The following is a 53,792-nucleotide window of genomic DNA, read 5'->3' as shown; positions in this document are numbered from 1 at the left end:
CGAACGGGCCCGCGCAAGCTGAACCGGATGGCCGCCCGCAAGACCCGTCCGCCCAAGCAGAAGACCCGGCCGCTCGCACAACTGCGCGCGTGGTGGCAGGCGAGCGCGATCCTCACCTCCGGGGTGGCCGTCGACGTCATCACCTCCCTCCTCGAGTACGCCCGCGCCGCGGCCGCGACGATCAGGGCCCGGGTCGCCGCCGTGGTCGACATAGCGGTGGCGGCCGTCGACGTCGCTGCGACGGTGTTCGTGATGAACGACGGCGGCCGGTTCCATCGCCGGCACTTGCTCGCCGAAGCCCGCCGCCGTCTCGCCCTGGTCCTGCGCGGCCGCCGCCGCGACCCGGGCCTGGACGACCGGATCGTCGCTGCCGCCATTTCCATCCTCTGCCTGGACGTCAGCGAGCCGACGAGCGTGCGTGGCCTGGAGGCCGGCTATCGCCTCTACACCGCACGGTGGGACCTGTCCGACATCCCCGCCCGGCCCCGCCCACCCACCTCCGCGCCCGGCCCGAACTCGGCAACCCCCGGCCGATCCCGGCGAGCCGGCTGTGCCCCGGCCCCCTGGCCAGGACGCGGGGGAGTGGGAGATACCCCGTATCCCGCTGCAGTACGAGCGGGCCGTCCTCGCCGGTGCGGTGGTGCGGGAGAAGCTGCGCACCACCACCGCGCGGGGCCGGGCGTACGACGTGGTTGCCCACCAGCAGGCGGCGATGTCGAGCAACTGCTCGCGCCCCCGGCCGCCGACCCCGAGCACGATCCTGGGACCGGCTTCACCCCCGGCTCACCCGCCGGGCCGCTTGGAGCGACCACTAGGGACCATCGCCCATCATCGAGGGCACCGTGATCAGGTTGACGGTCGAGAAGCTGCCCTGCGGAGGGGTGAACAGGCCCGTCTGGCTGTGGTGGTCGGGCAATGACGAACAAGCCCCGCCCCCATGCAGCGAGCCTGAGGGATGGCGGTCATGATGTCCCAATGACACTGGGACCATCGAGTGATGACGCTGTCGAAGCAGGCTGGCACAAGGTCCGCGCTGACGGACGCGTGCGCCCGGAACTGCTGGAAGCCGCCTACGCCGAACCGCGCCTGCGGCAGCTGTTCCCCTGGACCGGCATGGGCGAGTTGCACTTCAGCCGCTGCACCGAACAACGGTGGACGTGGGACATCCCCTACATCCAGCCTGCGGCTGGGGGCAGTTACTGGGTGTCAGGTCCTCTCCGTTCGCAGACCGTGGGGCCTGCGGAGACGGTTTCGCACGCCATCGCCATGGTCTTGGAGCGCCTTCCGGCCGGCTGCGGGCCGGCCTTCCTCGGCACTCCAGAGGAACTCGCCATCCACGAGACGATGCAAGAGCAGCTCGGCGGTTAAAGGCAAGGTGAGTGCCTGCTTCTGATCCCCAGCCCGATGCCTCTCGCTGCTCCGGCAACAGGGGCCCTCTGGGCCGAGTACGCGGCCGTCTATGCCGCACTGCGGTCAGGTCACCGGGGTGAACCTGACACCACGAGGCACCCAGGGGTTCCGTTCACGGAAGCGTCACCGTGACCGTTCCGCGAACGGGTGGGTCCTGCCTGTACTTCCACTTTTGCCCGCAGACCTGCCCGGCACGAGATCAGAAAACAGACACCTCACGTTGCTATGCCGTCAAGTTCAGGGGATGAGTCCTCCGTCCACGGCGCGGTCGTAGAGGCGCTGGTGCCACTCGTTGGTGTCCGGTCCGGGGGCAGCCGCCAGAACAGGGTTTGGACCTGTCTCGATGAGGTGCAGGAGGGTCCAGGCGACGCCGTAGCAGTCGTCCGGGCCGAAGCAGGAGACGAGCGCCTTGGCTTCCTCTCCCGTGACCGGCTGGCGACGGCACGCCGGCGAATGAGGCGCCGAACTTCGCCGCGGACCCGGCAGGCAAGTTGACCCCGCTGGACTCCCATGTCCGTCTGGCCGCCCCAGATCGACGTAACCCTCCGCCGATCGTGCGCAGGAGCTACAGCTACAACCACGGCAACGGCAACAGCGGACTCGTCTTCTCCTGCTTCCAACGCGACCTGGCAGCTGGATTCGAAGCGTTACAGAAGCGCCTTGAAGGAGAAGCCATGACCAAGTATCTCCTCACCGCCGGCGGCGGCTACTTCTTTGTTCCTCCACCCGGCGACGGATGGACTGAAGTGATCGCTTGACAGGTCCAACAGACCGACGACCCAGGCGATGGCAGCAAGATCGTAAGGCAGGCAGGGCATCCCTATCGTTCGGCCACCGGGCGGCGCTCGGCGTCCTCGATGATGACGTCCGCGAGGGCGCGTGCGGCGTGGTCGGGGAGGCAATTGGTCGGGGGCGCGGCGGACGTCGCTGGCGAAGGCGCGAGCGGCGCCGGTCAGCTGCAGGGCGATCTGCTGGAGGTCCGCGGGTGCCAGGCCGGCGGCGCTGGTCCACCCGAGGACGGCCTTGACCAGATACTCGTGGGGCACTCGGTCGAGGGGGTTTGCCTTCGAGGAGTACCAAGCCGCTGACCTGCCTCATTCGAGGGCCCGAATCTGAAACGGCCTCTGATCCGCTCCGGTCACAGCCTGGTCCTGCGTTTGCGCCACCAGGCGCATGTCCGGCGCTCTCGCAGCCGATGAGTTTTTCGAGGGGGAGTTCGGGGGCGCATGGTGAGGGGCTTCTTGAACGTGCGAAGGTGGGGTGCCCCGGGGTGTCTGGCTGGCCGTATGGCTGGTGACGGAACGGATCGCCCCGGGGCATTGCCGTGCTGTCAGGCGTGGTAGCGGCGCGCGTAGCGAGCGCCTGCGGGCCCTTGCTGTGTGCTGCTTGTCGATGTGCATCTCTCCTCCGAGGACATGGCCCGGCGCACGGGTTCGCCGGCAGCCGCGCGGCCGCCCGGACGGGTGACTGCGGTAGGCGTGCTGCTCCTCCCCGGTCGCGTGGGTGCGGCCGGGCCCGTACACAGGGACCAGGCGCAGTCCTGGTTTGGCGGCAGGACGGGATCAGGGCTGCTGCCCCTTATCGCCGGGGCCCGCGCTACCCCCGAGGGTGCGGGCCCCGGTGGAGCCCGGCGGAAGGAGACGAACGGCGGCCTCAGGCCTGATGCACGCGATCGTCCCCCCGACCGGCTGACAGCTGCCAGGTGCTGCGTCCTCCGGTGGAGCCGATGCTCGCCCAGGCCCGTGAGACGGTGGCCGCAGCGGGGGTGCTGCCCGGCGGCCATGCCTTCGAGGCGAAGTTCGACGGCTATCGATGCTTGTTGTTCACTCCGGCCCGGTCGGGCGGCCCGGTGCTGTTGCAGTCCGCGGACTCGGTGCACCTGGACGAGGAGGTAGAACGACACGTTTTATGAGAGGCGGCACTGCCCGTTGCGTTCCTGTCCCGGCCGCACGCCCAGAGGGACCCGTACTCCAGCAGTGCGTTCAGTCCATGGAGGCGCCGAGGGTGGTCAGGATGTCGTTGACGGTGTGCTCGAAGAGCGGTTCCGGGTCGGTGAGGGCGAAGTCGAGGTGGCCGAAGGCCTCGACGGCGACGGTTCCGTAGAGCCGGGTCCAGCAGGCGACGAAGACGTAGATCACCTCCAGAGGGACTGGCTCGCCGGCCAGGTGCTCCCGTACTTCTTCGAGCTGCGTGAGCCAGGTGGTGTCGAGTGTGGTGGGGGGCTGGATGCCGCCGCGGTGCCATAGCTGGACCATCAGGCCCAGGATGATGCCACCGAAACGCCAGCTGGGGTCGTGGGCGGCGGTTCCGGGGGCGGTGTCGGCGTCCGTGAGCGGCTTGGTGAACAGCAGGCCGAACTCGCGGGGATGGCTCAGCGCCCAGCGGCGGAGTTCCCGGCTCACCGCCCGCAGCCTCATCCCTGGCTCGGAGGCAGGTTCCTGGTCCCGTGCGGTGGCCAGGGCAGTGGCGAGCTCGTCGTACAGGTGGGACGTCAAGGCCTGGATCAGGTCGCGGTGGCTGGGGTGGTAGCGGTACAGGCCGGGAGCACTCATGCCCATCTCGCGGGCGATGGCCCGCAGGGTGACGGCAGCCGGGCCCTGTTCGACGAGCAGGCGGCGGGCGGTGCGCAGGATCTCCTCCAGCGCGTCCTCGCGGACCCGGTGCCGACGGCTCGGAGAGGGATTGCCTGTGCTGGTCACGGCGGCCTTTCGGTGTGTGCCTTCTCGGGGTCCAGGGCGTGGACCCGCTTGACAAAGTAAACACCTGTAACTTTAGCTGACCCCTCGAAAGTTAACACCGTTAGCATTGGCTCGCAGCTGTGATCCGGGGGGACCCATGAAGTACGGCATCGTCTTGACCTACACGTTCGCCCCGCGCTGGCTGGCGCTGTCGCGCCCGGAGCGCAACGCGATGCGCGCCGAGCACATCGAGCCGGTGTTCGCCGCGTACGCGGACCGGGTCTCGGCCCGCTTCTTCGACAGCGAGGCGTTCCACGGCCGGTTCTCCGACTTCGCCGTGCTGGAGACCGAGGACCTCGGCGCCTACTACTTCCTCGTCGAGGCGCTGCGCGACACCCCGCTCATCGCCGAGGGTTACCTGTCCTTCGGTGAGATCTTCCTGGGCGTCGCCGACGGCTTCGCGGAGTACGAGCGCACGCACGCCGCCGGACTCCGATAGCGCGCCGCTGAGCGGTCCCAGAGACGACCAGGCCAGGAATACAGGGAGTTCAGTCATGCCCCATACCGTCCCCGAGTTCATACCCGCCCCCACCGCCGCCTTTGCCCCGACCGCTCCGCCCGATCCCCTGCCCCGGCGGCGTTGGCCGCTGCGCCTGCTTCGGGCCAGCGCGGTGCTGGTGCTGCTGGACACCCTCGTACAGGCGGCCCTCGCGGGCCTGTTCGTGACCGGCGACCTCGATCTGCTGGCCTGGCACGCGGCGAACGCCGCTGTGCTGGGCGCACTGACCGTCGTGCAGACGGCGGCGGCCCTGCTGGTGTGGCGGCTGCAGCGCGGGCCGGGCTGGCCGGCCGTGGCAAGCGCCCTGCTCATCGCGCTCGTCTCCGTGCAGCAGGGGCTGGGCGAGGCGCGCGTACTGGCCGGGCACATGCCGCTCGGCATGGCCGTCTTCGGCTGCGCGACGGCCCTGACGTGCTGGGCCTTCACCCTCCGCCCGACTGCTCACGTCGCGGGCGGCGCGCGATGAGCCCGCGGCGTACGAGCAGGCTGAGCCGCCGGGGGTTTCTCGGACTGACCGCCGGTGCGGGTGCCGCCATCACCCTGGGCTCGGTCGGCTACTCCCGTCTCGCGCAGCCCTCCACCGGACGGATCCTGCGCACGGTGGGCCCTGTGCCCGAACCGTTCCGGGTGCCGCTGCCGGTGCCGCCGGCGGCGCGCCCGGCCCGCACGGAGGCGGGCGCGGACTTCTACGAACTCGACCAGAGGGAGGGCCGGGTCGAGATCCTGCCGGGCCGCACGACCACGGTCTGGGGTTACGACGGGATCTTCCCCGGCCCGACCTTCACCGCCCGCTCCGGAAGGCGCACGGTGGTACGCGTACGGAACATGCTCACCGTACCGACCGCGATGCACCTGCACGGAGGCGTCACCCCGCCGGAATCCGACGGCTACCCCACCGACCTCGTGCTGCCCACACGCTGCGCCCCCGGCCAGAACCGCCGCGACGCGACCGCCATCCCACCGGGGGCCCACTCGACGCACGCTGACCCGATGCCGGGAGACACCACCACGGCGGTGCGCACCTACGACTACCCGCTGCCGCAGCGGGCCGCGACGCTCTGGTACCACGACCACCGGATGGACTTCTCCGCCCCGCAGGTCTGGCGCGGTCTGGCCGGCATGTTCATCGTCCGCGACGAGGAGGAGGACCGGCTCCCCCTGCCCGGCGGCGACCGCGACATCCCGCTGATGCTCGCCGACCGGTCCTTCGAAGCGGACGGCTCCTTCCGCTACCCCGCCCTCGACCCCACCTGCACCGGGCAGCCCGGCGTCGAGGACGCCTACATGGACGGGGTGCTCGGCGACGTCCAGCTCGTCAACGGCGCACCCTGGCCCGAACTGGAAGTCTCCACGACCCGCTACCGGCTCCGGTTGCTCAACGCCTCCAACGCCCGCCGCTATGAACTGCGTCTGGACACCGAGGACGGCGCCCACCTGCCCTTCGTCCAGATCGGCAGCGACGGCGGCCTGCTGGCCGCGCCCCAGCGCCTCGACACCCTCGCGATGGCGCCCGCCGAACGCTTCGACGTCGTCGTCGACTTCTCCGAGCATCCGGTCGGCACCCGCATCACCTTGGTCAACACGGCGGCCGACGGCAGGATGCGGCAGGTGATGCGCTTCCACATCGTGCGCGCCGAGAAGGACGACAGCCGGATACCCGCCCGCCTGTCCGCCTTCGACAAGCTCATCGCGACCCGTGCGATGCCGGTGCGCTCCTTCGATTTCCGGCGTACGGGCGACGGTGAGGAGCGGCAGATGTGGACCATCAACCGGCAGCCGTTCAGCACCTCGAAGGTGTGGGCCGCCCCGCGGCTGGGCAGCGTGGAACGCTGGCGGTTCAGCAGCGATTTTCATCACCCCGTCCACTTGCACCTGGCCCAGTTCCAGGTCATCGCCCGCGGGAACAGGGCGCCGGATCCCTGTGACGCCGGTTGGAAGGACACCGTTGACGTGCGCCCGTACGAGGTCGTGGAAGTCCTCGCCCGGTTCGCCGGATACCGGGGCCGCTACATGGTGCACTGCCACAACCTCGAACACGAGGACATGGCCATGATGGCCAACTTCGAAGTGGTTTGAGGCAGCTCAGGGGCGGTGGTGGCGGCGGGTCCACAGGCCGTGGCCGAGGTCGGCGTGATGAGGATGAGGGCCGCAGCGGCGCCGAGGCGAAGCCGGCGCTGACGACGGTGGCCCAGTGGACGCCCGGCTGGACGCGACGAGGCCGGACAGGGCGAGCGCGCCCGTCCACCAGGCGATGGCGAGGGCGCGGGAGTGGGTACGGCGGGCCAGGAGGTAGGCCATCGCAAGGAGGAGTGCGGTGACGACGGTGGTGTGGCGGCAGGGGAAGGAGAACCCGGTCTCCGCCACGATGGCAGTGGCCAGCGGCGGGCGGGTGCCCGCCAGTCCGAGAACGACGACGGCCACCACGGAGGCCGCCCCGGTCACCGCGGTGGCCACCGCCGGCCAGCGGGACGGGCGGGGAGTACCACGGCAGGGCCCCCAGTACGGGCGTCGACGCTCTGGAGGTCCGGTACGGCAAGGCGTCCAGACTCCCGGCCACCTGCGTGCCGCCAGGCCGCTGGGGTGCCCCGGTGCCGCCTGTACCGTCCGCCGCAGGCCAGTTGTCAGCCCCCGAGAGTCGTTTTCTTGCGGATCAGGCCGGGTTCTCCGCTGCTTCGTGGAGCCGGGTCAGCAGGGTCATCAACTGCTTCCGCTCATCTGCGGCGAGCGGTGCCAGTAGCTGGGCGTTGGCGGCTTCGGCCAGAGCTGCGCAGCGGGTGAGGGTGGCCCTGCCCTCCGGGGTGACGGTGACGGCGTTCTTGCGGCGGTCGGAGGGATCGGGAGCACGCAGGACGAGGCCCTGCTTCTGCAGGTGGTTGAGGACGCCGACCATGTCCTTGGGGTCGACAGCCAATCGACGGCCCAGATCGGCCTGGGCGATAGGCCCGTACTCGGCGGTCGCGGCCAGCACGGCATGGTGCGTCAGCTTCAGTCCTTCCGCGGCGATCGCGTCGGCGACCATGCCCCGGCCGCGCGCCGCGACACGGCCTATGAGCCAGCTCGGCAGGGACTGGATGTGCTGGAGGTCCGGGGTCATGCGCTCAGCCTATCCGAAAATCATTGGACTTCCCAATGATTGTTTGTTTATCGTTGGGGCAGCCAATGAAACCGGATCGGGGAGGTTCTGTGCTGCGCATTCGCCATGAGGTCAACGGAGGACCCGAGGTGCTGTTCACCGAGGAGGTCGACCTGCCGCAGGCGGCAGCCGGGGAGGTGTTGATCCGGGTCGAGGCGGTCGGGGTGACCCTGCCTACCGTGCGCAAGGTGCGAGAGGGCTGCGAGCCGATCTCGTTCGGCGGTGAAGTCGCCGGGGAGATCGTCGCCGCAGGCACAGGAGTTACCGCCTTCGGTGTCGGAGACCGCGTCACCGGGCTGTGCTTCGCCGACGCCTACGCGGAGTTCGCGGTCCTGAACACCACCATGGTTTCCCGGATCCCGGACGGCGCGACCGCCGTGGAGGCGGTGGCGCTGGTCCGCAGCGGGCTGGTGGCCCGCGGGGCCTGGGAAGCCGCGCCTGTGGAACCCGGTGAGTCGGTCCTGGTCACGGCGGCGGCGAGCGCAGTGGGCACGCTCGCCCTCCAGTACGCCAAGGCCGGCGGGGCAGCACGCGTCGTCGCCGCCGTCAGCAGCGCCGACAAGGCCGACTTCGTCCGCGGGCTGGGCGCGGACGAAGTCGTCCTGTACGAGAATGCCGACTGGGGCCGACCGTACGACGTGATTCTCGACGGCGTCGGCGGTGACCTTCTCCTCCCCGCCGTACGGGCTCTGGCCACCGGCGGCCGACTGGTCGCCTTCAGCTCCGGCGGTGGCACGGTGGAGGCGTACGAACTCCTGGTCCGCGGCGCCTCGATGATCGGTTTCCAGATGCGGGCCATCGCCGTTGGCAAGCCCAAACTCTACGACCGCTGGCTGCGCGAGCTCTGGCAGATGCGCGACGCCGGCACCCTGCGCGCCGCCGTACATGAGGAAATCCCTCTCCGCGAAGCCGCCCGAGCCCACACTCTCATCGAGCAGCGCCGCAACCACGGCAAGGTCGTCCTCGTTCCCTAAACGGTCTCCTTCGAATCATCGAGCGGACCAGAGGAAGGCTCGGTGGCGCAGTGGGGACGCTGGCGCATCCGGCCATGATGCGTTTCTGGAGCGATCACAGCCCAGCGCCGCCTCCGACCTGGGAATGCTTCACTTCGGTGGGCGGGGGCACGACGCCGGAACAGCAGCCACAACTCATCCGGCGCCAGCAGCCCAACCGAGCATGCCATGGACCATTCAACAACCGAGCGCCGCCATAGAAGCGGCGCCCAAGCTCGCTATCCAGTCGACTGGGAAGCCGAACCGGACCGCACTCTCGAGGTGCCTCCGGTGGCCGACCAAGTCAACGTCCTAGCTCAGATGGAAAGACCAGGCCTGAGAATCTCCCACTACCGGCGCCGCGGGGCAGGTGGGGACTGGCACATGCAGGCTCTGCGGCACCTGCTCAACCGGATGCTCGGCCAGCTCCACTACGGCCTGGCCCGCATCCCATTCGACGAAGCGATCGCCTTCCCCCCAAAGCCCCGGCCAGCAGGAACAGCCACCGCATGAACAGAACGGGGCTATTTATCAGGGGCGGCAGGGGAGACGATCATTCGGTCATGAGACCCGAAGTGCAGACGTTCGTCGCTGACGGACCGCTTCCCGACTGGGACGCGACCGAGGAAGAGATCGACCGGCGTGACCGTCAGTTGACGGCGATCTCGCGCCCTGTCACGTCCGAAGAGGCCGCTGCCCTGGCCGCCTGCTTCGGACCCGACGACTGCTACGGCGTCGCCTGGACGCTCGTGCACCCGGCTGCCTCGGTCCGCAGCCGCGCCGCCCGCATCACCGCCGACCTGCCCGAGCGCCGCGAGAGCGAAGCCGCGCAGCGCGAGGCTGAAGAGAAGGTCGCCAAGGCCAAGGCCGAACTGGAGAAGGCGCAGGAGGAACTGCCCGCCGTGAAGGCCGGCACCCGCACCACCACTGCGGCCGCCACCGCGCCCACCCCGATCCGCACGGGCCTGGGCAGCGGCCGCACCCGGGAGGAGCTCGCCGCCATCAGGACGTGGGCGCGCGCCAACGGCCACCAGGTCACCGACGCGGGGATGGTGCCCAAGCCGATCGTGGAGGCGTACGACGCCGCCCACGAGGCGCGGGTCCGGAAGGCCGGCTGAACCCATGGCCGCCGACGCGATAGCCCTGGACGGCTTCCCGGACGAAGAGACCGTGCCAGGCGATCTGCACGGCAGCACGGCGCGGTTCCGGCTCACCGTCTCCCCGACGGACGAGCGCACGGACGAGATGATCCTGCCGTGCAGCGTCGCCGACTCGGAGCTGGCGCACGCGGTGATTCACACGACCTGGTGCCCGGCGACAAGCTCCGCGTCACCGGCTACCTCCGGCTGCCCCGCACGCCGGATGAGCCGATGTGGCTGGTCGTCACCGCGCTGTCCGTGCTGGAGTCCGCGCCGCTGATGTCCGACCCGGTCGCCGTCGCCACGGCCGTCCTCGAGCGGTACGGGCCGTACATCTGCTGGTTCGACGCCGACACCACCGACGTGGAGGTGTTCACCGAGACCGGCCACTGGGTCGGCACCGCACCGAGCCGAACGACCTGGACGAGCTGCTCGAAGCCTTCGAGCACCGCCAGGCCGCCGGCGGCGAATAGCGGAGCCGCCGTGCCCATCCGTCCCGAGAACCTGCACCGCTACCCGCGCGACCGGCCCCAGATCAGCGCGCGGATCCGGTTCGAGCGAGCAGGCGGCCGCTGCGAGTGCACGGGCCACTGCGGCCTGACGCACCCCGGCGGCCGCTGCCCGGCCCTCCACGAACAGATCCACCCCGACGCCGGCTCCGTGGTCGGCCTCACCACCGCCACCTCAACCACACCCCGGAAGACGTGCGAGATGCTGGTACGTCGTGCTATCGGAAGTTGCGGAATGGCCACGCGGTGAGGGCTTGTTCGGGGTGGTCACCGGTCCCGGTAGAGGTCCTCATCCGGCTCCCACTACTGAAGGAGCGCGGTCAAGAAGCTGGCTGACCTGCATGCCTTCTTCGCGTGAGATCAGCCTCGGCAGCGGGGCGAAGTTGTTCGGAGGCACGTCCAGCAGACTCCTCACGCGGACGTAAGAGCGGTACCAACAACCACCCAGTCCTCCAAGGGAGTTCCCGCGACCGCCGCCGCTTCGCCGCCCCCGCCCCGGGCCCCGAGGCCCCGCCCGCTCCTCACCGCGCACGCTGCCATCGTCCTCCTGATGGCAGCCCTCGTGGGGGCGATTGCCGGAGTCCTCACCGGCTACAGCACCGGCAACGTCCCCGGCGCTCTGCTCGCTGGCCTGGGCGCGGCCGGACTCAGCGTGCCGGTGCTGCACAACCTGATTGGACTCGGAGCCGCAGACCGGCGCGGAAGCCACACGGCGAGGGCGAGCCCCGGGCACCCAAAGTCCCGGTGCCTCTCTGTATCGCCAGCCCGCCGGACAGCGGCCTTCTCGCAACGCGTGCGCGCCTCAGCTCTCCAGCCCTTGGGCGATCTCGTGCGCTCCGCGGAGACGCAGTTCTGTGATTACGAACTTCCGCGAGGCAGGTTCGAGATGCCACTTGTCGAGCCGGAGTCCGTACGGGTGCAGCGCCTCTGCCAAGTCCGCGTACTCCTCGATGCTCGGGCCCCGGTCACCCACGGTCGCGATGGTCCGCGCTGCTCGCACGCTCGCCTCCAGCTCGGCCATCAGGTCCACCGCCGGCACCGCCTCCACCGGCGGCTCGGTCAGCTCGCTGCCGCTGGCCTTCGCCGATGCTCGCCCTCCTGATCCAGTTGGAGGCCGCCTGCACCGCCGCCGACGGCCTCGCCGAGGCATTGGAAGAAGCTTTCCCTCAGCACCCGGACGCTGAAGTGATCTTGAGCTTTCCGGGACTCGGCATCCAGCTCGGCGCCCGGGTGCTGGCCGAGATCGGAGACGACAAGGCTCGCTTCACCGATGCCCGCGGCCTGAAGGCGTACGCCGGAGCCTCGCCCATCACCCGGGCCTCTGGCAAGAAGTCGAGCATCACCCGCCGACGGGTCAAGAATGACCGCCTCAACAATGCTCGCTACCTATGGGTCTTCTCCTCGATCACCGCCTCGCCCGGCGCCAAAGCTCACTACCGGCACCGTCGCGACGCCGGAGACTGGCACGCCGCTGCCCAGCGCAACCTCATTAATCGCATGCTCGGCCAGCTCTACCACTGCATGCACCACGGCTGCCGATTCGACGAGACCGTTGCCCTCCCGACGGCAGCCCCCGCCGTCGCCCAGGTGGCCTGAACACGGAAACCTCACAGGAGCCCTGCGGCCTGCCGAAGAATCGCCTGCTGATCAGGGCTAGCCAGTTCCTCCGCCAGCATCGCCACGACACTCGCGTGGTCCGTGAACACCGCCCGGCACTGCTCACGCTCGGGATGTTCGCTGTCACTGCCGAACCAGAGCACCGACACCTCGTCGCCAGCATCGATCGACTCGGAGAACCCTGCAATCGTGACCAGAAGGTCCAGCAGACCCTACCGCGCAGGAAACTGAGGGTCACTGGCCAAGCGCAACAGGAACGGCAGTGCCGTCGGCATGGCTACGTTCATCGCCGTGATGCTATTGAGAATGGAGTTGGTGAGCACCCGTTCGGCTTCGGATGCTGCTTCCCAGTCGAGGAGGGCGCGCAGCAGCACCGGAATCCTGGCGGGGCACTCTGGGAACTCGGACCAGCGGACATCCTCACACCCCTGGAGGGCAGGATGGCCACGGCCGGCATCAACCGCCTGCGGGTACTCAGTGAGGAACCGATCGATCGCCGCCTCCTTGGCAGCCACATTCGCCTTGCACACCTGGCTGTCCCCGTCCTGCCGGCAAAAGGCCCAAGTTCCGCGTCAATCGCACTTTTGCGCGACCGGAGATGCATACGCAAGTCAAGACAGCGAGCCGACGTGTTCGAGTCCCCAGGCGTCCATAGCCACTCAGCTTCACGAGTTAGGCGCCTGAGGTGTCTGCACCGCACGGTGGGCCTTATCCGACCTCGCCACCCGCCGCCGCCCACCCCCGCGCCCGACCCGGACCAGCAAACCCCGGCCGGCCGCGCCCCGGCCCCCGGACCAGGACGCGGGGGAGTGGGAGTACCCGGCATCCCGCTGCAGTACGAGCGAGCTGTCCTCGCCGGTGCGGTGGTGCGGGAGAAGCTGCGCACCACCACCGCGACCGCCGTGCGGGGCCGGGCCGTACGACAGCGCCGCGCACCAACAGGCGGCGATGCCCGAGCAGCTGCTCGCGCCCCCGGCCGCCGACCCCGAGCACGACGACCAGGCGCCGAAGCCGGGCCGCAGTCGGGGATCGACCTCGCGGCACTGCGGGCCTTGAGGGCATCGCGTACGGACGTGGAAGCCCTGGACTTCACCGTCGAGCAGCTGCGCCGCGTGACGGACGCCTGCACGAAGGCTGGCGACGGGGCCCGCGCGAGGAGGAGGAAGTACGCCGCCCCAGAGGACGCCACCGCACCGCACCTGTCGCGCGAGGACGATCAGCGGGCCCACCGCCCCCAGCAGCCGGACCCGCACCGTAGGCCAGAACCCGGCCGCTGAACCCACCCGGTGCAGTGCACCCGATGCTGCCGATCCCCACCGACGATGCCGTGCATCCACCCCAATGCACTCCGCCGCGTTTCCCCTTGACACAAGCCCGTGACTCTGTTGGCCAATTCCGCTGAGTGGCTGTTACGAGGGCTGTTGGCACCGGTCGAAGTGCTCGAAGCCTGGAAAGAGCTCGTCGCGCGAAGCTGATGCGGATCTCGAATTTTCCCCAGGGCTGCTGTTCGTTCCCCAGCCGGGTGCTTCGGCAACTGGGGTCTGGGGAGTGTGGGGCCGTGCCGAGTTGCGCAGGGCGCTTGTGGCGGTGTTTCGCTCATCCTGGGCTGCTCGGCCCTCCCTTGGTGTCACTGGCCTGTTGAAATTCTCCGTGGCCAGTCAGCGGTATCTGACTGGCTGCGGATGGTCACTCTTGTGATGACAGTCATCTGGCAAGCGGGCCGCGTCTGAAGCCAGTACGAGCGGGCCGCGATGATCAGGGCGATACCGTAGACGGCGAAGGCGGCCATCCCGATCCAGCCGACCAGCAGTGCGTCGCCCGGGGAGTGGAAGTCGCCACGTCGCATCGTCACTACGCCGGCCGTGGCCAGGGCCAAGTATCCGACGCCCACAACGCCGTACGGGGCGAGCGTGGCAGCACCGAGCAGAGCCGGGGCGAGCGGGAGCCAGCGCGGCACCCGTCGGCCGCGAAGGCACAGCGTCCAGCGCGGGAAGACCTGCCCCCACGGGCGGACCAGGCCCCAGAGCAGGAAAACGCCGAGCACGGCCAGGAGCGCGGTCGGGTCCAGCCCCCAGGACTCCAGGGTGAGGAAGATCTCCGAGGCGCCGTTGCGTTCCGAGACCGCGAGCATCTCCTCACCGGTGATTTCAGCGAACGTTCCGCCGAACGCCCAGACCAGCTTCATCGCCGCGTACGGGACGAAGGCCAGCGTCCCCGCCCACGTAGCGAGCCGGACACGCCGCGGTGCGGCGGACGGCGTTCTTACGGAGGTGCCGACGGTCGGCCGGTCGGACCGGGCCGTGGCAGCCAGCAGGACCGCCCCGACCGCCGCGAGGGCCTTGTTCGTGGCGGAAGCCCCGTTGTCCACGCCCTGACCGAGCATCAGCGTGATCACATCCATCAGGAGGCTGAACGCGGTGATCCCGGCCAGGGCGCAGACCGCCCAGAGCAGCACCCGCAGCGCCGGCCGCAGCCCGTACAGCACCGCCGAAGAACGGACGGCGGGCACCACACGGTCATGGGCGCACGGTCAGTTCCAGTCGATGACGATCCGGTTCAGGGGCGTGTCGACGGTGAACCGGCCGGGACGTTCCTCGGGGGCCGGGGCCTGCAGGGACTGGAGCTCGAAGTCGGGCTTCCGGCTGCGGTAGTTGTGGTCCCAGGTGCGGATCGCGTCGGCGACCTTGGCGGCGAGCTCGTCGCTGCCGGGACCGTGGCCGATGACGCCGAACTCCCACAGCTTGCCGCCCTCGGGGGTGGTCTGGTCCGAGAGGCGCCGGGCGAGGTAGGTCAGAGCCCCCTTGTCGATGACCGCGGTGGAGGAGGGGTAGGGGTCCTCGGTAAGGGTGGTGCCCTTGGCGGATGCCGGGAACAGCATCCGGATCAGGCCGGAGTCGAAGGAGCAGCTGACGAAGAGCTCCATCAACTCGGGCGATTCCATGGCGCGGACCGTCATCCCGGTCCATTCCTCGACCCGCGGTTCTTCGAGTACGCGGGCCAGCGCCTCGGCGTCGATGGGCGTTCCGGCCGGCGCCTGCAGGCGTACGGTCCCGTCCGCGGTGAGGGGGATGATTCGCCGGTCGTCGTCGGCGATGCCGCGGCGCAGCGGCATGAAGGTGTTCATCTCGCTGCTGAGGGAGACCCATCGGCCGTCTCGACGCTCGTAGACGATGGAGCGGGAGACGCTGCCCTTGATCCGCTGGGGAACTACGAGCCGTCCGCCCGGCGCGAGTTGGTCGAGCCAGGCGTTCGGGATGCCGTGGGCGCCGACGGTGGCGATGATCCTATCGTACGGCGCTCCGTCGGCGTGGCCGACGGCTCCGTCGCGGGTCAGGGCTTCGACGTTCGTGTACCCGGCGGCGGCCAGGTGTTTACGGGCGCCGTCGACCAGGTCGTCGTCGACGTCGATGGTGGTGACCTGACCGGTGTCGCCGACGAGGTGGGCGATGAGGGCAGCGTTGTAGCCGGTGCCTGCGCCGAGTTCGAGGATGCGTTCGCCGGGCTGGGCGTCGAGCTGGTCGAGCATGAGGGCGACGACGGCGGGCTGGGAGGCGCAGGAGATGGACGTGCCGTCGGTGTCGTACTTCACGTGGACCGGCTGGTTGGCATAGGCCTCCTCGAGCGAGGCGTCGGGCACGAAAAGGTGCCGGGGCACGGTGCGCAGCGCGGCCTCGGCGGCCGGGTTGGTGGCGCGGCCCTCCTTGCGGATCTGGTCGACGAGGGCGTTGCGGAGCTGTTCCGCGGTGGCGTCGGGGGTGGTGAGCGTGTCGGTGTTCACCGATCCGACGCTATCGGCGGCCGGGTTGCTGGCGGGGGTGGTTGCGGGGGTGTCACTCATTCCCATGATGGCCTTTCGGGCGAGGTTGGACAGGGCGCTTTGGTCCTCCAGGGGGAGACCGGCCCGGTTGAAGTGGAAGATCACGTGGTGGGCGAGGACAGCTCTCAGGCCTCGGCGCAGCCGGCCTTCGTGGTTGAGGACGGCGAGTGCGGTCCCGGCCCGTGCGAAGGCGCGAACCCAGTCGGCGTGTCCGTGGAGCGGGCCGTCCTCCCGGCAAAGGCTGCGGGCGTCGACGGTCAGCAGGGAGTACATTGCCGCGTCCAGCCCGGAGGCGAGGATCGGCGGGGCGGGACGTTCGGCGGCGACCTTGTCCCAGACGTCGCCCTGCTCGTACCAGTCGAGGCCGGCGGCGCGCATCATCGCACCTGAGTGCAGACCGCGGGCTTGAGGTGCTTCTTGGACACCCAGCCGGTCTGGCTGGCGCGGATGCCGTGGGGGGGAGTCGTCATCCAGCTTCACCCGGTACCAGCCGCCGCGCGCTTCGTACGCCCGGACCGGGTCGTCGGGGCTCAGCAGCCCCTGGGAGATGTGCCGGCCCCGGGCCCGTTGCCGGAGGTGGACGGTCGTTGTCGGGTAGTAGCCGCAGCTGTTGAAGCCTGAGTCGGCGCTGCGGTGGCGGGCAGCCCTGGGAAGCTGGCTGCCGGCAGCACGGCGCTCGTGATCAGCTGTTCTCGCATGCCCTACCAGCCGAGTCTGCGGCGCGGCGTAACGGCAACCGGCAGCCGTTCGCCGCATCGAGCGTCCAGGCTCACTCGCAGGAGCCGGCGGCGCCAGTACGCAAAGCTCCCGGGTGAGTGACCGTTCGACCGGCTGTGCGCCTACGGCACGTCAGAGTAGGCGAGGCGGACTGCGCAGGACCGGCACCGGAAGAGATACGCCGTCGGCTGGTCGTCCTTGTCCAGCGAGCCGAGATAGCGCTCGACCTGGTCCGGAGGCCAGCCCCAACCGGTCGTCTCCTCTCGCAGCATCTCCAGTGCGTCGGGATGAGCGGTAAGTTCGGCGGCCCCGGCCAGGCCCAGGAACGCGGCACCGTCCCCGCAGTGGAAGAACCACCGCGGTTCCTGCCACGCGGCGAACCCCGGGGTGTGCTTGTCGACGGTCGCGAAGACCTCAAGAGGCACGTCGTCGCCCAGGCACGTTCCCCCTGTGAAGTGGGCGTCGAACCGTTCTGCGGCGCTGCCGTCCGCAATGCACCACGGGCACAGCCGACCGTCGAGCTCCTCGGCCGCGTATACGGGGCCCCTGTAGATGTACCCGCGTTCCCGCCCACAGCAGATGCACGTCGCACCAGACGTAACCACCACGCCCGTAGCAACAGGGTCAGGGTGGTACGGGAACTCAGGAAGCAGCTCAGTCACAACCCGCAACCGTAACAGCCGTCTCGAACGAACGGTCAGTCACGCGGGCAATAAGGCACAGCTCAGCACGCGATACGCAGGTACTCGCGCCGGACAATGACCAGCCTCCGCCATCGGCTGCGGGTGGGCGGCTCGCCGTCCAGACCGCGCCGCGGAGTCACCGCTGAGAGAGCGGTCGGCCATGAAGTGGGCGATGTCGTAAACCAGAGCCTCGCCAACGACCGGGCACGCGCCGCGGCCCTGCGGGCTGCCAGCAGCCGCGACAGCACCAGGGGCGAGGCGCTCAACGCCAGTGCAGGAGAGGAGAGCTGACGATGAGCCGCAGCCGGGTGCGTCGGGCAGTAGAGCGTCCATGAGGGCCTGAAAGCGGTGCGGGTCGGCGGCCCACCGCGGGGGCGACCAGGTACATCCCGATGCTGATGGCGACCGGCCTCACCGGCTGGCGCGATGCCGCCGACACGGATCAGCACGCGTGGGACGCGGCCGTACGGCCGCGTCCCGCTCGACGGCGGTGCCCGGCTGGCATCGTGGACGCCGGAGCCCGTCCGGACGCCCTTCGCACGTCGTACCGGGCGGGCCGCTCTGTTGTTGGGATATGCCGGTGCATCGCCGCCTGAACGCGTGTTCTAGTGTCCTCCTGATCTAGGAGGGACACGTGTTGGTGGGACGTAGATGGCGGCTGACTGCGGCGGTCATAGCGGCTGGGGTGGGGCTGTCGGTGACCGGGTGCGGTGCGAGAGCGGAAGCACCGGCAAAGCCCGCGTACGCGGTCACGGAAGAGCTGCCCGAGAAACTGGGTGCGGACGGCACCACCATCACGGTGGGCGACCCGGAGGCTCCGATGACCGTGCGCCTCCATGAAGACCCGCGCTGCCCCTACTGCGAGGAGTTCGAACTCACCGGGGCGGGACCGGTTCTGCGTACGCTGACCGAGCTCCACCAGGTGAAGACCGAATACGTTCTCGCCTCATTCCTGGACGACAGGCTCGGAGGCAGCGGCTCGAAGAAAGTCGTCAACGCGCTGCGCGCGGCCCTGGACGCGCACAAGTTCGCCGAGTATCACGACGTTCTCTACAAGAACCAGCCGGAAGAATCCGTCGACGGCTACACCGACATGCGCCTCCTCGAACTCGCCTCCGAGGTCAAGGGACTGAGAAGCCCCACGTTCGACTCCGCGGTGAAAACGATGAAGTACCGCGCCTTCGTGACCGCATCGGAGAAGGCCTACGAAGCGGCCGGCGGGGACGACCCTCGCGGACCCGGCACCCCAAGCGCCGTGATCAACGAGGTTCCCGTTCCGCAGGAGTACTCCGGCGTGCTGTACGACGAGAAGGCATTCCTCGCGGTCATCAGGGACATCAAGCGACGACCCTGGGCACGCTGGGACACAGAGTCCTGAGCCACGGGGTATGGGGCAGTGGGCCCTTCAGGGCCCCGCAGGCGTGGAAGAGGTGCCCCTCAGTGTCCCGGGTGATGGGAGCACGATCGCCCGGCGCCGGAGGCGCCTTCCTCTCCGGCGACCGCTTCTACGCTTGCCCACGTTGCCGGCAGCTCGTGGACGCGGGTGACTGGAAGGGCATGCGGGAGTGGATCGGCCCCAAGCAGTTCGGTATGGGGCACCGCATGCTTCTGGTCGGTTTCAAGCAGCACCGTAAGGGCGAGGCAGTGGCGTTCGAGCCGGGAACCAACCCCGAGCTGAACCGCTGAGCTGCGCACGACGCCGGCCAGCGTCCTTGTCAGTGCCGCGTGCAACTCTGTACGAGCCCGGCGGCGCTTTCACCTCGAAGCCGATGCCGCCGCCGGGCACACCCCAGGAAGAGTCACCACCGTGCTGGCCCCAGACGGGGACCGCATCACCACCACCCTCCTGTACCGCGGCCACCCACCTCAGGTCGACGAGCCCGGTCGCGTCGAGATCATCTACATCATGTCTGGGCCCTGAGGCCCGTTTCCTTAGGGTCTCTTCCGGCTGCCCCCGGCTTGGTGGTCGTGCGCCATCGTGCGGGGTTGCGGTGCGTGGTGCGGGAGCAGGCCCCGGCTGCCGTTCTGGGTGACCGGTGGCGACCGAGTTTGAGGCCGGTGGGGGCGGGCCGCGCCGTTGTGGCTGGGCTCGGTCAAAGCCGCTGACCTGATGCCCAAGGGCGCCACGAACCTGTGAGGGGCGCAAGGTCGTTCGTCCAGTAGGGCGCTCCACCTTGCGCCCCAGGTCAGCGGCCCGGACCGAGGAGAACCCCATGGACAAGCTCGTGATGACCTGCCGCGTACCTGACTGCGGCTCCGGCTGCTGGGCCTGCCGCGGGCGCGGCTCCGTCACCTTCACTGGCGCGGCCGCTGATCGGGCCGCCAGCATACTGGCCCGCATCGACCGGTGGGCCGAGCGCCGCGCCCAGGACGAGGAGTAAGGGTGCCGGGCCCGGCCACCGGCCGGGCCCTCCGCTCACCCGCCGCGTCCCCGGCGATGCTCAGGCCGCGACTTGCGAGGCCGGCAGGCCTCCCGAGTATTCGAACAGGCGTATCATTCGGGACGTGGCCGAAACCTTCCCCGCAGATCGGATCGACGCCCAGCACCGCCTCCACCAGGCATGGGCCCAGTACCGGGCCCTGGGCGCAACCCTTCCGTGGTCCGCAGAGCCGGCCAAGGGCTGGCCCGGCGAGGCCCACCCCCACACCGGCGTCGTGACCGGCGGCCGCGACGACAGCCCCGGCTACACCCCCGAGCAGCAGGCCGAGGTGACCCGGCTGCGCACCCTGGTGCTGGACCTGTCGATCCAGGTGTCGACGCATCCGCACTGGTCCACCCTCGACCGGTCGGACGTGGTGGGCGCCCGCATGGCGCTCAAAATCCACCCCTCCGTCACTGCCGACGCCGCGTAGCGAGCGCCGCCATGCCCGACCTCTCGATATCCCAGCGTCTGGAGAAGCAGCGGACGCTGCGGGACTGGCTCTCCTACCAGCTGCAGATCGCCGACCGCACGATCCGGGAGCTGGAGCAGCAAGAGCGTGAGGACCGCCGGCGCCGCGAGGTGGCCAGGCGTGAGCTCTCCTGGAAACTCCAGCCCGCCCGAGCCGTGGAAGGCCACCCCGTGCTGCACCGGGGAAACTGCCCGCTCTTCAAGGGAGAGGTCGGGCTGCTCCGGATGGAAGAGGTCAAGATCGCGTTCGAGGAGTTTCCCGAGCTGGAGCTCTGCGACATCTGCGCCCCGTGGGGCAGCCTCGGTCTCGACAAGCCGCCGCCACGGCGCCCTGGCCAGTAGTGATCGCACGCCAGGGCCGGCCGCGTGAAGTCTCACTCGTGCGGGCCGATCCGGCGCGACATGTGTTCAGTCGGCCGGACAGGGTGGACTTCCGTCTGCGGGACGGGCGTGGATACGCCGTCCCGCCTCACCGAGAGGAGCATCCATGCGCGGTCAACTCGCGCGCGCCGCCACGAAGGTCTGCCTCGTCCTGACCATGCTGGGCCTGGCCCTGCCTGTGGCCACCGCCCCCGCCGCGGCGCAGCCCGCCCAGGCCATTCACCGGCGGACCGTTGTGCTGCCCCTCAGCGGCACCTTCCGAACGTTCGGCTCGGAGCCGATCGACGTCACCGGCAGCATCCGCGTCCGGGTCGTCACCGAGACCGAGCCGGGAGGCGGCGGTATTGCCCGCGTGACGAGCACGTTGCTTCGCACCACCGGCATCGGCCAGGTCAGCGGCGATCTCTACCGCTTCGTCGGCAGCGACACCAACATCGTCGCCTACCCGCCGGACCCGGTCACCCCGCTGACCTTCCACCCCACCTTCTACAACATCTTCCCGCCGGACCCGATCATCCCGATCGCCCCGCCGCACCGGATCCAGCCCGTCATCGTCAACGTGACGCTCGCACCGGATGGTGCCATCACCAACATCGGCGCACTGATCGACCCGGGCACGGTCGACAGCCCCCCTGAGACCAGGACGTAACGCACAGGCCGACGGCCCGGCATCCCCGTGCGCAACGGCAGCCGGGCCGTCGTACCGCAGGGCCCCCATTGGGCTTGGCCAGTAGCCGCTATGCGGACCGCTTCCGGGCCGTCTTCTTTCTGCTGTCTTCTTGGCGGCCTGCTTCTTCGCCGGCGTCTTCTTGGCCGCCGCCTTCTTCTTCGGCTGTGGAGGTCTTGACGCTCTGCGCGTCGATCACGCAGGCAGAAGGTTCGGCGTCCCGCCCTTGCCTCTGCCGCAAGAGCTGCCTGAGTAGGCTGGGCGGTCGCCTTGTTAGGCGATCACGGCCGTGTTTGTCGTTACCAGCCCGCTGTCCGACCCCTCGGGTCCGTTGCTATCAAGGTTCCCGGATGAGCGCAGCCAAATTTGCGCATAGACTTCGAATTCCCCCACGGGCTCTATGGCGCTGATGATCGTGTCCAGGACGCCGATTCCGTCCCACCGGTCCACCACGGTCATTCCCTGGTGGCCGGGTCTGGTGTCGGGCCGAAGGTCGGGTTGATCGTTAGGTATGAATATGGTTCCTAGATCTTCCGGATAAATCGGTTCCATAATCCAGTCATCTTCGCCGATGGCGTCTTGCTCGCGAAATGACACGTATTGATGGAATGTGTCGCCCATCTCCGGCGGATCGAACGACGCCTTGAAAGTGACCTTAAACTCATACATGGTCTTGTATCGCCAGGCTTCTGTTCGCGCGTCAAATATCTCCACCATGCCGACCATCTTCCCTTCCTCACATTTACAGCAGACCTCCGGCGAACGTTCGGCGCAAACGGAGCCGATGTGCGTAAAGGCGAGCTCACGGCCTCCACCGGAGCAAGAACTGATCACCGGCTACCGGACCGAGGCCATCGACCATGGTGCTCATGCACCACCGCCGCCTCGCCCGCGACTACGAGACCTCCCACCGCTCCGAAGCCATGATCAAGGTCGATGGTCGACCTCCCGTAGCGGTCGGGTGGTTGGTGCGTTGGCGGGGCATGGGTGGTGGTGGTCCGGGAGCGGGGTGGGAACGGGCCTGGTGGTGGTCGTCCGTGGTGCCTTCCGCTGGCTGACCGGGTGCTGCTGATCGCCGTGTACTACCGGACTGCGGCTGGGTCCTGCCCTACCTGCGTGAACGCGGCCGCCCCGTCGCCGACAGCATCCACACCGGGGACTGCACCCTGGCCAGCCGCCACACCAAGCACCTCAGCCGCGACGAAGCCCGCCACGCTCTCACCAGCGTCCAGATCCGGCGTGCGAAGTCTGCCGTCCCGACTCCGACCTCGGCATCCTCGACTGATCAGGCCGCTGTACGGCGCGGGCCTGCTACTGGGAGGGGATGCGTCGGGCTAGATCAGCGGCGAGCTGCCCTGCCGCCGCGCCGCGGGGTGTGAGGTCGAGGGTTTCCAGCAGGCTCATGTATCCGACGGCTTCCCGGGCTTCCGCCGCGGTCAGCAGCGGCAGCCGGGGTTCGGTCGGGTAGTCGCCAGTCACCGGGGCAGCAGTCTCCACGCGGGTCAACGGGGGACCGGCCGCCCATGACACGCCATGAGTCAGGCGGACTTCCGGCGCCGGGCTGGCGCCTTCTTCTCCGTCTTCTTGGCGTCTTGCTTCTTCGTCGGCGTCTTCTTGGCCGCCGTCTTCTTCTTCGGCGCCGGCATCTCGTGCACGGTCGCCGGCGCGCCCTCGCCGCGGCGTTCCTTAGCCTTCTCCACGGACTGCGTGAGAGCGGCCATCAGGTCGACGACCGTCCCGGCCGTCTCCGGTTCCTCGGCCACCGGCCGCGGTTGCCGGTGCTCTGCCTTGGCGTGGATGACCTCGGCCACCGCCTCCGTGTACTGGTCGGTGAGGTCCAGGTCGTCGAGGCGCTCGGCGCCCATGGTCTCCAGCAGCGCGATCGCTCCCTCGATCTCCTCCTCGGTCAGGGCCGTCTCCTTCGGGGCGAGCTCGGCAGGGGAGCGGATTTCGTCTCCCCAGTGGAGGGAGTGGAGGAGTCGGGCGTCATCTTTCACCCGCAGCAGGCCAAGCCGCTCGCGGCCGCGCAGGGCGAACTTGGCCACCGCGACCTTCGCGTTCCGTTCCAGCGCTTTCCTGAGCAGGGTGTAGGGCTTGGCGGACACGGCGCCGTCGGCCACCAGGTAGTTTCTCTGCACTGAGTCAAGCAGGGCGTCGTGTGGGGGCTCGGGGTCAGTCGTGGCGGGCAAGTTTGACTGCGGAGACGAGCAGGATGACGGCCAGGGCGGGGATGAGGATGCCATCAGGGAAGACGCCGAGGAGTTGTCCGCCGAGGATCGCGCCGACGACGGAGCCTGCGGCCATGACTGCGGTGAAGCGGAGGTTCGCGCCGAGGACGGCGAAGCTTCTGTCCCGGCTGTAGCGGGCGAAGGCGACGAGCATGGTGGGCAGGGAGACGAGCAGGGAGAGGCTGCCGGCGGTCTTGATGTCCTCGCCGAAGAGCAACACGATCGTGGGGATCAGCAGTTCGCCGCCCGCGACGCCCATGATCGCGGCGACGACGCCGATGCCGAACCCGGCCGCGACGCCTGCGGGTATCTGGGCCCATAGCGGCAGCGCGAGGTTGTCCAGGGTGGTGGTGTGGCTGAGGACGAGAGCGGCGGCCATGAGGACCATCAGCCCGGCGAGGACCTTGTAGAGGGTCGCGGAGCGCATGCGGACCGCCCAGGACGCTCCGGCCCAGGCGCCGAGCAGGCTGCCGGCCAGCAGGTTGATGGCGAGGGGCCAGCGGGCGGCGACCTCGGCGGCCGGGACCGCAGCGAGGCGGGCAGGCAGCGCGACCAGGACCACGACCAGGCTCATCGCCTTGTTCAGAATGACCCCCGCCAGGGCGGCGAACCCGAATAGGCCGATCAGCAGAGGCAGGCGGAACTCTGCGCCCCCCAGCCCGATCATCCCGCCGAGCAGGCCGATGGCCGCGCCGGCTCTCAGCGAGCCTGGGCAGCATCTTGGGGTTGACCTGAAGCACCGGGCATCTGATGCAGGCATGCTCGTGCTGGCAGGGTGATCCGTAAGGTCGGGCGCAGTTCCCGAGCTCGACCTTGCGCTTGTCGAAGTGCTCCTCGAACTCGGCCCACCCCTGGGCGGTGACGTCGGTGTATTCGTCGTCGGGACGCAGGGTCCGGCGGTGGTTCAGGAACTCCTGGTAGTGCTTGACGATGTCCTCGGCGAAGACCGCGACGTAGCCCTGCGTGGTCCGCAGGTTCAGGTGTCCGAGCAGGCCGCGCCGATGTGGATTGGCAGACCGCCGTTGACGATGTCGGTGGCGAAGAGCCGGCGGAAGTCGTGCGGAGTGAACTTGGCCCCGGCGAAGGCGGGGTTCGTCTTGGCGATCTCTTCGCAGCTGCGGCCGATCATTTCGAGCGAGGCGGCGGATGACATGACCGCGCGGACGCTGCCCCGGTGGCGCTGGAACAGGAACGGCATGGGCTCTGACCAGGTCCTCTCGTGTGAGTCGTAGCGGGTCAGAAGTGGAATGGGCCGGCCGTCGAGGGTCTGGCGCCGGACGATCTGGGCGATGGCGTGGAAGAGCTCTGCGGACATCGGGATGACGCGCTCGCGTTCGGTCTTCGAGGGGGCGACGACCAGGAGGGCGATGACCTCGCCGTTGGAACGCTCGTATGCCTGGCTGGCCGGACACCGCAGCTCGCATCTGCGGGACTTCGTCGAAAAGGTCCGTGATCCGGCGGGGCTCGCTCAGCTACAGGAGCATGTCGATCCGAGGAGGTGGACGGCGCTTACGGGCTGCAAGGCACGCCTGGCGCTGGCCAGAATCCTTCTCGCCAAGGGCGGGGGTCTGGCGGACATCACCGTCGGCGACACGATCGAGTACGACACCGTGATGCGCGAACGAGGCCGGACAAGCAGCGGGGACAGCACCCTGTTCTACTCGTGGCTGCGCACGCTCGGCCATCTGCCAGCCGATGGCCACCTGGGCCGGCTGACCGGGCAGCTGACCTGTGCGGAGCTGGTGGACCGGCACGGGGTTACCTGCGCGCCGATCCGCGCGCTGCTGATCGACTACCTGGAGGAGCGCCGGCACAGGCTGGACTACAGCACGCTGGACAACCTGGCCCGCAACCTGACCCGGAACTTCTGGTCCGACCTTGAACGGCACCACCCCGGAATCTCCTCCCTCGACCTGCCGCCCGACGTGGCCACCGCGTGGAAGAACGTCTGCGGAGCCGGATCCAGCGGCGACGACGGCCGGACGGCACCGTGGAGCAGACGGTCGTTGAGCGCGCCGACCGAGCCCTGCTGCTGATGGCGGTACGCGTGATCTATCTGGACGTCGCGCGCTGGGCGGTGGAAGAGCCGGCCCGGTGGGGGCCGTGGGCTGCGCCGTGCCCGATCAAAGAAGCCGAGACGTTGGACGGCAAGCGCACCAAGCGCGTCAAGGCCCGCATGGACCAACGCACCCGCGAACGCCTACCGGCTCTGGAGACATTTGCCCGGGCCGCGGCCGACCACCACCGCCACCGCGTGGCCTACCTCGATGCCCTGCGCGCCGTGCCGCCGGGCGCGACCTTCACGGTCGACGGCGCCGTCTTCGTCCGTACGAAGAGCACGGCCAGCGCCGGGGCCCGCGACGCGACCGGGGCCCTGCTCCACTTCGACCACGCCGAGCACCGCGCGTTCTGGGCCTGGGCGGCGGTGGAGTTCCTGCGCCTCACCGGCGCCCGCATCGAGGAGATGCTCGAGACCAGCCACCACGCCTGGTCCAGTACCGCCTGCCCACGACCGGCGAGATCGTCCCCCTACTCCAGATCGCCCCGTCCAAGACCGACCAGGAGCGCGTCCTGCTGGTCAGCCCTGAGCTCGCCGACGTCCTGTCCGTGATCATCCGGAGGGTGTGCGATCCGCGTACGGCGGCATCCCGCTGCTGGCCGCCGACGACTACGAGGAACGCGTCTGGAACCCTCCCGCCCCGCTGCTGTTTCAGTGGGACCGTGCGGGAGAGCCCTCCCGCATGACCGGCGAGTCCATCCGCCGCGCCCTGGGCGTCCTCGCCTTCATTTGCCTGACGGACTCCACCGGCCAGCCGCTGGACTTCGCACCCCACGACTTCCGGCGCCTGTTCATCACCGACGCCATCCGCTCCGGCCTGCCACCCCACATCGCCCAGGTCATCGCCGGCCACACGAACATCAACACCACCAGGGGCTACAACGCGCTCTACCCCACCGAGACCATCGAGGCCCACCGCTCCTTCATCGCCCGCCGCCGCGCCCTGCGCCCGGCAGAGGAATACGGCACCCCCACCGACACCGAGTGGGAGGATTTCCTCGGCCACTTCGACGCCGCAAACTCTCCGTCGGCACCTGCGCCCGCGCCTACGGCACAGCCTGCGTCCACGAACACGCCTGCGTGCGTTGCTCCCTCCTCCGCCCCGACCCCGCGTAGCGCGGCCGGCTGGTGGAGATCCGCGATTACCTCATCAACCGGATCGCCGAAGCCGAGTAGGAAGGCTGGCTTGGTGAGATTGAAGGGCTTCGTATCAGCCTCGCCGGCGCCGAATCCAAGCTCGACCAAGTCGACTCGGCGGCTTCCAGCAAGTCGGTTCTCCTGGGAATGCCGACGCCGCGACCGGCCACCCCATGATCGCTTTACCGGCAGCCAGCAACCCGCTCTCGCCCTCTAGCCGTCGTTTAGCGGCGAACCCCACCTACGCGCGGAAGGCTACGAGATCACGGACGAGGCGTCACACGGCTCTCGCCGCTCAAGGACCGGCACATCAACTTCCTGGGCCCCTCCCAGTTCAACATCCTCGCCAGCGGCCAGGCCGCCGACTGCGCCCACTGTGTGATCCGGATGCCCAGGACGGTGTGTCTTCCGCGCCGAGTACGGCCTCCCGCCGACCACCTACCGCCGCCAGTCCTGGCAGGACCGGACGCCCGCGAAGGTTTCGTAGGCTGTACGGCCGCGGGCGTGGGGTAGACGCAGGCCTTTTCGGGCCCTTCTTGTGCGTGGTCACGTTGGTCGACGCGTAGGGCACCGTCACGCCGCCGGGGCCACCGAGGACATCTGCGACCAGGCACGCCGTCACGCCGAGCCCCCGCCCGCCGGGAATGCCGCCCCGGCGCCGGACACGAACCGGCGCCCACGCCCCTCGGGGCAGCGCGACCCAACACCCGTCAGTCAGCAGTCGGTTGGGTGCGTCGGGCGTAGGCGCGGGCCGCGCGGGCGCGGTCGCCGCAGCGGGTGGAGCACCAGTGGCGGCGGCCGTGGCGCAGCAGGTAGCGGATGCAGGGGGGCGAGTCGCATCGGGTGAGGCGGGCGGCGTCGGGGCTCGTGAGGAGGTCGGCCGTGTTGGCGGCCAGGGTCGCGAGGGCGCGGTCGAGGATCTCGTGGGTGGGGCACGGCGCCATGCGGTAGGGGCCGTTCGTGTCGTCCCAGCAGAGCAGCTCGGCCGTGGGGGCTTTGCCGAGGGCGTCGTTGACGGCGGACAGTGCCGTAGGCAGGGCGGGCAGCCCCGCGACGCGGGCGGCGAACAGTGCCCTGATGTGCTCGCGCAGCGAGCGCAGCTGTGTCGCGCACATCTCCTGCACCCCGGCGTCGGCCGGTGCGAGGCCGTGCTCGGTGAGCCACCGGTTCGTGTCCTCGGGGGTGCCGAGGGAGTCGACGAAGTGCCCTCCGGGCAGCGCGATCGCGCTGTTGACGAAGTCGAGGGCGAGGTACTCGTCCGCCCCCGGGGCGGGCGGCAGCATGGATCCGACGGTCAGGCTCTCGCTCATGTTTCTCATGTTAGTGCTTGCGCTCATCCGTGACACACCTCTAGCGTTCATCACGGATCAACCGACTCCTATCCGTGAGGTTTTTCATGGCCGGCGCCAGCATGCCCACCGAGCAGATCCCCGTCCGCGTCTTCGGCGGCCCGACCGCCCTCTTCACCTACGGCGGGCTGCGATTCCTGACCGACCCGACGTTCGACTCACCCGGCGAATACCACGTGCCCGGCGGCCAGTTGACCAAGACAGCGGCGCCCTCCGCCGCGCCGGACGGCCTCGGCCGTATCGACGTGGTCCTGCTCTCCCACGACGAACACCCCGACAACCTCGACGAGTCCGGCCGGGCACTGCTCGCCGACGTCCCGCTGACCCTCACGACACCGAGTGGCGGAAAGCGCCTGGGAGCCGCAGCCCGCGGGCTCGCCGACTGGGAGTCGGCCGAACTGGACCGGCCCGGCGGCGGCACGGTCACCGTCACGGGCGTACCTGCCGTCCACGGGCCCGGCCCGCGCGAGGACGTCGAGCCGGTCACCGGTCAGGTCGTCGGATTCGTCCTGACCGGGGACGGGCTTCCCACGGTCTACGTCAGCGGGGACAACGCCTCGCTCGACGCGGTCAAGGAGATCGCCGCACGGTTCGGCCCCGTCGACACCGCCATCCTGTTCGCCGGGGCTCCCCGCTTCACCGTCCTGTTCGACAACGCGCTGATCGTCCTCGACAGTGCGCAGGCCGCCTACGCCGCCCGGATCCTCGGCGCGCGCCGGGTGGTTCCCGTCCACTACGACAGCTGGGAGCACTTCACCGAGGGCCGAGACGCGCTGGTCGCCGCCTTCACCGGCGCCGGACTGCTCGACCGCCTGGACTTCGGCGACCGCGGCCCGGCGGAACCGGCGGCGGAACCGTCCGGCCGGGCCGCCGCCGACGAAGGAACCCGGTGACGACGACCGCGCATGCCCACCCCGGGCCCCTCCCGCGAGATCAGGCGCAACGCCGGGTCCTGCGCGTCCTGGTCGCCACCCAGATCCTGAGCGGCGCCGGACTCGCGGCGGGCGTGACCGTCGGCGCCCTGCTCGCGCAGGACATGCTCGGCTCCACCGCCCTGGCCGGCCTGCTCAGCGCCCTGTCCATCGCGGGTTCCGCGCTGGCCGCCGTCGCGGTCGGGCGGGTCTCCCAAGCGCGCGGCCGGAGGGTCGGACTCGCCGCCGGGTACCTCGCGGGCGCCGTCGGCGGCGCGGGCGTCGTGGCCGCCGCCGTCGCCGACAGCGCCGTACTGCTCTTCGTCGCGATGTTCGTGTACGGCGCCGGCGCGGCCACGAACCTGCTGGGCCGGTACGCGGGTGCCGACCTGGCGGCTCCGGAGTCCCGCGCCCGGGCCCTGTCCACTGTGCTGGCCGCCACCACGTTGGGCGGCGTGGTCGGCCCCAACCTCGCCGCACCGCTCGGCAGCCTCGCGCACGCCGTCGGAATCCCGCGCCTGGCCGGGCTGTTCCTGCTCGCGAGCGCGGCCTACGCGACGGCCGCGCTGGTGCTGGCCGTCTGGTTGCGGCCCGACCCACTGCTGCTGGCCCGCGCCATGGAGACGGAACGTGCCGCCGTGGCGTCCGCGCGTCCGGATGATCCGGGGAGCAGGGCCGGGCCTGTGCTCGCGGGGCGCCGCCCCGGCGTACCGACAGGCGTGTCGATCATGGCCCTCACCCAGCTGGTCATGGTCGCGATCATGACCATGACGCCAGTCCACATGCACGACCACGCCACAGTGCCGCGGCGTCTGGCCTCGTCATCGCGATCCACATCGGGGCGATGTACCTGCCCGCGCCGCTGTCCGGGTGGCTCGTCGACCGGTACGGCCCGCTCACGGTCGCCGCCGCGTCCGCGCTGGTCCTGCTGGGCTCGGGGATCGTCGCCGCCAACGCCCCCGGCGGTTCCCCCGCCGTACTCGCCCTTGCTCTCGCGCTGCTGGGTGTGGGCTGGAGCCTCGGCATCGTCAGCGGCACCGCGATCATCACCCATGCCGTCCCGTTGGCCACCCGCGCCAGGACCCAGGGCCTGGTCGACGTCTCCATCTCCCTCGCGGGCGCCACCGGCGGCGTGGCTTCGGGCGTGGTCGTCACCGCCGTCGGCTATCCCCTCCTGGCCGCGGGCGGCGGCATGCTGGCGCTGGCCATCGTGCCGGCGGTCATCGTCGCAGCGCGCACGCCCGGGACAGCGGCAGAGGAACGGTCGTCCCGTCTCCGCTAGGGCCTGTCGTCAAAGTGATCTGGGGTTGTGGATCATGGTGTGGTGATACGTCGCCATGAACTGTCCGATGCCGAGTGGGATCTGATACGTCCGTTGCTGCCCGGGCCTGCGCTGGGGCGGCCCCGGTTGGACGACCGGATGGTCCTGAACGGGATCGTGAGGAAGTTCCGTACCGGTGTCCCCTGGCGGGACGTGCCCGAGCGGTACGGCCCGTGGACCACGCTCCACACCCGGTTCCGCCGGCGGGCGGCGGACAGCAGGTTCGACCGGATACTGCGGGCCGCGCAGGCGAAGGCGGACGCCGCGGGCGACATCGACTGGCTGGTGTCGGTCGACTCCACCATCGTCCGGGCCCACCAGCACGCCGCCGGTGCCCGAAAAGGGGGCGCCAGAGCCCGGCCCTCGGCCGGTCCCGGGGCGGGCTGAACAGCAAGGTGCACCTCGCCTGCGACGCGGTCGGCCGCCCGCTCGCGTTCGTCCTGACCGGCGGGAACACCAACGACTGCACCCAGTTCACGACGGTGATGGACACCATTCGGGTGCCCCGGATCGGGCACGGGCCGGCCCCGGACCAGGCCCGATCACGTCATCGGCGACAAGGGACACGGACTGCGATCCGCACCTGGCTCCGCCGAGGGGGCATCGCCCAGACCATCCCCGAACGGGCCGACCAGGTCCGCAACCGACCCCGCAAGGGCAGCCGCGGCGGCCGCCCTCCGCCTTCGACGAGGAGGTCTACAAGCACCGCAACGTCGTGGACGGTGCTTCAACCGTCTCAAGCAGTGGCGAGGCATCGCCACCCGCTACGACAAGACCGCCCAGTCCTACAAGGCGGCCGTCACCCTCGCATCACTCCTGATGTGGGCCTGACACTTTGACGACAACTCCTAGTTCAGAGAAGTCACTAGCCCAAAACTGACCGCACCGCTCCAGATGGGGCGGGGCACGACTACCTCCAGGAGCCCCCTGGGATCGGAAGTCCAGGGTATGGCGCAGGCTCGCGGGCGGCACTGTGTCAAGTGGGCCTGGTGATGCAAGCAGCCGCCGCTATGAGGCTGGCAGAGGTACGGCTTGCCCATGCAGCGCCTCCAGGCTTGCCGAGGCGGGGCGTTACGCGTACCGCTACGGTGCGGGCGTGAAGGCGACGGTCGTGTTTTGGCAGGGTCCACCGGCAAGAATGGCGAGGGCGTCGAGCTCGGCCGCGTCTGCCGCCAGGCCCCAGCGGAGCTTCGTGGCCACCCACTCCGACGCATAGCGGCAGTGCGCCTCCGGCAGCGGTGGCAGCCATTCGCGCGGGTCCTGGTCCGCCTTGGACCGGTTGGTGCGGGCGGCCACCGCGACCAGCGACGTGGTCGTCGCCGCCGTGGTCGCCCTCGGCCTCGCCGGCTGGGGGTTCTGCAGGTCGTCGACGTCTTCTCCGGTGGCGCGCGTCCTGGTCGTTCGCGTACGCCTCACGGCGGGATGCGGACCATGACGATGCGCCAGCTGGCAGAGAGCGTCATTCCAAACGTGCGATATTCCCCATCCGGATTCCAGAATCGGCGTGCGCATCATGCACCGTGGGCCACCGGAGTGACCGCGGCGTGCCCGGCAGGACTGAGGCTTCCCCCTCGCCCCAGCCGTCGCGATCGTCATCGGAGGGCGGCGCGTCGGGGCGGATCGGGCGGAGAGGTATGAAGGTGAGGGTCAGGCCTTACCTGCCGCAAGAGCGATCGCTGCCCCGATGGTTCGTTGCAGCTGCTGGGCTTCCTCGCCAGCGCGGGAGCGCAGGTTCACGCCGTGTGCCAAGAGGGCCAGGATGTCGGCCGCGGACTCCGGGTCGGTGTCCTCGGCAAGTTGTCCCTGCTGCTGTGCCGACATGAGCGCGGCGTGGAGGGCGGTGCGCAGACGCTGGTGCTGCCGGTCAAGGATGGCGCGGATGGCGGGGTCGCCGTTCTCGGTGCCCGCGTGGGCGTTGGAGATCATGCAGCCCCATCGGGCGAACTCGCCGGTGCAGCGGATCTCGATCAGCCCAGTGAAGAAGTCAGTGATGGCCGGCAGCCCGCGGTCGTCCTTCTCGAGCCGGCCGAGCCGTGACCGGTCTTGGACGTACCGTTCGAGGGCCGCGCGGTACAACTCCTGCTTGCCGCCGAAGGTCGCGTACAGGCTGGACCGGTTGAGCCCTGTGGCGTTGACGATGTCCTGGATGCCGGTGGTGGCCACGCCTTGCCGCCAGAACAGCCGTACCACCGTGTCCAGGGTTGCGTCCGGATCGAAGTGCTTGACGTCTGCCATGCTCCACCGCCCATCTTGAACCGATGATTCCAAGATACCCGCTCCACCCGTTGACTTGGAGTGCACTCCAATCGCTATCTTGAAACGAACGTTCCAAGATGACTACGGGAGAAAACCCATGAGCCTCAACGCCGAGCTGCGCGCTTTCTTCGACAGCCGCCAGCATCAGATCCCCGCCGACGTCCGCTCCGTGATGCAGCGGGCAGCCCGGGAACTGGCCGACTCCGGCCAGGCGGACCAGGCCCTGACCGTCGGCGCGAAGGCGCCGTCATTCACTCTGCTCTCGGCCACCGGCCGGACCGTCGACCTGACCGAACTGCTCGCCGACGGCCCGGTGGTGCTGACCTTCTACCGCGGCGCCTGGTGCCCCTACTGCAACATCGCCCTGCGCTCCCTGCAGCAGCACCACGAAGCCATCACCGCACGCGGCGCCCGGCTGGTCGCCCTCTCGCCCCAGGTCCCCGACGAATCCCTGTCGTACGCCGAGAAGAACGAGCTGGCCTTCGACGTCCTCAGCGACCTCGGCTGCGACACCGCCAAGCAGTACGGCCTCGCCTTCGACCTGCAGGACGACCTCGCGGCCCTCTACGCCGCCTTCGGAATCGACCTGGACCGCTCGAACGCCGGCCACCCGCGCACCCTGCCCATGCCGGCGACCTACGTCATCGACCGCGACGGCACGATCCGCTGGGCCTTCGTGAACACGGACTACACCACCCGCGCCGAACCGGCCGACATCCTGGCCGCACTCGACCGGCTGAGCTGAGGGACGGCGGCCGAGGGCCGATGCGGTGGGCCCTCCGTAGGGGCGCCACCGCATCGGCCCGACAGCGAGGCCGTCACGCCGCTGCGTGGTCGCCTCACCGCGAGCCCTGGGCGCGACGGTCAGCGGGGCCAAAGCGTGTAGTTGACCGCTGAGGGTTGCAGTTGGCCGGAACCGCGTAGGAGGCGTCCTTTGACGTCTACCGATCCCGCTGAGCCAGAGTCTGGACCAGGCCGCGTACACACGGGCAGCAAAAGGAGATGCTGGCTCCTGGCCTGCGCAGGCAGGATCTCTCCACGCCGACCGACGTCAGCGGAATGATCGAATGCCGACCGGGGGCGCGCCTATGGGGCCCCGACGACGAGGACTCCGTATGGGAGGTCGGCATCGATCTCTTCCTCCTCAACAGGGGCAACGCCTACGACGGCCTGGCTTGCCTGTTTGGAGTCCGAAACTCCTTCGGCTTCCGTCCCCTGGCGGAGGATCGTGGCTTTCCGGATGACGCCTCGGATGGGCTGCGAGGTGAGTTCGCCGGCTACGGCGGCCCCCACGATGTGCACGGGACCACCTGGCTGACCTGGGCCGAGCTGGACACCACGGACTGGCAGGAGACCGACGCCTCAGGCACACGAACGCGTGCCTCAGCCGCAGGGATCGACACCGACTGGGGCCAGGTCTGGAGCGTCATGCGCATCCTCAGCGAGGTCCACGGAGCCGAGAACGTACGACTTGTCGTCTGGTTCCACTGACTCGCGGCTGAGTACCTAGTTGGCCCTTGAGCACGCTGGTTGGCCTTCGAGCCTGATAGTTGGCCCAAGATCAGCCCGGTTTGGTCGAGGGTGCCTGTCGGGGCTGGGAGGCCTGGTGCGGTGATGAAATGCAGATGCGGACGCTTCGGGGCGGCAGGATCTCGCCATGTCGACCGATGTGAGTGGGATGATCGAGATTCGAACAATGGGGCGGCGCGCCGAAAGGGTTTGTCATGAGGTGGGATGTCGACGATGATCACCTCATGACGACCAGAAAGGGCCATGCCGTCTAGGCGCCCTGCTCCGCTCTCCACCGCTCGCGCGCCGCCGACCGCCGCTCACCGCAGCGCCGATCGCCGTGACCGCCCACCCAGGAGAGCCTGCCCGTGCAGAAGACTGCCCTCATTCCCTACGCCCGCCTCCCCCGAGCGCACCATGACCGCCACGTCCTGACCAGTACCGTCGATGTCTTCGGCGCCGCCCACTGGCTGCTTGCCGAACGGGCTCCGCAGCCCGGCGGCGATGTCCGGCCCTTCGACGCGCTGGTCGTTTCCGTCGATGCGGGCGGCAGCGTCGAACTCACCGAGCTGAGCGCCGTGCGGGCTCGCTGGCCGCACCTGGACCGCCTGCCCGAGGGTGGGTTCGTCGTCGCCGCGTCGCGCGCCCGCCGGTACGAGGACGCGAACCAGGTCCAGGTCTTCGACGCGTTCGGCCGCGAGACCTCGTCCTTCTCCGTCGGGGACGCCATCGAGCACCTGCTCGTGGACGAGTCCGGCCATATCTGGGTCGGGCACTTCGACGAGAACCCGGCCGGGATCCGCCGCTGGAGCGCCACGGGCCGGCTCGCCTGGACGTCGGACGGCGCCCGCATCCCCGGTCTCTTCGACTGCTACGCCCTGAACGTGTCGGGCACTGCCGCTTGGGCGTGCCCATACACGGACTTCCCGCTCGTCGAGATACGCCCCGACCGCACCGACCGGCCCGTGAGGGTGTGGGCGAACCGCGTACGGGGCGCCCATGCGGTGGCCGTCCACGGCGAGCGGGTCGCCTTCTACGGCGGCTACGGCGAGGAGCGGGACCGACTCGCCCACGGAGAGATCACCGAAACGTCCGTCGAGCCGACGGACGTCGGCCTGCTCACCCTGCCCGATGGCCCTGCCCCCGGCCGCCGGCGGGTCGTCGGCCGGGGAAGCAAAATCTACGTCCAGGCCGAGCCGTTCACCGCGTGGGGCGTGTTCGACCTCAGCAGCTGATACCCAGCACTGGAAAGAGGGAAGGGGCGAGGCGCGGCACTGTGCTTCGGATTGGTAGTGGACTTCGGCGACCATGCGGGGGCCGCTCGGGCAGCCTCATGCGTTGAGCCGTGGCCGTACACGCTCCGCGCCGGCGCCTTTCGGATCCCTCTGCACCGGCCCATGCTGTCGACTGCCGGGCCATCCATGCAGGTCGCAGTTCTGCCAGTGGCTGTGGGCTTTGGAGTCGCGGCCGATGGAAGTCTGCCGCGGTTCGACCTCACCGAGGCAGAACTGGAGGAGCTCGGGCGTGGCCTTTACGGACTGCTCGCACGGTTCGAGGGTTACCGCACCGCGATGGTCGGCTGGGACCCAGAGTGCTTCCTCGATGTCCACGACCTGGCTGCGGACTGGGCGGAGGAACTCTCTCACGGCACCTTGCCCGGCCTGGTCCTCGCCGAGCATCTCCGTACCCAGGCTTCCCCTCGGGCCAGCCTGGGTTCCGTTCAGCCCGGGCTACGTATGGCTTCCTTACACGCAGCAGTGATCCCCGCCGCCGACACCGACGGCCGCACTGTGCGCTTCAGTTGGCGATCAGTGTCAACTGAAGTGCTCCTTACCTTGTTGGCGGGTTGATCCCGGTCCTTCCTACGATCGGGAGACCCGGGTGCCTGGGTGTGGCTGAAAGCGCTCATACCGTACGTGTGGCTTTGACTGATAAACCCCCGTACCTGGCCTACTGGCATCCCAGGCTCGCCACGCCGCTGACTGTCGTCGGCACCCTCGCCGGGCCGCTCCTTGCGGTGGTGGCCGTCATCGCCGCCGTCGCCGCGCTATGAACGCGGTGGCCGTGGGTATGCCCCCGCAGCCGGGCTTGCCCGCCGGCCCGGCGTGCCCACGGGGAACACCACCAAGGGGGTTGCACCCAGGGTTGTCTGCACCGTTGTCTGCACAGGTGCACCCAGGGTTACACCGGAGGTACTACCGGAGGTGTGAACCCCCCTTTCGTGATCACGGGCGTTTGCGCTGGTCAGGCCCTGCGGGCAAGCCGTTTTCCGACGCCGACACCTCTTATGTACGCGATAGCCGTACGAAGAGGTGGGTGTCTGGTGGCCGGGCGGGGCGGCGGGTTTGCTGATGGAGTCGTGAATCTCCTGCGACCGTGTCTGTGCTGCGCGTTAAGAACGCGAATCCACGCTTCGCCGCCTGCTTAAACGCGCCGCCGCCCCTGCCGACTACCTGGATGCCCCGGAGGCCGAGCGAGCAGTTGCCGCCGCAGCCCTGGTGGCCGCACAGCACCCTGATGGCAAGGCCGCGTGCTCGAACTACGGCCCATCGGAGCCGTTGCCGGAGTTGCCCGCAGACCTTCGAACGCTCGCCGTCGACGCCTTGGACCAAGTGGTCGCTGAGCTGTCTGAACTCGCCGAGCTGTGGGGCGAGGCCGCAGATGGGCCGAAATGGCGCCAAGGCATCACCCGCCTTCGCGATGTCCTCGACCTTCCGATTCCGCCACAAGAGGAAGCGGATGGCGAGGGTGACACCGCTGTTGATGTGACAGCGGCGGCCGATGGCGACGCCGGGTCCGATGCTGATGTTGTTGCCGGTATGGGTGTCGTCGCCGATGAGGGCTCCGAATTGGGTGGTTCCGCAGCGGTAGCGGCCGAGGCCGGTGCGGATGATGACCTCACGGTCGGGCTTGCGCATGTCGGTGGTCATGTTGATGGCGGCCATGGTGACGCTCGCCGAGAGGGGGGCTCGGGCCCCGATGATCGTCCGGTTCACGCCGATCCGGTGTCCCAGGACGGCGTCCTGTCCCACGAATGCTGCGGTGACCTCGCCGTTGAACCCGACTTGGGCGCCGGCGCACAGGACGCTGCCCTTGCGGAGGGTGGTGAACTCGTGGACCTTGACGCCCGAACCGATGATCACGTCTTCCCCGATGATTGCCGTGGGGTGGATGTAGGCGCTCGGGTGGATGCGCTGGTCTTGCCCGAGCGTGGTCAGAGCCTCGCGCTCAAGGCCCCGCCACTGGGCCAGGAAGTCGGCCAGACCGAACTTCTCCAGGCCTGCGTACGCGGTTGTGGCAATGGCTCCAGAGCAGGGGCGGTGACGTAGTCGCCGAGGGTGATCCGGTCCATGTGCATGGGCCTTTCGGATGGGCGCGGCAGCAGGCTTCGGCCGGGTACGCTCGCCGTTCACTTGATGCCGGCGTGAAGGAAGTGGTGATGGATGTGACCCGGCCGCGTGTGGGTGTTGCCGTGCTGACCATGGGCGACCGGATGCCCGAGCTGCTGGCTCTGCTGGAGTCGGTGGCCAAGCAGGATGAGCCCGCCGTCCGGGTTGTCGTCGTCGGCAACGGGACGACTCTTGCGGGGTTGCCGGACGGCGTGACCGCGGTGGAACTGGAGGAGAACCTCGGGGTGTCAGGGGGCCGCAACGTCGCCTGGCGCAAGCTGCGCGAGTTCGGTGACGTGGACGTGCTTGTGGACTTGGACGACGACGGGCTGCTGATCGAGACGGACGTGTTCCGGCGGATCGCAGACCAGTACGAGGTGAGCCCGAGGCTTGGCATCGTAAGTTTCCGGATCGCGGACGAGACCGGTGAAACTCAGCGGCGTCACGTGCCCCGCCTGCGGGCCAAGGATCCGCTGCGGCGGGGCCTGGTGACGACGTTCCTGGGCGGTGGTCACGCGCTGTCGATGCCGATGCTGGAGCAGACCGGTGGCTGGCCGGACTCGTTCTTCTTCACGCACGAGGAGACTGATCTTGCCTGGCGGGCGATCGACCGGGGCTGGGACGTTCTCTACGAGCCGCAGCTCGTTCTCCAGCACCCGAAGACCTCGCCGGCCCGACACGCCGTCTATTACCGGATGACGGCCCGCAACCGGGTGTGGCTTGCCAAGCGGCATCTGCCCGCCCTTCTCGTGCCGGTCTATCTGGGGGTGTGGGTGGTGCTGACCGTGACCCGCACGAGGTCCCCCATGGGGCTGCGGGCCTGGTTCGGTGGCTTCGCCGAGGGCATCCGGACCAGCGGGGGCCATCGGCGTCCCATCAGGTGGCGGACTGTGTGGAAGATGTCCAAGCTGGGCAGGCCACCGGTCATCTAGGCCGCCGTGGTCTCTCTCAGCCAGCCCGGGGTGGCAGCCGGAGTGTTCCTCAGCCACTTGACGTAGCGGGCGATCCCTTGGGCGACGGTGACCTTGGGCTTCCACCCCAACGTTTTCCATCCGGCGGGTGGCCGCGTATCCGCCGAGAGGGTCACCGACCGGCAGCGGGGTGTCCAGGAAGGCCGTCTTCGGGTAGTGCGTGCGGACCAGGTCCGCGATCTCCCGCACGCTGGTGGGGACACCGGTCCCGATGTTCACGGTCTCGGTGTGGGGCCGCGGGCTGACCTGCTGTGGAATGACGTAAAGAACTTCTTCGACCAAGATTCGATGGGCTCGCTGCCGGACGTGAGTGTCGCTGATACCTCCGTCGATGACTGGCAGGCGGTGTTCGACTTGGTGCGCTCACGGGGTTGGGCTTGTGAGTACTCCGAGGACGGTGCCGTGCTCCGGCTGCCACGAGCCGGGGTCATGTTGGCTCGCGGCGGCGAGGCCAGTGTGATGTTGAGGGTCTGGCCGGCGCCGGGAGTGGAGGCGATCTTTCGTCCCTATGCGGCCGAGTCGATCGACTTCGATGTCGACCTTCGGGAGCTCCAGGGGCAGGTGCAGCTGAACGTACTGTGCGGCTTCCTGCGCGCGATCGGACGTCGATTGAGCAAGCCTGTGTTGTTCGCGCCGGAGATGGATTCCGGTCACCCGGTGCTCGGCTTCGATGTCGACGCGGACCGTGTGGTGCTTCTGGCTGACCCGCACTTCACCAGGTCGTAGCATTCCTCGTGGCGCTGACCCTGGCGCCGGCCCGCAGGCTGGCGGAGACGGGGATTGCGTAGGCTGCAGCGGTGATCGTCCGATGCATCAAAATCATCCGGCCCGGGACCTCGATGGTCGTCAGCGAGCATCCGGGCGTGCGGATCGGTGAGGAGTATCCGGTCCTCGAAGTGTTCGCCGCCCGGTCGCGGACCCTGTTTCGGCTTCCTGACCGCAGCGCGCGGCCAGACGAGATCGACTCGCCCGGCCTGTGGGACGCCGACATGTTCGAGATCGCGTCCGATCGGATGCCGACCTGTTGGGTCACTGGGCTGGAGGATGGTCGGCTGACTCTTGCGCCCCGGGAGTGGCAGCGACCGGGCTTCTGGGAGGACTACTTCGATCACGAGCCGGACGCGGTTGCCGAATACGACCGGCTGAAGGCCCGGATCATCGCGGAGGCATGATCGCCTAGCCAAGGGCAGCGACCCCGTCCTCTCCTCGGTCGGTTTGGGCTCGCAGGCGTTCGGCCTGCCGTTTCTTGTCGGCAATGTGTCGCAGGCTCTCCTGCAGGCCGGCGACCTCGCCGAGCCACTGCATCCGCTGGGCCTCCCCGAGGCGCTGGCGGGTGTTGGTTTCGATCTCCAGCAGCCGGGGCTCTTGGGCCAGATCGAGGCGGAGCATGGGGCATCTGACGCAAGCGTTTTCATGCTGGCAAGGTGTGCCATAGGGCCGGTCGCAGGTGCCGAGCGCGACCTTGCGCAGGCTGAAGTGGTCACGGAAGTCCTGCCACTCGGTGTCGCTGGGCTCGCGATATTCTTCGCTGGGACGGTGGGTCCGGCGCTGGTCGACGAACTGCCGGTAGTGGCGGATGACCTCCTCGGGATAGACCGCGACGTAAGCCTGAGTCGTGTTGAGATCGAGATGTCCGAGCAGCTTCGCGGCGGTGTGGATCGGCAGGCCGCCGTTGACCGTCTCCGTCGAAAAGACCCTGCGGAAATCGTGCGGCGTGAACCTCATCGGTGTCCCGTCGACATCGACGATGCCGGCCCGCAGCGCCTGGTCGGTGAGGAGCTCACGGATCCGGTTGGGGGAGATGACCTGCAGCCGATGCTGGGAGGGGCCCTGGAACAGGTGGGGCATTGGCGGGCCGAAGGTCCGCTCGTAGCCGTCGTACCGGGTCAGCAGCGGCACCCGCTCGCCGGTGCCCTTGATGCGGCGAATGATCCGGGCGAGGACCGCGACCAGGTCCGGATCGGCGGGGATGACGCGCTCGCGGTCGGTCTTGGACGGGCTGATCTGCAGCAGCGGCACCGTCTCACCGGTCGGCGCCTGGTACTGACGCAGGCTCAGGTGGGTGAGCTCCAAGAGCTCCTCGATCCTGGCCCCTGTGCGTCGCAGGACCTCGATGCTCGCCCAGGTCCAGAACGCGTTGTTCTCCTCGCATTCAGCATCGAACCGGGGACCCGGCTTGTCGACGGGGGCGAGGAACAACGCGGTGGGGCGCCAGTTGCTGCCGTTGCGGCCGGAGCGCCGATACTGCGACCCCTCGACGGTGAACTCTTCTCCCGGTGTCGTGGAGCGGGCCGCCTGCAGCAGGAGCGTGGCGTGCTGCAGGCGGGCCTCGGCAGCGCGGACGAGTTGCGGTAGGACGGGGACCAGGGTGCGGGTGCGCTGCTGCATCCGCGCCTGCCGGTGCCGGGTCTCCTTGATGTAACCGCGGATGTCGGCCTCGCTGATCGGGCAGGGTGCCGCCCAGGCCGCCCAACGGGCCGGGTCCTCCATCGACCACTGCGAGAGGTCCAGGTAGAAGGAGCGGACCGCCAGGAACACGGCGTGGACGGTGCGGCGCGGTCGCCCGTCGGGCAGGACTCGAACCCGTTGCTTCCAGGCCTGGGCCACCTCGTCGGGCAGATTGAGCGAGGAGATCGCGGGGTGGTGGCGTTGCAGGTCGCCCCAGAACAGGTCGGCCAGCATCTGGGCATGGTTGACCAGGGAGCCGTAGTCCAGGACAGCGGCACGCTCGGCGATGTAGTGAACGAGCACGTCGCGGACCGCGCGATTGCTGATCGGGTGGCGGTCGATCAGCTCGGCGGGGGTGAGCTGGCCGCGGGCTTGGGCCTCGCGCAGGGTCGCCGGCGAGTCCTTGAGACCACCGACGGCGTGCAGGATGTCGTAGGCCAGGGGCAGCGCGGTCACCGTGCGTCCATTGTCCCGACGAGCCCGGGCGTAGTCGGAGAGGTCTTCCAGGTCGAAGGCCAGCAGGTCCTTGCCGGTGACGATGCTCATGCGGGTGAGCACGTTCAGGGCCTCGGTCGTGTGCTCGTCGCAGCGCTGTCCGCCGATGAGCTGCCCCTGTTCGGCGAACAGCGCCGGCTGGTTGCGGCGGCGGTAGGCGTCGTATACGCCCAGGAGGCGGCTGCCGAAGAGCCAGCCGTAGGAAGGCCGGATCGCCTGCAGGACGATCAGCGTGCCGAGACCGGCGGTGAACCGCGACCGGGTGCTCGCGCTGAGCCCTTGCGGTCCCCAGCCAGAACCCAGGTCGTCGGAACCGCTCAGCAGCCAGCGGTCCTGCCAGGTGTCGGCGGGGAATCCCTCCAGCCAGTCGAAGATGCGCGTCAGTGAGAGCTGCTGGCGCCACAGGTTGCGGACGGTCGGCTCGCTCAGCAAGGTCGCGGCCAGGCGGGCGAGTTCGTCACGAGACGCCGTCGCCTGCTCGATGCTGCCGGTCGTGCTCCTCGGTGCGGGGAGCACCGTGGTGAGGAGGTCGGGGTCGCGGGGGCTGACTGGGGTGCGGGCGACGCGTCCGTGTCGGGGCATCAGCGGTTCCCGAACACGTCGGCAAGGTCGTCCGGGTCATAGGTCCAGCCGGTCAGCGGCTTCGGCGGCGGTTTGGGACGCGTGTAGTGCTCGTGGACCTTGGCGATGACCTCGTCGATCCTGGGCCGCAGGTAGGTGCTGGTCGTGGTGATGCGCCGGTGCCGCATCACCTGCTGGGCATCGACCAGGGTGATGGCCGGGTCCTCGATCAGACGCAGACACAGGGTGTGCCGCAGGTCGTGCAGCGTGATGTTCGCCCCGATCCGGGCGTTGATCCGGTTCAGCACCGCCCGCAGGGCGGTGTAGGTCAGTGGGCGGGTCGGTCCGCGCAGCGTCCACCCCACCGGCTCGTCCGAGGCGGGGCGGTGGCCGTCCTGGGCCAGTTCGCCGAGGTAGAGCGTCAGCCAGGCGAAGGCTTCCGGAGAGGCCGGACAGGGTTCCTTCGCCCCACCCAGGCCCTTGGTCTGCACGTAGATCCGGCCCTCGCCCGGGTGGAGGTCGCCGATCGTCATGCCCAGCATCTCGGCGGCCCGCGCGCCGCTGGACAAGAACATGGAGAACAGCGCCCGGTTGCGGTGGCATCCCAGCGAGGTGAACAGGTCCTCGACGACATCGTCGGGGACCGCGCGGGGCTTGCGGTCGGCCTGCTTCTGGCGGTAGGCGCCCCGGCGGTGCAGCCGGAACGGCTCCAGCGGGTTGTGATGCGCCTCCAGTCGGCGCCCGTCACGGGACTGCGGAGGTACCGGGGAGACCAGCGGCCCCTGCCCGGTCTGCAGATGGTGGTCGTAGAACGCCGCCAGCACCGACACCGTGTGGTTGATGGTCGCCGGGGCATAGCCCGACCTCAGGTACGGCTTGCCGGTCCGCGCGTTCAGAGACCCCGGCGTGGGTGCATCCGGCCGGCGGCGGTCCCGGGCCGGGTTGTGGCAGGTGCGGAGCCACAGGACGAAGTCGCGGATGTCCACGCGCTTCGCACGGCTCCATTCGACGTCCACTGCGGCGAGGAAGCGGAACCAGCGCAGCAGGTCATAGGCGTAGGAGCGGCAGGAGGCCGGGGTGTTGCCGCACGCCAGCAGCTCCCGCAGGAACTCGCTGGCCGAAGTGATCGGACGCCCCGCGCCGTCGAGAACTACCCAGGGCAGGGTGGTGGCCGTGGTCGCCGCCACCCTGCCGACCCGGGCCACCACCAGACGTGACACGTCGCGTTCGGGTAACACCACACCGTGGTCCATCGCGTCTCCGTCTCATCGGGTACCTCTCGAACGGAGACTCCTCGCCCTCAGCAAGCCGACACGTAGGACACGCCGATAGTGCGGTCAACGGGTCGGTGGACGGCCTTGCCCGAGTACGACAGCCGGAAGGAGAACAGATAGCAGGTCACCAACTCGCCGGCCAGGCGCACCGTCACGTCACCGAAGTCGACCTCCGCTTCGTGACCGGGCAGGTGGGTCTGCGGGACGAATGCCTCCAGCGGCGCCTTGCCTGACTCGACCAGGATCACAGGCTTCCGGCCGGCGACGTAGTAGCGCACCACCCCGTAGGAGACGTCCGCCCCGTGCTCCTCGACCAGCCGGTGGAAGATCCGGGTGACCGTGTGCCGCTGCTTGCGCGGCGCGTCCAGATCCGCCCGCAGAATCTCGTCGATCACCGAAGGTGCCCAGCGGCTGCTTGACGCCATCGTCAACGAGCAGCAGCGACGGACCGTGCTCGACCCGAAGCAGCAGCACGCCGAACATCTCGCCCGTGGCCACCTTCAGGCCCTCGCCGCCACCCAGACGAATCCGCCAGCCGCACGCAGAGATGGCCCGCGCCTCGGCGGACCGCAGCAGGCGGGCCCCAGCCTGGGCCTGTGATCCTGCGCCGCCAAGACATGACGGGTTGCCCCGTTCAACCGGTCCAGGTTCCGCACGTGCGCGGGACCGACGTCGTCATCCTCGGAGGCGATCCGTTCCCGCCCGGCCCCATCAGCAGGTAGAGCAGCGTCACCACCAACACGGCGACGAGCACGGCGACTCCGATAGTCGGGTGCGTGTACGCGATGTACGCGGCGAAGGCACCGGCGAGCAGCAGGACGAGGACGCGCAGATCGAGGGCGCCGTTCACCGGGTCAACGCCGAGCTGACCGGGGGGACGATGATGGTGCCGGCCGCGGCGAGGCCCTTCGCGCGGCGTCGGATTCGGCTCAGGCGCCGCTCGACCGACTTCCGCGTGGTCCCCAGCTGCTGGGCGATCTCCTCCTGGGTGGCCCCGGTGGTGAGCATCGCCTCGCAGACCGCGCGCTCCTCCGTCGAGGCCTCCGCCAGGATGATGGCCAATGTCTCCCGAGCACGGTCTGGTTCTCCGCGCTGGGCACGGGGACCACCTCCCAGTAGTCCCATTCCTCGTCGTACACCGGCATGCGGTCGAGCCTGAGGATCTCGCGCATACGCCGTCGGTAACTGGTCGCCCACCGGGCGGTAGGCGTCCCGGAAGAAGTGCAGGGCCATGTGCAGGAAGAAGCCATTCAGGCTCCGGCCGCCCTTCGGATCCCACTCCTGCAGGCAGTCGGACAGGAAGAAGGGGACGGCACGGCCCAGGCAGTCGATAGCGATGTCCTGCCGGCCAGTCGTAGCTGCGCTGCAGCTCCTCGACCTCCGTGTACGGGACCTCGAAGTCGGAGCGCCCGTCGCGTGGACGGGCACTCCCTGCGCATAGGGCTCGCCTCCGGCGGCCGCAAGAAGGGCAAGGACGGCATCGCCATCGCCGATCAGGGCGGCTGGGCCGTCACTCCCGCTCCATGCTCGGCTACATGCAGATCGAAGCCGGCTGGGACGAACAACGCCTCCCCAGCCTCAGGTGAAGCGATACAAGGTGGGCGGAAGATCCCCGGCTGGCGTCCGCCGACCCGACGCAGAGACGTTCGGGCAAACCCCTACAAACCCCGCCCATTGAAGACTAGTCCGAGTAGGGCCATCTCTCAGTCGTCGTCCATCGCGAATGTTCTGCGGGTCTAAATCTGCTTCCAGGTGCCCCTCATGTCGAAAGTGACAATGTCGGAGGGGAACTGAATATCCCACTCCTGCACTGCGACTCCTTCGAACAAAAGCTGCAGTCGCTGAATCGGAGAAATGGCAGGAGGCTCCGTAATTGTCCTGAGTCGAGCGAGGTCGCTCATAGCGGCGATATAAACCTCGACAGCCCTGAGTCTATGCGGATTTTTGATGAGTTGATCATTTTCACCTGTCGTGCCAAAGCTCAATGGGTCGGGACACCTGAACCTAAAGCCCTGAAGGCCGTTCAACCCGTAGAGTAGAAATTCGAACTCGACATGCGATTGACGAATATGCAAAGAGGTTGGGTACAGCCCTTCCCTGGCCACTCCATCGTGGTAAAGGGGATCGTTCATAACAGTCTCCCGGATAGTGAAACTGCCTACCGCCCGACCACCCCAGGCGCCACAGTCGTTCCTCGAATGCGCTGAAGCATCATGCCAGGCCCTGGTGCCACTCCTAGATCGCCCGAACTCCTGACCAGTTCCCGATGCAGTTGAAATGGGAGAAGGTAAAGAGGTTAGCGCCTGCGGTTGATCGGCCGATTCGCCGGGTCCCGTGCCCCTTGGTATGACTCCTTTGTTGCTGTTCAGGCGCGCCCGAGCGTCCAAGTAGTGTGGTAATAGTTGCCCCCTCTCGTTACCTTGAAGCCGGGTGACGCGCTCTCCGACGCGGAAAACTCGCCGTCGCTGTGATTGACGCGCCAGTTCAGAGTGAACTCGCCTAGACGTTGGTTATCGAGATCATATATGTGATACGTCGCAAAGCCGACGATCTTGGAAAAGTCTATGTAGGCGTCGAAGATGGTGTTATCGTCGGAAGCTTCCCACTCGCCTCGGTCGCCGATCATTAGAGGGAGGGGCTACTACCCATGAACCGTCCTGCAGTTCCGCTGCCCCTTTGTGTAGATTCAGGGCTCCGGCCTGATTCATAAGTGTGACATGAAGATTTCCCATCTGGTCCTCCCGTGGAGGAGTGGTTGCTATGTGCGGACGCCTTGTCAACGTGCCCAGCATCTCTAGTGATTGACGGGGCAACAACTCTACTCGCCGCAGTGAGCCGACCGCTCTCCAAAACCATTCTGCGCCCGCTTATAGGGCAGCAGCAACCGCTGCCTGGCGCAGTCGCGGGGAGCATGTTCCGTGCCCTCCGAGCTAGTTGATTGGTCATCGATTGAATTTAGAACTTGAGGCCCAGAAGCGTCCTGAGTGTCTAAGATTCGGACGTTGAGCGCATCATCAGCGCAGCAAGGGCCACCGCCGACGGCGTCCAGATCACGATCTCCGTACGCTTGCGGGCATAACCGGGTCGCTCAGCAACCTTGAACCCCCGGTCTGGGACCGCTCGGCATCCCGCCATTGGCCGCCAACGACTCGCACAGGACGACCGCCCACGACGCGCTGCTGTGCCACGCCCGACCACGGCAACCTCCACGGGGCGTACGACTTTTGCCACTCGGCCAAGAAGAAGGGCGTGACGCCGATGATCCGCATCGAGGCGTACGTCGTCCCGGAGTCCCGGCGCAACAAGCGGAAGATCCAGTGCGGCCAGCCGCACCAGAAGCGGGACGACGTCTCCGGTTCGGGTGGCTACACCACAAGACGACTTGGGCGGCGACAGCGACCGGACTGCACAACCGTTTCCGGCTCTCCTCCGACGCGTATGCCGAGGGCTGGCTCCAGAAGTGGCCTCGGATGGATAAGGAGACCCTCTCCCAGTGGTCAGAGGGGCCGAGGCGGTCACCTCACAGGTGCACTCCCGGACGAGACGCCTGCGGCGCGGTCGGTTGGGCGACCTGCGGGGTGTGCGGCGGTGTCGCGGCCGCTTGACCGGTCCACCCCCGGTGTTCGGCGAGCATCCTGTGCGCGGCGGCATCGAGAGCTGCGCGGGGAACGACTGTGCCCATGAGCTGCGCGGCCGATAGCAATGTCATGGCGGCTTTCTGTTCGGTGTTCAGCACGGCGTTGTACGCCCCCGCCAAGGACTCCAGCTGCCGAGGGTGGACCGGATAGAAGCGCAGCCGCTGATCAAGGTCCTTCGGCCGACGCTCGATCTCGTCGGTCACCAGACCTGCGTTGATCCGTTGAATGGCCACCGGCGCGGCCACTGCCAACTGCCACCCTGTGGCGGGGAGTCGATATAGCGCAGCTGCCAGCGGCCCTTCGCCGCCGGCGTCCGCCACGATCGCGGCCCCAGCCCGTGCGTCGCCCGGCTTGTTTCCCTCCGCCGGGTCCCACTGCGATCCGAAGAGCAGCTGCCCGACCCGGACCGCCGACGTGTGCGCGATGACGGTCGCCGGATGGGGGACGACCTGCGGCAGCTGGACGACCTCGCCACGGCGCACAATCTCGAGCCGGGCGGCGGGAGCTTGGGGTGGGCGCGCGGGTCGGCGGCGTCGACGATCCTGTGCCAGGCGGCTGATGCCTCTCTCCATGCCTGCGCCGACTCGCGCAGTCTTCCGGCCGACTCCCGCAGCACGGCCGCCAGGCCGTCGTCGGAGTGCTGCTCGGCGACTCGCAGGAGCACGCGGCCGGACAGCAGCCGGCTCATCGCCGTCCACTGGGACAGTTGCTGAAGGTCCGACCCGCTCAGCGCGTGGTCGGAGGTGCCGCCCAGGGCTTCAAAGGCCGCACGGGACAGCCGCTCGGAGTCCTCCGACAGGCGCGCGGTGACAAACTCGGTCGGGTCGTCCGCCGTGGTCTGCACCGGTTCGACCGGCAACGCCAGCGGGAATGCGGACATCGCGAGATTCGCGGCCGACGCGTCAAGGCGCCCCAGAGCCGAGGCCCGGTCCAGAGAGCTGCGTGTGTCGTCGAACGCGGCCAATACCCCAGGATCCTCGGCACCCTGCGACAGCCGGAGAGCCACCCGGCCCGCCTGCCATGCAAGACCTGCCGTCCGCGCGGCCAGGTAGTCCAGGGCCGGCCCCCGAACCCACCCCCCGCTCCGATCAACTCGCCGACCTCGAGAGCCCTGCTGTGGGACGACGAGCGGACGAAGGCCTCCACACGGCCCGGCCCGACCGGCGCTTCCCGGTGCCGACGACGAGGACCTCCTGGACCGGCACGAAGCCGCAGCCGAGCTCGGCGTGGGGCCGGCCGGCTGGACCAAGTACAGGAGCAACCCCAGGCTGACCGAACACGCCGTCCTGGTCCCCGAACAGGACGGTACGGAGCTCTGGCCGCAGCCGCGCGGATCGCGAGACCAAGACTGCCCGGCCGGCAAAGGCACCGTCAGCCCGCCCGCCACCGCCTCTTGGCCGCCGTCGCCCGAGCTCTGCCGCCCCGGCAGCTGCTCCGCTCCCCCTTGCCTCGCGGCAGCTGCCAGGCATCGGTGGGCCGGGGAATACTGCTGTCCGGGGTCGGGGGCAACGACGGTCCGCGGACCGTCGCCTGCCATGCCGGCGCCTCTCTTCCGAACTGGCTTGTCGGCTTGACCCGAGAGGGACACGACCAGGGCGTCGCCCTCGTCCCCAGGCGCGGTGTAGCACCAGACTGAGGCCCGGAAGCCACGGTGGTGCGTCGGGGGAACGCGTGCGTGCCCCGCCTCCCGCCCCGTGGCGGAATCCCCTGTCGGACCTCAGTAGCCGATCGTGAAACGGCGCTGGACGAAGCGCGGCAGCTCCGCCTCGTCGATCAAGGCAACAGCGGCGTCCTCCGCCGAAATGCGGCTGAGACCGTTGGCGTCCAGGACCGGCTGGTCACCGCCGATCCGGAACCGACCGGTGCGCTCCCCGGGGGCGATGTCCTCGGCCGGGCTGAAGTAGGTCCACAGTCGGTTGGAGGTGCGCAGAACGTTCAGGGCCTCTCGGTGGCCGCGCACTGCGGCCGCGTACTCGCGAGGCAGCCCGAGCTGGTCGAGGGTGGCGTGCAGAAGCCCGTCGGAGTCGGCGCGTACCACTCCGGGTTCGACTTCCAGGCTGCCCGCGCCGCCGATCACAATGAGCCGGGTTCTGGGGTGGCTCTCCAGCGCCTTCAGCAGGGCGCGTGCCGCGGTGGCGTAGACCGTGGGATCGGCGATCGAACGCCGCACGGTGTCCGCCATGTCCCTGGCGGCGTTGCCAGGCTGGAACCCGCTGATCAGCACGTCGAGACCCGGGAGCGCGGCGGCGATGCTCGCCGGATCCAGGACATCCACGTTTGCCCAGCTGACGTTGTCCCGGCGCTCGTTGCTCTTGACCTGCGAGGTATCGCGGCTGAACGCATCGACGAGATGCCCTCGACCGATGGCCTCGGCGACGACCCGGCTGCCGATCATTCCTGCGGCTCCAATGACTCCGATGCGCATGGTTCTCCCTCTGTCGAAAGCGGCCCAAGTCAACGGCCGTGCGGAAACTATACGCCGTGAAGTTTCAATACGGCTAACAGCTTAAGTGACGCTGTAGAGTGGCCTCGTGACAGGGACTGCGAGCAGGGGAAGGCGCGAGCGGCTGCGCGCCGAGACAACGGCGGAAATCAAGAACGTGGCACTGAACTTGATGGCCTCGGGCGGACCCGACGCCATCACGCTCCGTGCCATCGCCCGCGAGATGGGTATGACCGCCAACGCCATCTACGGGTACTTCGCCACCCGCGACGACCTGGTCACCACGCTCATCGACGACGTGTACACCGCCCTGGCCGATGCCGTGGACACGGCTTGGGGTGCTGCCGCAACCGCGGATCCCGCCACCCGGATCCAGGCATGGGCCGGCGCCTTCCGGGACTGGGCCCTGGTCAATCCCCAGGGTTTCCGGCTTATCTACGGTGACCCCGTCCCTGGCTATCGCGCACCTGAGCCGGGCGCCGCCCCGGATGCCGCCCGCCGGGTCTGCACAGGGCTCACCGCACTCGCGGCAGTCGCCTGGCCATACGCCGAACGGTTCTATGAAGGCAGCGAGTTCGAGTGGGCCGACTTCGACGCCGGGCTTCTCGACAAGGTTCGCCCGGCGTTCCCGGAACTGCCGCCGGCAGGCGTCGCCCTCGCGTTGCGCATCTGGGGACACCTGCACGGCCTGGTGTCGCTGGAGGTCTACGGCCACATGCGCAACCAGACCATCAGCCCGGAGAAGCTCTTCCACGAGGAACTGACCCAGCTCGTACGGGCCCTGGGCATCCCACACCAGGCCTGATCGACTGCCGACCCGCAGTGCCGAAGCCAGGCGCCGCCGGCCGTGCAGGGCACGGCGACCTGGGCACGTTCGCCTGTACGTACTCCGTCGAAGGACCGCATCGGAGCAGCCCTCGGATCGCCGGGAGGCACAGCTCGCAGGCCGCAGTAGCGATGGTCATCGATCGCCTGCCGCCACGCTGCTGCCCGGCCTTCATCGGCAATGCGGGAGAACTGGCCGCTTACGAGAAGGCACGAGACAGCAGGTAGGGCTGGCCCACCGGCTTGGCGGAAGCAGAAAGCGGGGTCGTGAACGGCTTTGAAGACGGGGCCCAGTTGGCGGATGAGCACTGTACTTGGCGGAGCTGAGCGTTCCGGTGGCGGGCCGGGTGGCTGTCCGCCTTCTCGCCGGGACCAGCACGCCGGCCCCGGCGAACAGGGCCAGGGAGGGATTCCAGAATCAATCGGCTTCCCTTTCCACCGGCAGCCACAGCTCGGCATCCGCGTGGCTGCCGGCCGCCGACATGCGCGTACGAAGGATCTCCGGCCCGGGGCGGCTCCGGTACGGGTTCGACGGGAACCACTCGGTGAACGCATCCCGCCACAGCGCCTGGATTGCCTCCGGCGCCGGCCCCGAGGTGGTGAAGACCGCCCATGTCCCGGCCGGTACGGGCAGCGTGGCCATGCCCTCCGGCGCGGACGCCGAGGTGACGACCCCGTGGTAGTAGTCGAGGTCGGTGCCATCCGCCCTGCTGGGATCGAGGTCGTCGCAGACCGCGAGGGTGCCGTGTGGCTCCTGGTCGGACAGCTTCTCCAGCACCTCCCTTGCCTGGTCGCCGATCCCGCGGACAAAATCGATGATCGCCTGGTTCGGCCCCGAGTGCACGAGTGGCACCCGGGCCTTGGCCCCGACGACGGTGAACTCCGGCTTGCGCACGATGCGGTAGCGCATGCTGCTGCACCCGTCGACGATGAGGCGGAAGGTCATCCGGGGCTGGGAGCTGAGCGCCGCGCCGGTGCGCCGCGCCTCGCCGGGCCCGACGCCGTGCACCGCGCGGAACGCCCGCGCGAATGCCTAGCCCGAGCCGTATCCATACCGCACTGCGATCTCCAGCAGCGTCCGCTCACCGGCCAGTACCTCCGCGCCCGCGACGCTCAGCCGCCGGCGCCTGATGTACTCCGACAGCGGCATCCCCGCGAGCGCCGAGAACATCCGCCGCAGGTGGTACTCCGAGGTGGCCGCGACCCGCGCCAGCTCGCCCACGTCGACGGAGCTGTCGAGCTGCCGCTCGATGTGCTCCATGGCCTGATTGAGCCGCTCCAGCACGCTCGCCTCCAAGATCCCGACCATCCATTCAACCAGGCGCGGCCCTGCACGCCGCACCCCAGAAAAGCGGTGCGGCAAGTGTCGGGTGACCGGGACGGGCGGCGCCGCACGATGGAGGCATGGACGACACGACATTGGTATCCCGCTTCCTCCGCGACGGCTTCGCCAAGCTGGAGGGCGCCGTCGCGCCACGCGTGGCCGAGAGTTGCGCGCGGCTGCTGTGGCGGGAGACGGGCTGCGACCCGGACGACCCGGAGACGTGGACGCAGCCCGTGCACTGGGTCGGCGGTATGGCACAGGGCCCGTTCGCCGCCGCGCCCAACTCCCCGGCTCTGCGCCGGGCGTACGACCTGCTGGTCGGCGCCGGGCGCTGGGAGCCACGCTACTCGCTGGGCACCTTCCCGCTGCGCTTCCCGCACGAGGAGGAGCCGGACGACGCGGGCTGGCACATCGAGGGCAGCTATGCGGTGGAGGGCGAGACCTGGCCCTTCACCAATCTCCGCTCACGCGGCCGGGCCCTGCTGATGCTATTTCTGTTCAGCGAGGTGGGGGAGGAGGACGCCCCGACCCGGATCCGGGTCGGCTCCCACCTCGACGTGCCGAAGGTGCTGGAGCCGTACGGGGAGGAGGGCGCGAGCGGCCTGGCCATCGCGCCAGACCTCGTAGCTGCATCCGCCCACCGGCCGCTCGCCCTCGCCACCGGTTCCCCGGGTGACGTGTTTCTGTGCCATCCGTTCCTGGTGCACGCGGCACAGCCGCACCACGGGGTGCGGCCGCGCTTCATGGCTCAGCCGCCGCTGATGCCGGCCGCGCCGTACGAACTGGAGCGGGCCGACGGCGCGTACTCACCCGTGGAGATCGCGATCCGCCGGGGCCTGGGACAGGCCACCTCCGGTCCCGACGGAGGGGACGCCGGACCCGCCGACCAGAATGCTCGGCTCCGCCAAGTAGAGCGCTCATCCGCGGACTAGGGCCTGTCCGACGGGTCGTGTGACGGGCGAGTAGTCGGATCGTTCCGGTCGGTATGGGACGGGGTGATCTTTCTGACGCACAGTGGGCCCGGCTAGAGCCGCATCTTCCGACGAACGCGAGACGAGGTGGGCGGTGGAAGTGCCATCGCAAGGTGATCAACGGCATTCTCTTCCGTCAGCGCACAGGCCTCCCTTGGCGGGATCTGCCGACGCGCTTCGGGAAGTAGAAGACCTGTCACGACCGGCATCGACGCTGGTCGGCGGATGGCACCTGGGAGAGAGTCCTGCGCGCCGTACAGGCCGACGCAGACGCGGAGGGCCGCGTCGACTGGAGCATGGTCGGTATTGACTCGACTACCTGCCGGGCCCATCAGCATGCCGCCGGGGCTCGAAGGCGTCCGCCCCGGAGTCCGAAGAAACGTATCCGGTCAGCTCAGCGCGACCCCGACGAGGCCCTTGGCCGCTCCAGGGGCGGCCTGACCACGAAGATTCATCTGGCCGCAGACGGCGGCTGCCGGCCCCTGGCAGTGCTGGTCACGCCCGGGCAGTGGGGCGATGCACCTCAGATGATTCCGGTCCTGGAGCGCGTTCACGTGCCACGGCCGGGCGGCGGTCACCCGCGCACCCGGCCTGATCACGTCAGCGGCGACAAGGCGTACTCATCCTGTCGTAACCGCCGCTACCTACGCAGGCGCCAGATCAAGCACACCATCCCCGAACCGAAGAATCAGCGGGCTATCCGGCAGCGCCGCGGTAGCCGAGGCGGTCGACCCACCGGCTTCGACAGGTCGCTCTACAAGCGCAGGAACGAAGTCGAGCGAACCATGAATGCCCTCAAGGCGTCGCGGGCTGTGGCGACCAGGTACGACAAGAGAGCGTATATCTTCCACGGCACCGTCACCCTCGCTGCGATCCGGCTCTGGCTGCATTCCTGAGTACCGGGCACCCTCACTCGCCGGGATGGCTGTGACGCCCGAGCAGGCCGAGTGCCGTCAGCACAGTGACGCAGAGCGTCATCCAGCCGATGAACGCGCCGCCGCCGTACAGCACCGCACCAGCTATGGGCGCCCCAGCCTCATGCGAAAGTACCCCCGCCACCACCGCTACCAGCAGCGACGATACGCAGGACAGAAGTGCGAGAAGTACCTGAACGGTAAAGGTCAGCCTCACCAGTTCAATCCCTTTCACGAAGGTGATCGACCAGTCGGCGGGCAGCCTCAGCTCGACCACCGCTAGCGGATGGCCTGCTGAGGCTCTGCGACGATTAGAGACTCATCGTGCTCATTGCCTGTCGAGATTGAAGCACTGTCCCCCATCGGACACGTCGCCAGTGCTTGTGACTCTCGAATGAGCAACCCGGAGCCTAGTCGCAGGCGTTGAAGATCTCCAGTAATCAAGCCTGGAAGGTGGGCGGTCCCACACCCACCGGACACGCCCTAGCTGTATTGATCACGAGCGTTGTTGACAGTCGCGGGTCTTGATCATGGCGAAGACCTCCGGTGTGGTGGAGCTGTCTAGGAACACACCAC

At 68.9% G+C, this 53,792-nt stretch carries 61 protein-coding genes and 11 pseudogenes (1 of these 72 running past the window's edge); 43 read left to right on the top strand and 29 right to left on the bottom strand.

The window, feature by feature from the left end; translation table 11 throughout:
- From mobF to ACZ7J0_RS31940, 5 genes and pseudogenes are all read left to right on the top strand, one after another.
- On the top strand, positions 1-22 hold the end of the coding sequence (mobF, locus tag ACZ7J0_RS31960) for a MobF family relaxase (RefSeq protein ID WP_470893264.1). 920 nt of this gene lie to the left of the window's left edge; only the last 22 of its 942 coding nucleotides appear in the window; its start codon lies beyond the left edge, outside the window; it ends in the stop codon at positions 20-22.
- 730 nt (positions 23-752) lie between these two features.
- A pseudogene (locus ACZ7J0_RS31955) lies at positions 753-920 on the top strand (NF041680 family putative transposase); the annotation flags it as partial.
- Between the two features lie 55 nt (positions 921-975).
- A complete protein-coding gene (locus ACZ7J0_RS31950; protein ID WP_470893262.1) occupies positions 976-1,368 on the top strand; it encodes a DUF6193 family natural product biosynthesis protein in 393 nt (130 codons plus the stop codon).
- 533 nt (positions 1,369-1,901) lie between these two features.
- Positions 1,902-2,168 carry a hypothetical protein gene (locus ACZ7J0_RS31945; RefSeq protein WP_470893260.1) on the top strand — a complete coding sequence of 89 codons (267 nt, stop codon included), beginning with the start codon at positions 1,902-1,904 and terminating at the stop codon, positions 2,166-2,168.
- 944 nt (positions 2,169-3,112) lie between these two features.
- Complete coding sequence (locus tag ACZ7J0_RS31940; protein ID WP_470893258.1) at positions 3,113-3,322, top strand: hypothetical protein; 210 nt, start codon at positions 3,113-3,115, stop codon at positions 3,320-3,322.
- A 70-nt stretch (positions 3,323-3,392) separates the two neighbouring features.
- Here ACZ7J0_RS31940 and ACZ7J0_RS31935 read toward each other — a convergent pair whose 3' ends face one another.
- Positions 3,393-4,109, bottom strand: a complete 717-nt coding sequence (locus tag ACZ7J0_RS31935) for a TetR/AcrR family transcriptional regulator (RefSeq protein WP_470893256.1) — start codon at positions 4,107-4,109, stop codon at positions 3,393-3,395.
- A 136-nt stretch (positions 4,110-4,245) separates the two neighbouring features.
- Here ACZ7J0_RS31935 and ACZ7J0_RS31930 point away from each other — a divergent pair, with 136 nt between their 5' ends.
- Genes ACZ7J0_RS31930 through ACZ7J0_RS31920 form a run of 3 tightly spaced genes read left to right on the top strand, consistent with a single transcriptional unit; the run spans position 4,246 to position 6,723 of the window.
- Entirely contained in the window at positions 4,246-4,587 is a 342-nt protein-coding gene (locus ACZ7J0_RS31930) for a darcynin family protein (protein WP_470893254.1), read from the top strand.
- A gap of 55 nt (positions 4,588-4,642) precedes the next feature.
- Positions 4,643-5,113 (top strand): hypothetical protein, encoded by a 471-nt coding sequence (locus ACZ7J0_RS31925; RefSeq protein WP_470893253.1) that lies wholly within the window; start codon positions 4,643-4,645, stop codon positions 5,111-5,113.
- Positions 5,110-6,723, top strand: coding sequence for a multicopper oxidase family protein (locus ACZ7J0_RS31920; RefSeq protein WP_470893251.1), 1,614 nt, complete (start codon positions 5,110-5,112; stop codon positions 6,721-6,723). Before ACZ7J0_RS31925 ends, ACZ7J0_RS31920 begins: the two co-directional genes overlap by 4 nt.
- A gap of 6 nt (positions 6,724-6,729) precedes the next feature.
- On the opposite strand, the gene ACZ7J0_RS31915 is transcribed toward ACZ7J0_RS31920, so the two are convergent.
- On the bottom strand, positions 6,730-7,101 hold the full coding sequence (locus tag ACZ7J0_RS31915) for a hypothetical protein (RefSeq protein ID WP_470893249.1): 372 nt from the start codon (positions 7,099-7,101) through the stop codon (positions 6,730-6,732).
- 196 nt (positions 7,102-7,297) lie between these two features.
- Positions 7,298-7,741 carry a MarR family winged helix-turn-helix transcriptional regulator gene (locus tag ACZ7J0_RS31910; RefSeq protein WP_470893247.1) on the bottom strand — a complete coding sequence of 148 codons (444 nt, stop codon included), beginning with the start codon at positions 7,739-7,741 and terminating at the stop codon, positions 7,298-7,300.
- Positions 7,742-7,830: 89 nt separating this feature from the next.
- Here ACZ7J0_RS31910 and ACZ7J0_RS31905 point away from each other — a divergent pair, with 89 nt between their 5' ends.
- The 4 genes and pseudogenes from ACZ7J0_RS31905 (at position 7,831) to ACZ7J0_RS31890 (ending at position 10,670) form a co-directional block, all read left to right on the top strand.
- Positions 7,831-8,754, top strand: coding sequence for a quinone oxidoreductase family protein (locus tag ACZ7J0_RS31905; RefSeq protein ID WP_470893245.1), 924 nt, complete (start codon positions 7,831-7,833; stop codon positions 8,752-8,754).
- A gap of 363 nt (positions 8,755-9,117) precedes the next feature.
- Positions 9,118-9,285: pseudogene (locus ACZ7J0_RS31900) on the top strand (IS110 family transposase); the annotation flags it as partial.
- A gap of 50 nt (positions 9,286-9,335) precedes the next feature.
- Complete coding sequence (locus tag ACZ7J0_RS31895; RefSeq protein WP_470893243.1) at positions 9,336-9,890, top strand: Lsr2 family DNA-binding protein; 555 nt, start codon at positions 9,336-9,338, stop codon at positions 9,888-9,890.
- A gap of 138 nt (positions 9,891-10,028) precedes the next feature.
- Positions 10,029-10,670, top strand: a complete 642-nt coding sequence (locus ACZ7J0_RS31890; RefSeq protein WP_470893241.1) for a hypothetical protein — start codon at positions 10,029-10,031, stop codon at positions 10,668-10,670.
- 552 nt (positions 10,671-11,222) lie between these two features.
- On the opposite strand, the gene ACZ7J0_RS31885 is transcribed toward ACZ7J0_RS31890, so the two are convergent.
- Positions 11,223-11,468: a hypothetical protein gene (locus ACZ7J0_RS31885; RefSeq protein WP_470893239.1), complete on the bottom strand. Its 246-nt coding sequence runs from the start codon at positions 11,466-11,468 to the stop codon at positions 11,223-11,225.
- Positions 11,469-11,506: 38 nt separating this feature from the next.
- Here ACZ7J0_RS31885 and ACZ7J0_RS31880 point away from each other — a divergent pair.
- Positions 11,507-12,016, top strand: a pseudogene (locus ACZ7J0_RS31880) (transposase); the annotation flags it as partial.
- 233 nt (positions 12,017-12,249) lie between these two features.
- Here ACZ7J0_RS31880 and ACZ7J0_RS31875 read toward each other — a convergent pair.
- Positions 12,250-12,552 carry a hypothetical protein gene (locus ACZ7J0_RS31875; RefSeq protein ID WP_470893237.1) on the bottom strand — a complete coding sequence of 101 codons (303 nt, stop codon included), beginning with the start codon at positions 12,550-12,552 and terminating at the stop codon, positions 12,250-12,252.
- 294 nt (positions 12,553-12,846) lie between these two features.
- On the opposite strand from ACZ7J0_RS31875, the gene ACZ7J0_RS31870 reads away from it, so the two are divergent.
- A complete protein-coding gene (locus ACZ7J0_RS31870; RefSeq protein ID WP_470893235.1) occupies positions 12,847-13,314 on the top strand; it encodes a hypothetical protein in 468 nt (155 codons plus the stop codon).
- Positions 13,315-13,664: 350 nt separating this feature from the next.
- Here the strand turns inward: ACZ7J0_RS31870 and ACZ7J0_RS31865 are convergent, their stop codons facing one another.
- From ACZ7J0_RS31865 to ACZ7J0_RS31855, 3 genes are all read right to left on the bottom strand, one after another.
- Entirely contained in the window at positions 13,665-14,546 is an 882-nt protein-coding gene (locus tag ACZ7J0_RS31865; RefSeq protein WP_470893233.1) for a hypothetical protein, read from the bottom strand.
- A gap of 21 nt (positions 14,547-14,567) precedes the next feature.
- Positions 14,568-16,232, bottom strand: a complete 1,665-nt coding sequence (gene fxlM, locus ACZ7J0_RS31860) for a methyltransferase, FxLD system (protein WP_470893231.1) — start codon at positions 16,230-16,232, stop codon at positions 14,568-14,570.
- Between the two features lie 461 nt (positions 16,233-16,693).
- Positions 16,694-17,233, bottom strand: a complete 540-nt coding sequence (locus tag ACZ7J0_RS31855; protein WP_470893229.1) for a CbrC family protein — start codon at positions 17,231-17,233, stop codon at positions 16,694-16,696.
- A gap of 186 nt (positions 17,234-17,419) precedes the next feature.
- On the opposite strand from ACZ7J0_RS31855, the gene ACZ7J0_RS31850 reads away from it, so the two are divergent.
- The 7 genes from ACZ7J0_RS31850 (at position 17,420) to ACZ7J0_RS31820 (ending at position 21,175) form a co-directional block, all read left to right on the top strand.
- Positions 17,420-17,545, top strand: a complete 126-nt coding sequence (locus ACZ7J0_RS31850; RefSeq protein ID WP_470893227.1) for a hypothetical protein — start codon at positions 17,420-17,422, stop codon at positions 17,543-17,545.
- A 349-nt stretch (positions 17,546-17,894) separates the two neighbouring features.
- Complete coding sequence (locus ACZ7J0_RS31845) at positions 17,895-18,632, top strand: thioredoxin domain-containing protein (protein ID WP_470893225.1); 738 nt, start codon at positions 17,895-17,897, stop codon at positions 18,630-18,632.
- 74 nt (positions 18,633-18,706) lie between these two features.
- A complete protein-coding gene (locus ACZ7J0_RS31840; RefSeq protein WP_470893223.1) occupies positions 18,707-18,940 on the top strand; it encodes a hypothetical protein in 234 nt (77 codons plus the stop codon).
- A 527-nt stretch (positions 18,941-19,467) separates the two neighbouring features.
- Positions 19,468-19,635, top strand: a complete 168-nt coding sequence (locus ACZ7J0_RS31835) for a hypothetical protein (RefSeq protein WP_470893222.1) — start codon at positions 19,468-19,470, stop codon at positions 19,633-19,635.
- 124 nt (positions 19,636-19,759) lie between these two features.
- Positions 19,760-20,107, top strand: a complete 348-nt coding sequence (locus tag ACZ7J0_RS31830; protein WP_470893220.1) for a hypothetical protein — start codon at positions 19,760-19,762, stop codon at positions 20,105-20,107.
- A gap of 11 nt (positions 20,108-20,118) precedes the next feature.
- Entirely contained in the window at positions 20,119-20,487 is a 369-nt protein-coding gene (locus tag ACZ7J0_RS31825) for a DUF6233 domain-containing protein (protein ID WP_470893218.1), read from the top strand.
- A 145-nt stretch (positions 20,488-20,632) separates the two neighbouring features.
- The gene (locus ACZ7J0_RS31820) at positions 20,633-21,175 is read left to right on the top strand and encodes a hypothetical protein (RefSeq protein WP_470893216.1); all 543 of its coding nucleotides are present in this window, start codon (positions 20,633-20,635) and stop codon (positions 21,173-21,175) included.
- Between the two features lie 94 nt (positions 21,176-21,269).
- Here the strand turns inward: ACZ7J0_RS31820 and ACZ7J0_RS31815 are convergent.
- A pseudogene (locus ACZ7J0_RS31815) lies at positions 21,270-21,449 on the bottom strand (hypothetical protein); the annotation flags it as partial.
- Between the two features lie 17 nt (positions 21,450-21,466).
- On the bottom strand, positions 21,467-21,919 hold the full coding sequence (locus ACZ7J0_RS31810) for a hypothetical protein (RefSeq protein ID WP_470893215.1): 453 nt from the start codon (positions 21,917-21,919) through the stop codon (positions 21,467-21,469).
- A gap of 267 nt (positions 21,920-22,186) precedes the next feature.
- Here ACZ7J0_RS31810 and ACZ7J0_RS31805 point away from each other — a divergent pair.
- A pseudogene (locus ACZ7J0_RS31805) lies at positions 22,187-22,285 on the top strand (IS5/IS1182 family transposase); the annotation flags it as partial.
- Positions 22,286-22,296: 11 nt separating this feature from the next.
- On the top strand, positions 22,297-22,572 hold the full coding sequence (locus tag ACZ7J0_RS31800; RefSeq protein ID WP_470893325.1) for a DUF6233 domain-containing protein: 276 nt from the start codon (positions 22,297-22,299) through the stop codon (positions 22,570-22,572).
- Here the strand turns inward: ACZ7J0_RS31800 and ACZ7J0_RS31795 are convergent.
- The 4 genes from ACZ7J0_RS31795 to ACZ7J0_RS31780 all read right to left on the bottom strand — a co-directional run bounded on the left by ACZ7J0_RS31795 (position 22,505) and on the right by ACZ7J0_RS31780 (position 24,736).
- A complete protein-coding gene (locus ACZ7J0_RS31795) occupies positions 22,505-22,690 on the bottom strand; it encodes a hypothetical protein (protein ID WP_470893213.1) in 186 nt (61 codons plus the stop codon). The two genes, ACZ7J0_RS31800 and ACZ7J0_RS31795, sit on opposite strands and share 68 nt — an antisense overlap.
- 41 nt (positions 22,691-22,731) lie before the next feature.
- The gene (locus ACZ7J0_RS31790) at positions 22,732-23,331 is read right to left on the bottom strand and encodes a Ku protein (RefSeq protein WP_470893211.1); all 600 of its coding nucleotides are present in this window, start codon (positions 23,329-23,331) and stop codon (positions 22,732-22,734) included.
- Positions 23,332-23,365: 34 nt separating this feature from the next.
- Positions 23,366-24,181: a sulfite exporter TauE/SafE family protein gene (locus ACZ7J0_RS31785; protein WP_470893209.1), complete on the bottom strand. Its 816-nt coding sequence runs from the start codon at positions 24,179-24,181 to the stop codon at positions 23,366-23,368.
- Positions 24,182-24,397: 216 nt separating this feature from the next.
- Positions 24,398-24,736 carry a hypothetical protein gene (locus ACZ7J0_RS31780; RefSeq protein ID WP_470893207.1) on the bottom strand — a complete coding sequence of 113 codons (339 nt, stop codon included), beginning with the start codon at positions 24,734-24,736 and terminating at the stop codon, positions 24,398-24,400.
- 4 nt (positions 24,737-24,740) lie between these two features.
- Between ACZ7J0_RS31780 and ACZ7J0_RS31775 the strand changes: the two genes are divergently transcribed.
- From ACZ7J0_RS31775 to ACZ7J0_RS31765, 3 genes are read left to right on the top strand one after another with little or no spacing between them, the layout of a single operon-like run.
- The gene (locus ACZ7J0_RS31775) at positions 24,741-25,457 is read left to right on the top strand and encodes a hypothetical protein (RefSeq protein ID WP_470893205.1); all 717 of its coding nucleotides are present in this window, start codon (positions 24,741-24,743) and stop codon (positions 25,455-25,457) included.
- Positions 25,412-26,032: a hypothetical protein gene (locus ACZ7J0_RS31770; RefSeq protein WP_470893203.1), complete on the top strand. Its 621-nt coding sequence runs from the start codon at positions 25,412-25,414 to the stop codon at positions 26,030-26,032. Before ACZ7J0_RS31775 ends, ACZ7J0_RS31770 begins: the two co-directional genes overlap by 46 nt.
- A gap of 13 nt (positions 26,033-26,045) precedes the next feature.
- Entirely contained in the window at positions 26,046-26,834 is a 789-nt protein-coding gene (locus ACZ7J0_RS31765; protein ID WP_470893201.1) for a tyrosine-type recombinase/integrase, read from the top strand.
- 493 nt (positions 26,835-27,327) lie between these two features.
- On the opposite strand, the gene ACZ7J0_RS31760 is transcribed toward ACZ7J0_RS31765, so the two are convergent.
- Entirely contained in the window at positions 27,328-27,927 is a 600-nt protein-coding gene (locus tag ACZ7J0_RS31760) for a CGNR zinc finger domain-containing protein (RefSeq protein WP_470893200.1), read from the bottom strand.
- An 86-nt stretch (positions 27,928-28,013) separates the two neighbouring features.
- Here ACZ7J0_RS31760 and ACZ7J0_RS31755 point away from each other — a divergent pair, with 86 nt between their 5' ends.
- The 4 genes and pseudogenes from ACZ7J0_RS31755 to ACZ7J0_RS31740 all read left to right on the top strand — a co-directional run bounded on the left by ACZ7J0_RS31755 (position 28,014) and on the right by ACZ7J0_RS31740 (position 31,037).
- Positions 28,014-28,859 carry an MBL fold metallo-hydrolase gene (locus ACZ7J0_RS31755; RefSeq protein ID WP_470893199.1) on the top strand — a complete coding sequence of 282 codons (846 nt, stop codon included), beginning with the start codon at positions 28,014-28,016 and terminating at the stop codon, positions 28,857-28,859.
- A pseudogene (locus tag ACZ7J0_RS31750) lies at positions 28,856-30,159 on the top strand (MFS transporter). The gene ACZ7J0_RS31755 and the pseudogene ACZ7J0_RS31750 overlap by 4 nt, the downstream one beginning before the upstream one ends.
- A gap of 42 nt (positions 30,160-30,201) precedes the next feature.
- Positions 30,202-30,585 carry an IS5 family transposase gene (locus ACZ7J0_RS31745; protein WP_470893198.1) on the top strand — a complete coding sequence of 128 codons (384 nt, stop codon included), beginning with the start codon at positions 30,202-30,204 and terminating at the stop codon, positions 30,583-30,585.
- Between the two features lie 8 nt (positions 30,586-30,593).
- Positions 30,594-31,037 carry a transposase gene (locus tag ACZ7J0_RS31740; protein ID WP_470893197.1) on the top strand — a complete coding sequence of 148 codons (444 nt, stop codon included), beginning with the start codon at positions 30,594-30,596 and terminating at the stop codon, positions 31,035-31,037.
- Between the two features lie 244 nt (positions 31,038-31,281).
- Here ACZ7J0_RS31740 and ACZ7J0_RS31735 read toward each other — a convergent pair whose 3' ends face one another.
- On the bottom strand, positions 31,282-31,614 hold the full coding sequence (locus ACZ7J0_RS31735; protein ID WP_470893196.1) for a hypothetical protein: 333 nt from the start codon (positions 31,612-31,614) through the stop codon (positions 31,282-31,284).
- Positions 31,615-31,845: 231 nt separating this feature from the next.
- Positions 31,846-32,433, bottom strand: a complete 588-nt coding sequence (locus ACZ7J0_RS31730; protein ID WP_470893194.1) for a TetR/AcrR family transcriptional regulator — start codon at positions 32,431-32,433, stop codon at positions 31,846-31,848.
- 118 nt (positions 32,434-32,551) lie between these two features.
- Here ACZ7J0_RS31730 and ACZ7J0_RS31725 point away from each other — a divergent pair, with 118 nt between their 5' ends.
- The 6 genes and pseudogenes from ACZ7J0_RS31725 to ACZ7J0_RS31700 all read left to right on the top strand — a co-directional run.
- A complete protein-coding gene (locus tag ACZ7J0_RS31725; protein ID WP_470893192.1) occupies positions 32,552-33,199 on the top strand; it encodes a peroxiredoxin-like family protein in 648 nt (215 codons plus the stop codon).
- A 257-nt stretch (positions 33,200-33,456) separates the two neighbouring features.
- Positions 33,457-33,945 (top strand): hypothetical protein, encoded by a 489-nt coding sequence (locus ACZ7J0_RS31720; protein ID WP_470893190.1) that lies wholly within the window; start codon positions 33,457-33,459, stop codon positions 33,943-33,945.
- A 386-nt stretch (positions 33,946-34,331) separates the two neighbouring features.
- The gene (locus tag ACZ7J0_RS31715) at positions 34,332-35,198 is read left to right on the top strand and encodes a hypothetical protein (RefSeq protein ID WP_470893188.1); all 867 of its coding nucleotides are present in this window, start codon (positions 34,332-34,334) and stop codon (positions 35,196-35,198) included.
- Between the two features lie 162 nt (positions 35,199-35,360).
- Positions 35,361-35,813 carry a hypothetical protein gene (locus ACZ7J0_RS31710; RefSeq protein WP_470893186.1) on the top strand — a complete coding sequence of 151 codons (453 nt, stop codon included), beginning with the start codon at positions 35,361-35,363 and terminating at the stop codon, positions 35,811-35,813.
- A 74-nt stretch (positions 35,814-35,887) separates the two neighbouring features.
- On the top strand, positions 35,888-36,016 hold the full coding sequence (locus tag ACZ7J0_RS31705; protein WP_470893184.1) for a hypothetical protein: 129 nt from the start codon (positions 35,888-35,890) through the stop codon (positions 36,014-36,016).
- A gap of 367 nt (positions 36,017-36,383) precedes the next feature.
- A pseudogene (locus tag ACZ7J0_RS31700) lies at positions 36,384-36,584 on the top strand (DUF4259 domain-containing protein); the annotation flags it as partial.
- Positions 36,585-36,752: 168 nt separating this feature from the next.
- Here the strand turns inward: ACZ7J0_RS31700 and ACZ7J0_RS31695 are convergent.
- Positions 36,753-37,106: pseudogene (locus ACZ7J0_RS31695) on the bottom strand (LbetaH domain-containing protein); the annotation flags it as partial.
- 296 nt (positions 37,107-37,402) lie between these two features.
- Here ACZ7J0_RS31695 and ACZ7J0_RS31690 point away from each other — a divergent pair.
- The 3 genes from ACZ7J0_RS31690 to ACZ7J0_RS31680 all read left to right on the top strand — a co-directional run bounded on the left by ACZ7J0_RS31690 (position 37,403) and on the right by ACZ7J0_RS31680 (position 39,495).
- The gene (locus ACZ7J0_RS31690; RefSeq protein ID WP_470893183.1) at positions 37,403-38,284 is read left to right on the top strand and encodes a glycosyltransferase family 2 protein; all 882 of its coding nucleotides are present in this window, start codon (positions 37,403-37,405) and stop codon (positions 38,282-38,284) included.
- Between the two features lie 327 nt (positions 38,285-38,611).
- Positions 38,612-39,049 (top strand): hypothetical protein, encoded by a 438-nt coding sequence (locus ACZ7J0_RS31685; protein ID WP_470893323.1) that lies wholly within the window; start codon positions 38,612-38,614, stop codon positions 39,047-39,049.
- Between the two features lie 71 nt (positions 39,050-39,120).
- Positions 39,121-39,495 carry a hypothetical protein gene (locus tag ACZ7J0_RS31680; RefSeq protein WP_470893181.1) on the top strand — a complete coding sequence of 125 codons (375 nt, stop codon included), beginning with the start codon at positions 39,121-39,123 and terminating at the stop codon, positions 39,493-39,495.
- Between the two features lie 4 nt (positions 39,496-39,499).
- On the opposite strand, the gene ACZ7J0_RS31675 is transcribed toward ACZ7J0_RS31680, so the two are convergent.
- The 7 genes from ACZ7J0_RS31675 to ACZ7J0_RS31645 form a co-directional block, all read right to left on the bottom strand.
- On the bottom strand, positions 39,500-41,848 hold the full coding sequence (locus ACZ7J0_RS31675) for a tyrosine-type recombinase/integrase (protein WP_470893179.1): 2,349 nt from the start codon (positions 41,846-41,848) through the stop codon (positions 39,500-39,502).
- The gene (locus tag ACZ7J0_RS31670; protein WP_470893177.1) at positions 41,848-43,080 is read right to left on the bottom strand and encodes a tyrosine-type recombinase/integrase; all 1,233 of its coding nucleotides are present in this window, start codon (positions 43,078-43,080) and stop codon (positions 41,848-41,850) included. The genes ACZ7J0_RS31675 and ACZ7J0_RS31670 overlap by 1 nt, the downstream gene beginning before the upstream one ends.
- Before the next feature lie 47 nt (positions 43,081-43,127).
- The gene (locus tag ACZ7J0_RS31665) at positions 43,128-43,496 is read right to left on the bottom strand and encodes a hypothetical protein (RefSeq protein ID WP_470893175.1); all 369 of its coding nucleotides are present in this window, start codon (positions 43,494-43,496) and stop codon (positions 43,128-43,130) included.
- Positions 43,497-43,735: 239 nt separating this feature from the next.
- Positions 43,736-43,951: a hypothetical protein gene (locus tag ACZ7J0_RS31660; RefSeq protein WP_470893173.1), complete on the bottom strand. Its 216-nt coding sequence runs from the start codon at positions 43,949-43,951 to the stop codon at positions 43,736-43,738.
- Complete coding sequence (locus ACZ7J0_RS31655) at positions 43,948-44,163, bottom strand: helix-turn-helix domain-containing protein (protein ID WP_470893171.1); 216 nt, start codon at positions 44,161-44,163, stop codon at positions 43,948-43,950. Before ACZ7J0_RS31655 ends, ACZ7J0_RS31660 begins: the two co-directional genes overlap by 4 nt.
- A 674-nt stretch (positions 44,164-44,837) precedes the next feature.
- Entirely contained in the window at positions 44,838-45,233 is a 396-nt protein-coding gene (locus tag ACZ7J0_RS31650) for a hypothetical protein (protein ID WP_470893169.1), read from the bottom strand.
- A gap of 233 nt (positions 45,234-45,466) precedes the next feature.
- Positions 45,467-45,727: a hypothetical protein gene (locus ACZ7J0_RS31645; RefSeq protein WP_470893167.1), complete on the bottom strand. Its 261-nt coding sequence runs from the start codon at positions 45,725-45,727 to the stop codon at positions 45,467-45,469.
- 557 nt (positions 45,728-46,284) lie between these two features.
- On the opposite strand from ACZ7J0_RS31645, the pseudogene ACZ7J0_RS31640 reads away from it, so the two are divergent.
- Positions 46,285-46,607 (top strand): annotated as a pseudogene (locus ACZ7J0_RS31640) (PHP domain-containing protein); the annotation flags it as partial.
- Between the two features lie 14 nt (positions 46,608-46,621).
- Here ACZ7J0_RS31640 and ACZ7J0_RS31635 read toward each other — a convergent pair.
- Both ACZ7J0_RS31635 and ACZ7J0_RS31630 read right to left on the bottom strand, forming a co-directional pair.
- Positions 46,622-47,221, bottom strand: a complete 600-nt coding sequence (locus ACZ7J0_RS31635; RefSeq protein WP_470893165.1) for a hypothetical protein — start codon at positions 47,219-47,221, stop codon at positions 46,622-46,624.
- Positions 47,222-48,456: 1,235 nt separating this feature from the next.
- Positions 48,457-49,164: an NAD(P)-dependent oxidoreductase gene (locus tag ACZ7J0_RS31630; protein ID WP_470893163.1), complete on the bottom strand. Its 708-nt coding sequence runs from the start codon at positions 49,162-49,164 to the stop codon at positions 48,457-48,459.
- A gap of 106 nt (positions 49,165-49,270) precedes the next feature.
- On the opposite strand from ACZ7J0_RS31630, the gene ACZ7J0_RS31625 reads away from it, so the two are divergent.
- Positions 49,271-49,987: a TetR/AcrR family transcriptional regulator gene (locus tag ACZ7J0_RS31625; protein WP_470893161.1), complete on the top strand. Its 717-nt coding sequence runs from the start codon at positions 49,271-49,273 to the stop codon at positions 49,985-49,987.
- Positions 49,988-50,425: 438 nt separating this feature from the next.
- On the opposite strand, the pseudogene ACZ7J0_RS31620 reads toward ACZ7J0_RS31625, so the two are convergent.
- Positions 50,426-51,292 (bottom strand): annotated as a pseudogene (locus tag ACZ7J0_RS31620) (AraC family transcriptional regulator).
- Between the two features lie 119 nt (positions 51,293-51,411).
- Here ACZ7J0_RS31620 and ACZ7J0_RS31615 point away from each other — a divergent pair.
- Positions 51,412-52,263, top strand: a complete 852-nt coding sequence (locus ACZ7J0_RS31615; protein WP_470893159.1) for a phytanoyl-CoA dioxygenase family protein — start codon at positions 51,412-51,414, stop codon at positions 52,261-52,263.
- Positions 52,264-52,316: 53 nt separating this feature from the next.
- Positions 52,317-53,198 (top strand): annotated as a pseudogene (locus tag ACZ7J0_RS31610) (IS5 family transposase).
- Positions 53,199-53,211: 13 nt separating this feature from the next.
- On the opposite strand, the gene ACZ7J0_RS31605 reads toward ACZ7J0_RS31610, so the two are convergent.
- Positions 53,212-53,493, bottom strand: coding sequence for a hypothetical protein (locus ACZ7J0_RS31605; protein ID WP_470893157.1), 282 nt, complete (start codon positions 53,491-53,493; stop codon positions 53,212-53,214).
- Positions 53,494-53,792: the final 299 nt, after the last annotated feature.

Source organism: Streptomyces sp. NPDC038280, from assembly GCF_055600045.1.
Note: the sequence above shows the minus strand (reverse complement) of the source record. Positions and strands in the feature narration are given on the sequence as shown.

Coding starts and splice junctions, on each gene's coding strand:
- ACZ7J0_RS31810 (WP_470893215.1), bottom strand. CDS start 21,919: ATGGTCGGCATGGTGGAGATATTTGACGCGCGAACAGAAGCCTGGCGA.
- ACZ7J0_RS31710 (WP_470893186.1), top strand. CDS start 35,361: ATGCTGTCGACTGCCGGGCCATCCATGCAGGTCGCAGTTCTGCCAGTG.
- ACZ7J0_RS31825 (WP_470893218.1), top strand. CDS start 20,119: ATGCCCGACCTCTCGATATCCCAGCGTCTGGAGAAGCAGCGGACGCTG.
- ACZ7J0_RS31650 (WP_470893169.1), bottom strand. CDS start 45,233: ATGAACGATCCCCTTTACCACGATGGAGTGGCCAGGGAAGGGCTGTAC.
- ACZ7J0_RS31925 (WP_470893253.1), top strand. CDS start 4,643: ATGCCCCATACCGTCCCCGAGTTCATACCCGCCCCCACCGCCGCCTTT.
- ACZ7J0_RS31720 (WP_470893190.1), top strand. CDS start 33,457: ATGCTGGCTCCTGGCCTGCGCAGGCAGGATCTCTCCACGCCGACCGAC.
- ACZ7J0_RS31840 (WP_470893223.1), top strand. CDS start 18,707: ATGGGAGCACGATCGCCCGGCGCCGGAGGCGCCTTCCTCTCCGGCGAC.
- ACZ7J0_RS31920 (WP_470893251.1), top strand. CDS start 5,110: ATGAGCCCGCGGCGTACGAGCAGGCTGAGCCGCCGGGGGTTTCTCGGA.
- ACZ7J0_RS31675 (WP_470893179.1), bottom strand. CDS start 41,848: ATGCCCCGACACGGACGCGTCGCCCGCACCCCAGTCAGCCCCCGCGAC.
- ACZ7J0_RS31895 (WP_470893243.1), top strand. CDS start 9,336: ATGAGACCCGAAGTGCAGACGTTCGTCGCTGACGGACCGCTTCCCGAC.
- ACZ7J0_RS31820 (WP_470893216.1), top strand. CDS start 20,633: ATGCGCGGTCAACTCGCGCGCGCCGCCACGAAGGTCTGCCTCGTCCTG.
- ACZ7J0_RS31645 (WP_470893167.1), bottom strand. CDS start 45,727: ATGATCGGCGACCGAGGCGAGTGGGAAGCTTCCGACGATAACACCATC.
- ACZ7J0_RS31755 (WP_470893199.1), top strand. CDS start 28,014: ATGGCCGGCGCCAGCATGCCCACCGAGCAGATCCCCGTCCGCGTCTTC.
- ACZ7J0_RS31930 (WP_470893254.1), top strand. CDS start 4,246: ATGAAGTACGGCATCGTCTTGACCTACACGTTCGCCCCGCGCTGGCTG.
- ACZ7J0_RS31910 (WP_470893247.1), bottom strand. CDS start 7,741: ATGACCCCGGACCTCCAGCACATCCAGTCCCTGCCGAGCTGGCTCATA.
- ACZ7J0_RS31685 (WP_470893323.1), top strand. CDS start 38,612: ATGGGCTCGCTGCCGGACGTGAGTGTCGCTGATACCTCCGTCGATGAC.
- ACZ7J0_RS31630 (WP_470893163.1), bottom strand. CDS start 49,164: ATGCGCATCGGAGTCATTGGAGCCGCAGGAATGATCGGCAGCCGGGTC.
- ACZ7J0_RS31785 (WP_470893209.1), bottom strand. CDS start 24,181: ATGCCTGCATCAGATGCCCGGTGCTTCAGGTCAACCCCAAGATGCTGC.
- ACZ7J0_RS31615 (WP_470893159.1), top strand. CDS start 51,412: ATGGACGACACGACATTGGTATCCCGCTTCCTCCGCGACGGCTTCGCC.
- fxlM (WP_470893231.1), bottom strand. CDS start 16,232: ATGCGCGCCGCCGGCCTCGACTGGTACGAGCAGGGCGACGTCTGGGAC.
- ACZ7J0_RS31780 (WP_470893207.1), bottom strand. CDS start 24,736: ATGTCCGCAGAGCTCTTCCACGCCATCGCCCAGATCGTCCGGCGCCAG.
- ACZ7J0_RS31730 (WP_470893194.1), bottom strand. CDS start 32,433: ATGGCAGACGTCAAGCACTTCGATCCGGACGCAACCCTGGACACGGTG.
- ACZ7J0_RS31760 (WP_470893200.1), bottom strand. CDS start 27,927: ATGAGCGAGAGCCTGACCGTCGGATCCATGCTGCCGCCCGCCCCGGGG.
- ACZ7J0_RS31950 (WP_470893262.1), top strand. CDS start 976: ATGACACTGGGACCATCGAGTGATGACGCTGTCGAAGCAGGCTGGCAC.
- ACZ7J0_RS31690 (WP_470893183.1), top strand. CDS start 37,403: ATGGATGTGACCCGGCCGCGTGTGGGTGTTGCCGTGCTGACCATGGGC.
- ACZ7J0_RS31725 (WP_470893192.1), top strand. CDS start 32,552: ATGAGCCTCAACGCCGAGCTGCGCGCTTTCTTCGACAGCCGCCAGCAT.
- ACZ7J0_RS31670 (WP_470893177.1), bottom strand. CDS start 43,080: ATGGACCACGGTGTGGTGTTACCCGAACGCGACGTGTCACGTCTGGTG.
- ACZ7J0_RS31775 (WP_470893205.1), top strand. CDS start 24,741: ATGACGCGCTCGCGTTCGGTCTTCGAGGGGGCGACGACCAGGAGGGCG.
- ACZ7J0_RS31835 (WP_470893222.1), top strand. CDS start 19,468: ATGGACAAGCTCGTGATGACCTGCCGCGTACCTGACTGCGGCTCCGGC.